Here is a 56,000-nt window from a genome sequence, read left to right as displayed (position 1 = left end):
AGACGCAGGCCGCCACCAGCGGCCAAACGCCGAGTGGCACCGCGCGAGGGCTGCAGGTCATGCTGCTGCAGCAGTTCGGTCAAGGAGTAGCCGGCGGCGAGCCGGGACCTAGGCACACTGAGGGTGGTCAAGCCCTGCAACTCGTCGCCTGCGGCGAACAACCCTTGGGCGGTGGCCTCGGCAAGATGTGCGGCCTCTTCGCCATGTACCAGGGTCGTGACGGCGGTGGCCAGGCGCACCTTGGCGGCGTTCAGTTGCACGCCCTCGGCCTGGGCCAGGTTGGCAATTTCAGCCAGCGGCAACTCCGTGAACAGCGCCAGAAAGCGGCCGACGTCACGGTCGTCGCAGTTGCGCCAGAACTGCCAGAAGTCGAACGGCGAGAGGCGCTGCGGGTTGAGCCAGATCGCGCCCTGGGCGGACTTGCCCATCTTGCGCCCGTCGCTGGTGGTCAGCAGTGGCATGGTCAGGCCGAACAGTTGCCGGCCATCCTGACGCCTGGCCAGTTCGACGCCATTGATGATGTTGGCCCACTGGTCCGCGCCACCGAGCTGCACGCTGCAGCCATGACGTTTGGCCAGTTCGGTGAAGTCATGGGCCTGCAGCAGGGTGTAGCCGAACTCCTGGAACGACAGCGAATGCTCGCGATCCAGGCGCTGGCGCACGGCGTCGAACGTCAGCAGGCGATTGATGGAAAAGTGCCGGCCGACCTGATTGAGAAACTGCAGGTAACCCATGCCGTCGAGCCAGTCGGCGTTGTCCACCACCAGGCCGTCAGTGCCAGACGGGCCCAGATGCACGAAGCGCGCGAAGGTCTCGCAGATGCCGGCGATGTTGTGCTGGATCTGCGCTTCGCTGAGCATCGGCCGGCTCTCGTCGCGAAAGCTCGGGTCACCGATGCGCGTGGTCGCGCCGCCGATCAGCAGGATCGGGCGATGGCCAAAGCGCTGCAGCCAGCGCATCACCATCAGGCCCTGCAAGTGGCCGACATGCAGGCTGTCGGCGGTGGCATCGAAGCCCAGGTAAATGGTCGCGCAGCCTTGCTGCAAATGCTCGCGCAAGCCCTCGAGATCGGTGCTCTGGTGGATAAAGCCGCGTTCCTGGAGGAATTGGATGGGGTCTTGTGGGGTGTTCATGGGTATCTCCTGGTTGGTGGTGCCCGAGGAGACAGAAATCCCATGGATCCGATCCGCCTCAGGCGGATCGGTATGCACACGGCTACCGCCCGCTGGGTGAGAGCCGGTAGCTGTAATACGAGAGATTATTCGTTAATGTATTCATGATCAGGATTCTATCCATTACAACTTGGGAGTCAAGCCATGTCCCGGTGGTTACACACGCAGACCAGCATTTCTCTAGCGTTGGCGATGCAGGCGCTGCAGGCGCTGCAGGCCGCGCTGAACGAGGCCGAGTCGTTGCAGGTAAAGGTCAGCATCGCGATCCTCGACGCCGCGGGGCAATTGCTGCATATGGCCCATATGGAGGGCGCACCAGGCCTGAGCCGGGAGATTGCCCGGCGCAAGGCCGCCACTGCAGTCGCGTTCGGCGTGTCCACCGCGGCCTGGGAGGAACGCTTGCCGCGCTGTTCGCCAGCGGTGCGTCAGGGATTGCCGTTGCAGGAAGGGCTTGCACTTTTCGGCGGTGGCGAGCCGTTTCTGGTTTCCGGTTGCGTGGCCGGAGGGATTGGAATATCTGGCGCTTCAGAGCAGCTGGACGCCCAGTGTGCGCAGGCTGCCGTGCGTTGCGTGGAAAGGCTGCTGGCAAGCGATTGAAATTATCGTGGCACTAGCAGTCAAGGCGTGGGCAGTTTTGGACAAGACTGACGCTTGCTCCTAGGTTCTAAATATAGACAAGCAGAGTGTTGCACTGGACGCCACCGCTACCCCAGCGAGCATCGCTTCTTTGAAATCTAAGGTCGCCGCATATGATCAATATCGAAACGCCCACCTACTACACCGCTACCAAGAAATACGACCTCAGCTTCCCCATGCTCGAGGCGGATATCGAGGCCGACGTTGTGGTAATCGGTGGTGGCTTCTCCGGTATCAATACCGCGCTGGAACTGGCGGAGAAGGGCTTCACCAATATCGTCGTGCTGGAAGGGCGCTATCTGGGTTTTGGCGGTACCGGTCGCAACGGCGGGCAGATAATGGCGGGTATCGGCCATGACCTGGAGAAGATCCGCAAGGATGTCGGTGAAGAGGGCCTGCGCGCGATTTTCGAGATCAGCGACCAGGGTGCCGAGATCATCAAGAGCCGCATCGAGAAGTACGATATCGATGCCGACTTCTGTCATGGCTACGGTTACATGGGCTTCAACGCCCGCCAGGAGAAAACCCTGGCGGTCTGGGAGAAGGAGTTCAAGGCGCTCAGCCCGCAGCATGAAATTCGCCTGTTGGTGGGCTCCGAACTGAAGCAGATCATTGGCTCCGACGCTTACAGCAGCGGCCTGATGCATATGGGTGCCGGTCATGTGCACTCGCTCAACCTGCTGCTGGGCGAAGCCAAGGCGCTGGCCAGCCATGGGGCGAAGATCTTCGAGTACAGCCCGGCCCTGGAAGTGACCTATGGCGAGCGCGTCACCGTGCGCACGGCTAAGGGCTCGGTCAAGGCCAGCAAGCTGCTGTGGGCCTGCGACAGCTTCCTCAACAAGCTGGAGCCGGAGCTGCACAAGAGCACGATCAATACCTTCGCCTTCCAGATGATGACCGAGCCGCTGTCGGACGATTTGATTGAGCGGATCAGCCCGATCCGCGGTGCCTACAGCGATATCCGTCCGGTTATCGACTATTACCGCGTAACCAAGGAAAACCGACTGCTGTTTGGGGCGGCGACACCTTTTATCGAGCATATTCCTGGTGACCTCAAGGCCTGGAACCGCAACCTGATGCTGAAAATTTTCCCCTACCTCAAGGACGTGAAGATCGACCTGGCTTGGGGCGGGCCGATGGCCTGCAGCCCCAATCTGTTTCCCCAACTCGGATCACTGCCGAACCATCCGAATGTGTTTTTCGTCCAGGGCTATTCAGGCTTCGGTGTTACCCCCAGCCACATCATCTGCAAGGTGCTGGCCGAGGGCATGAGCGAAGGCTCGGCGCGCTACGACCTGATCAGCTCGGTACGGCGCACCCAGGTGCTGGGTAAAGACCAGATTCGTCCGCTGCTGCTCACCGCCGGCAAGTGTTGGCACCAGCTGTCCGGCTACTGGAATGGTCGCCGCTGATCCATCTCTTCACTCAATCATTCAAAAAGAGGAAAGACCGAATGACACCTATCAAACAAGGCACCACTTTCACTGAGCTGGACGCCTGGGGCACTGTGGCCGACCTGGGTTCGGAAATTCTCGAAGGCGAAGGCAAGGCCTTCGGCAAGATGACTTTCGGCGGCCCGACCGACGCGCTCAGCGCCGGCTACTTCGCCGTGACCAAGAGCAAGTTCCGCATGGTCTATCCGTTCAACGAGCAGGCCACGGTGGTGTTCGGTGAGGTCATCCTGACCGACGAAAGCACAGGCCAGAGCACTCGCTACAAGGCCGGCGACAGCTGGTTTGTGACCAAGGGCACCGCGGTGCTCTGGGAGGTGCTCAGCGACAGTTTCACCAAGCACTATATGGCGGCTGTGTAACTTCTCAGCCTCGCCCCTGCTGAGCTTACGAGTGGCAGGGGCAAATCGAGGGTTTTTCCTATGCATGGCATGGAACCGGGGCAGCGGTGCCTCAATACCTTCATTCAGCTGATACCTGCTTCCGGCTGTGTGTTCTATCGCATAGCAGAGCAGCTTGAGCCGCATGGCTTTCTGCTCCAGCAGATGCGTTTGGACATGCACGAGCGTTACCTGGCGCAGTTTCGGCATGTCGACCCGCTGCAACCGCGCAATTGCCAACTGATAGGGCAAAGCGTTGTGCCGCTACGTATGGGGATGATCGCCCAGGATGATTTGGCCAATGGTCGCTATGACGGCTTTCTCCAAGGGTATGGCGTGGTCGATGTGGTGGAGGTGCTGGCCTTCGAGCGGGGGTGCCCAATTGCCGGCATTTCATTGTTGAGAGGCCCTGAGCTTGGTCTCTTTGAACCGCATGAGCTGGCTCAGTTGCAGGCCTTGCAGGGCATGTTCGAACTTGCGGTGTCTCCGAGACCATCTTGTCCCTCGACGTTGTCGTTGACCGCAAGGGAGTGGCAGGTGGCTGAACTGTTGCGAGACGGCCGCAGTAACAAGGAGCTCGCCCGTCAGCTCGACGTCGGTTTACCTACCATCAAGACGCATCTAATCAACCTGTTTCGTAAGGTCGACGTCAGCAATCGCACGGAGCTGGTGGCAACTCTTTTCCTGTAAACCGCATGTTGGCGGTGCATTGTTTCAGTTGCCCTGCGGAGCCAGTTCTCGCCTGGTGCTATCGCTCCCGGCTCATGCCGGTAATTGACCACTGTTGTTGGCTCGATTGGCCCTGTTGCGTGATGACATCTCCTCAACCATCCGGTTGATGGTGGCGAGAGTTTCTTGGGCGCACTATGCAAAAAAACAAAGAGGAGACTGCTTCATGAGTAATCAATCCGAGTGGATCACAGTGGGTGAGCTGGCCGATAGTTTTGCCCCGGCGGCCTTTATCCTGCCGAACCTGGCCGATCTTGCAGGCAAGAGTTTTACCCTGAATTTCTCCAATGGCTGGCAAATCGCTCATCAGTTCGAGGCCGAGCGCCTGACCTGGGTCGCCGCTGATGGCCACTCGCAAGGCAGCGCCCCTTATCGCGCTACCTCGGTGCGTCCGGGCATCTACCTGGTCGATTTCGTCAAGAATGAAAACGGTCAGGACTGGTCCATCAGCTTGGTACTAGATATCGGCAGCGCGTCCTTTACCGCCGTCATCGGGCGCATGCCGAGTGCCGAAACCACCCGTGAAGGGCTATACAGCCGTGCTCTGGCCGGGCAGGCCCTGACCGGTGTCGAGGTCGAGTTCCTCCAAGGCACGCTGGACAAGCCCTGGCAGGAAGGCGCCTGCCCGCACGCGCCGACCAGCGAACTGGTGGGCCTGCGTAACCTGTATCGCTATAGCCCGACAGAGGTCTACGAACATATCTACCTCAATGAGGGTTTCTACAGTTGGCAGTGCCTGAAGGGAGGGGAGGTTGGGCTGTGTGACACCGACCGCTGCCACTACTACAAGATTGCCGATCAGCTCTATCTGTTCGTCTGGCGTGAGAAGATCGTGCCGACTCTTGGCCTGGTCATGATCGACATGATCCAGCATCGCAGTGACGGCAAGATCTTCGGGTATGCGGGCGGTGGTTTCGAAGAGCTGTCCAACTTCCCGGTGGCCTCCTACTGCAGCGTGCTCAACCGCACCGAGTACCCCGATGAGTGAGGCGAAGACCATCGTCATCACCGGTGCCGGCACGGGCATCGGTGAGGCCTGTGCCCGTCGCCTGGCTGATGAAGGTCACAATCTGGTGCTGATTGGTCGCCGTCGTCAGCCCTTGGAGCAGGTTGCTGCTCAAACTGGTGGTCTCGTGCTGGTCGGTGATGCGGCCAGCAGTGCATCCTGGAGCGACTTCATCGACGAGATTCGTGCTCGTTTCGGTGGCATCGATGCGCTGTTGGCCTGTGCGGGTGGGCTCGGTCAGGGGGCTATCACTGAAACCTCCGACGAGGCCTGGCAGACAGCGATGCGCAGCAATCTCGACAGCGCTTTCCAGAGCGCTCGTGCTTGCCTGCCGTTGCTGATCGAGCGCCGTGGCAGCATCGTCCTGCTGGGCTCCATCGCTTCGCTGGCGGCCGGCCCGCAGGTATGCGGGTACACCACCGCCAAGCATGCGCTGCTGGGGCTCAATCGCTCTCTGGCTCGGGACTACGGTCCCATGGGGGTGCGGGTCAACTGCGTTTGCCCCGGATGGGTAAGAACGCCGATGGCAGACGAGGAGATGCAGCCTCTGATGCAGCATTTCGGCGAAGACCTCGACGCCGCTTATGCCAGGGTGACCGCCGATATTCCGCTGCGCCGCCCGGCCAGTGCTCAGGAGATCGCAAGCGTTTGTCGCTTCCTGATCAGCGATGAGGCATCCATCATCACCGGAGCCACCATCGTCGCCGACGGCGGCTCTAGCATTGTCGATGTACCGACATTGGTCTATGACCGCCTGGGAGGTGCCTGATGGCCACGCAATTCGATTTCAGCGGGCAGACGGTGCTGGTCACCGGCGGTGCCCAGGGCATCGGGCGCGGCATTGTCGAGGGTTTCGCCGCCAGCGGGGCCAAGGTGTTGATCGCCGATCTGCAGTTGCAGCCAGCGCAAGCACTGGCCCGCGAGCTGCAGGCTAAAGGTTGCGAGGCGCAGGCGCTGGGGATCGACCTGGCCGACCATACGGCCATCGCCGCGTTGCTGGCCGGGCTTGAGCGTCTCGATATTCTGGTGCACAACGCCGGCTACTTTCCGTTGACCCCATTTGCCGAGATCACTCCGGCGATTCTCCAGCGTACCTTGTCAGTGAATCTCAGTGCGCTGTTCTGGCTTACTCAGGGAGCGTTGCCGTTTTTCGAACGCGAGGGCAGGGGATGTGTGTTGGTGACTTCTTCGGTCACAGGCCCACGGGTCGCCTATCCAGGGTTGAGTCACTATGCGGCGTCCAAGGCCGGGGTCAATGGCTTCATTCGTAACGCTGCGTTGGAGTTGGCTGGACGAGGCATACGCGTCAACGGTGTAGAGCCGGGCATGATCCGGACACCGGCAATGAACAACCTCGGCGATGCTACTTATAGCGCGGATATCGCCCGCGGCGTGCCGCTGGGCCGTCTCGGTGAGCCGGAGGATATTGCCGGGGCCATGCTCTTTCTCGCCTCGGAGCACGCCAGCTATATCACTGGCCAGACCATCATCGTCGATGGCGGTGCAACGCTGCCGGAAACCATGGCCGCGCTGGACTGAGTCACGCACCAACGGAAAGTACGAGCCCTGGATGCCCTGCGTACCCGGGTTTTTTCATTTGCTCAATGCGCCGAACCTAGGCTGTCCAGAAATGCACCGGCGCGGTAGTCCTTGGGCGACAGCTCGAACTGCTTCTTGAAGGCGCGGCTGAAGTGAGCAGAGTCGGTGAAGCCCCACTTGTAGGCGATGGCGGTGATCGACTCGCGCTTGAGGTGCGGGTTGCTCAGGTCACTGGCACTGCGCTGCAGGCGGGTGCGCTGGATATAACGGCAGACGCTGTCGCCCTGTTCCTCGAACAGCCGGTAGAGCTGGCGCACGGAAATGTGCAGGCGCTTGGCCAGGGCTACGGGGCTGAGGCTGGGCTGGGTCAGCGATTCCTCGATCAACTGCTGGGCCTGCCTGCGCAGGCTGTTGCCCGCTATCGAGTCGGCGATTTCCGCCTGGCGCTCACGCTGCTCAAGCGCCGGGACGAGCAGGCTGGTGAAGGCCGCCAGCATGGCCTGGGCCTCGTTGTTGTCGGTTTGAGTGCCTTCTTCGTTCATATACAGCTGGTCGATCAGCAGGCGCAGCATACGGCCGCTGCTGCAATGGGCGGAAGCTTTGCCGAATAGCGGGCGATCGCACTGGAAGGATTTCAGCACCTGCTGGCGAGGAAGGTGCAGCGAGGCATGCTCGATCAGGCCGTGGGGGGTGATCTCGCAGGAGCCCAGCGAATCCATCAGCACCAGATCACCAGGAACGAGATCCAGGGTCACGCCGTTCTGGGTAATCCGCGCACAGCCGCTGCGTTGGCTGACCAGGAAGCAGTAGCGGTCGTCGTCGCGGTCTGCCTTGGTATTACGCGAGATCAGCCCGGCGTTGGTCTTCAGGTGCGCCAGGGTCAGGCCGGCGTGCTCCTTGGCGTAGACATCGCCGATAAACAGAGCGCTATTGAAGGCCAGCCGGGTTTCATAGTTACCGCAAACCGACTGCATCGAGCGTTGCCAGTTCTCGAGGGTGCTGGGTGTGATGTGCTGTGCGTGCATGGCAATCTCCGGATCTCGTTAACATGTTACTGAACGAAGCAGGAAGGCTTTCGTTAATATGTTAAGCATGTTCCGTGCCGCTGCCTTTCAGGTTGTCCTGCTTTGAGGTTTTAGGCTGTCTGGATCGGGCTTTTTGGCCGGTTTTCCGGGCATGGGCGGGCGTGCCGGGCGCATGGGTTCGGTGCGCAATCTGTTACCCCTGCATCGATTTCACGCACTGGCCGTTGCGGGCGCGCTGGCGCGGTCGATCAAGGGCGTTGGCAAGTGCGGACAAGCATTGCGTGCCCCTGGTCGTCCCTAATTGGCCTGTCATCGTTAGCCATGGCCGGAGATCCCGGGGAGGGGGCTGGCACCGGCAGCGGTGGCAGCGTCCCGTATGGCGGGGCGGATACCTTGATGGCCGTCATGTCCTGCGGTCTGGTCAGAACAACAAGGGGAGCATCCCATGCACCAAGAACGTCGTTGTCTATCCATTTCCAAAGCCGTGTGCCTGGCCGTCGCAGCCCTTGCTGCCGGTCAGTCCCAGGCTTACGAGTTCTATAACCAGGGCGAGACGAAGCTGAATGCAGACTTCCTCGCGGTATATGGCTGGTTCAACAGCCGCAAGAGCTATGACGGCAGCAGCAGCGGTGCCAGTTGGCGCGAAGGCTTCGTCAAGTACGGGATCAGCGCCGAGCAGGGCCTGGCGGGCCACGGCACGGCCTACGGCGCGCTCAACTGGGTCAGCTCCGGCACCTGGGGCGATGGCGATGCCGCTGGCCTCAGTGACGGTTCCGAACGCGCCACCAAGATCGAGGATGCCTACCTGGGCTGGCGCTCCGGCGGGCTTTTGCCGATGCTGGGCGAGGACGGCCTGGATATCTCCTTTGGCCGGCAGGTGGTACAGATTGGTGACGGTTTCATCATCAACGACGACGGTCTGAATATCGGCAAGGGTGTGGCGGACGGCGAGTTGAACCGCGGTGGCGGCTACTATCTGGCTGCGCGGCGCGCCTTCGACCAGACCGCGGTGGTGCGCATCGGCGGCCAGGAAGGGCTGCATGGCGACCTGATGTGGTTGAAGTCGGATAACCGCGCCCAGGCCAAAACCGAACTGGCCGCCGCTACGCTGGCGTACACTGCCGAACCGGGCACCCTGGCCATGACTTATATCCATGGCCTGGATGTGGATGATGCCTATGCCAGCGAATTCCAGCAGCAGCGCGATGGCATGGATATCTATAGCCTGCGCGGAGCGGGCAATGCCGGTATCGAGAATGCCAACTTCGCCTTCGAATACGCCTGGCAGAACAAAGACGCGGGTGCAGAGAAAGCCTGGTACGCCGAGGCCGGCTATACCTTCGCCGATGTCGCCTGGTCGCCCAACCTGACCTACCGCTACAGCCGCTACTCGGAAGGCTGGGATTCGATGTTCAACGGCTTCAGCCGTTACGGCACCTGGTTCCAGGGTGAGGTGGCGGCCAACTATGCCGGCCCGTTCAACAGTAATACCCGGATCCATCATGTCGGCTTCAAGGTCAACCCCCTGGAGACCCTGACTCTTGGGGCGCTGTACTTCGACTTCGATACGCTCAATACCCGCGAAAATCCGAACATGGGCGGCCGCGAGCTGGATCTGTATGCCGAGTGGGTGGTCACTGACAACCTGATCATCAGCCCGCTGATCGGCCTCTACCAGCCCGACAAGAGCCTGGTAAACGGTGGCCTGCAGGGCGGCGGTAACGGCACTAACGTCTACAGCCAGCTGACGGTGGCGGTACCCTTCTAAACCTTCGCCCCGGCAGCCGGTCAAACACGGCTGTCCGGGGCGCGGTGCTTACACTTTGGCACTGCACTGCTGCGTTATTCTTGAGTATGCCGAGATTTTGCTCAGAGGGTGATGATCGCCCGGTCGGCGACGCCGCAACGCTTGATCTCGGTGGACCTCAGCGTCGGCAGCCGACTGCCGGCCTACTGCACTTCCATGGGCTGCATTCTGCTTGCCGGTCTCGATGATTTAGCCCTGGATGACTATCTGGAGCACGCCGATCTACAGGTGAGGACCAGTCGCACCATTCATACGGTCGAAGGCCTGCGCGCAAATATCGCCGAGATCCGCCAGCAGGGCTGGGTGATCATCGATCAGGAGCTTGAGATAAGGAACTTCGCTCTCCGTCTTGGCTGAAATTGCAGGGCAATCGTTCACAAGGAAAAGTCCGAGTCCGTGCGCATCAAGTCGTCTGCCGGCTTCCAGTAAGGGCGGTACTCTTCGATATAGCCATGGTTCTGGAGCGTTTGGATATCGCACGCGCCGGTCTCCTGTGGCTTTCCCAGGGAAATATCGATCAACGATGCGCGCAGCAACTACGAGCAGATCCGCGAATCGATGGACGTTATCGCCGAGATGAACACGATCATCGTTACTGTTGCCGAGGAAGAGTATCTGGCCGGAGCTATCAACCTGCATCTCAGTCAAACTCACCACAGTACACCGCGCTGGCAGGATTCTCCGATGCGTATCGCCTGATAACGTTGCGTTCTATAACCTGAAGAGGGCGCAATCATAGGCTGGAGGACCAGCCCGCATGCCCCAGTTCCCGGGATATATCGTGACTGGCGGCGAGCAGGGTCGTGAGAAAGCCCTGCTGAGCAATCTGCGTATCCATCACCGCGTCCGGGCCGGACAGGTTGATAGCGGCCACTATGCTGCCGCTGTGGTCGCGAATGCCGGTAGCGATGGCGGTGGAGTAGTCGGAGCGGTGTAGCACCCAGCCGCGCTGGCGATCCTCGGCGATAAGCTGCTGCAGTTCCGGCAGGGTGCGCGGTGCCGGCGGTGGGTAGTCGTCCAGGCGGATGTGCTGGTAGAGCGCACTCAGTTGCGCTTCGCTTAAACCACTCAGCAGCACCCGGCCCAGGGCCGTGCTGTGGCAGGGCAGGCGGGTGCCCACGGGGATGTTCACCGCCAGGCGTTGCGGGGCCAGGGCGCGGTAAAGGTAGAGGCTGTCGGTCTGCTCGCGGATGCTCAGGTGGCAGGACAGCGACGTGCGGTCGCGCAGGTCATTGAGATGGGCCATGGCCACTTCGACCAGGTCACGGCTGGCGAGGTAGGCAAAGCCATCGGATATCACCTGCGGGCCCAGCTCGAAGGCATTGCGCCCGATCTTGCGCAGGTAGCCCATGTCCGCTAGGGTCTGCACGATGCGGTATACGGCCGAGGGGCTGACACCGAGGCGCTCGGCCATGTCGTTCATGCCCAGACTGCGTTCGCGGGCGCTGAACATGCCGAGGATGCTCAGCCCGCGTTGCAGCGCCGGCACGCGGTAATCGGTGCCCGGGTCCGGGGTTTCGATGGCGCTCATTGATCTCCTCCTACAGGTTCGACGTAGCCGTCCGGTGCAAAACCGCCTGGTGGACAGAAAAGCGCTGTCCACCCTACGGGGTGTGCGCATCGGCGTAGGGCGGGTTAGGCGCATGCCGAAGAAGTTAGCCCGCCCACTATTTTCCCCTGCGCCGTAACCCGCCACCGAAGCAATACGGGATATCGCCTAGTGGGTGACGGGCTGCGGGCTTTAGGCCAGCAAGGTTTCCAGCGCCACCGGCTGGCCGCCGAACTCCGCCATGGCATCCAGCATGGCGGCGCGGAAGTACTCCAGCGACGCGCGGTCGCAGAGGATGTGGAACAGTGGCAGTTCGCCTGCGCCTGCGTTGATCACGATAACGTTGAGCCGCGCCGCCGAGGTTTGCGCCACATGGCCGACGGGGAAGGCCTGGGGGCGCAGGTCGACGCCGCACAACTTGGCCATCACCTCGGCGAGGTGCTGGCCAGAGAGCTGCAGCCAGGCGTGACTGTCCTGGCGCGGCAGCAGGTAGTTGCCCAGCTCGCTCAACTGCCAACCAGCTTCCTCGGCGGCAATGCGCTCGCCTCGGTCGGCCAGGCTGCCCAGCAGCAGGTACTCGGTCTGCGACAGGCGCGCCACCAGCACGCCGTCGCCCTGGGGCAGCGCCCGGTTGGGTGCCGCCGGCAGCTGATAGCCGCGTTCGCTGAGCCAGGCGGTGGTGTCAACGCCGCGAAAACCCACGCGCGGTAGGTCGGTGAAATCGATAAGCGCACAGCGCTCGAGGGTGTTGAGGCTGGTCATGGCTCAGAGCTCCTGGCGCAGGTTCTGTGGATCGTAGAAGGGCAGTTGCACCACGTTGGCCTGGACTACAAGGCCGCCCTCGACGCGAATGGGTATCTGCATGCCCGGCTCGGCCTGGTCGGTAGCGGCGTAAGCCAGGCCGATGATCTGGCCGAGGCTGGACGAGTACTCGCAGGAGGTGACGTTGCCGCTGATATCCGCCCCCTTGAGCACCAGGTGGCCTTCCAGCGGTTGCGGGCTGTCCTTGGGCAAGGTGAAACCCACCAGCTTGCGCTTGAGCGGTTGCGCCTCAAGGATTTCGATGGAGCGCTTGCCGACGAAGAACGGCTTCTTGCGGCCGATGGCCCACTGCATATCGATTTCCCCGGGGTGGGTCATGCCATCGGTGTCCTGGCTGATGATCACGTGGCCTTTCTCCAGACGCAGCAGGCGCTGGGTCTCGACGCCGAAGGGGCGGATGCCGAATGCGCCACCGGCGGCTATCAGCACGTCCCATAGGCGTTCGGCATGGCGGGCCGGCACGTGGATTTCATAGCCCAGTTCGCCGACGAAACCGACGCGCAAAAGGCGTGCCGGAATGTCCACCACGGTGCCGCTGCGTACCCCCATGTAAGGGAAGGCCTCGGGGCTGAGATCGACGTCCTCGCAAACCTTCTCCAGCACCTGGCGCGATAGTGGCCCGGCCAGGTTTACCGCGGCGATGGCGGCGGTGACGTTGGCAATGTCGACGTTCAGACGCCACTGGGCGTTCCACTTGAGCATCTGCTGGTAGATGCGGTCGACGCCGCTGGTGGTGGCGGTGACGTAGAAGTGGTTGTCGGCCATGCGTGCGCACACGCCGTCATCGATCACTACGCCATGCTCATTGGTCATCAGCGCATAGCGGGTGCGGGCGATGGGCTGCTTCTTGAACGGCAGGGTGTACATCCGCTCCAGCAGTTCGGCGGCATCCGGGCCGCGCACATCAAGGCCGCCCAGGGTCGACACGTCGATCAGGCCGACCCGCTCGCGCACATGGCGGGCTTCCTCCTGCATGCAGCGCTCGCGATCCTCGGCTTTGCCGTAATAGGCCGGGCGCTGCCAGATGCCGGCGGGCATCATCTTCGCCCCGGCCTGGACGTGGCGACGATGCATCGGGGTTTGCCGGTAGGGGTCAAAGGCGCGACCGGCGACGTGGGCGAGTTTCTCCGCCTCGAACGGCGGGCGCGCGGTGGTCACGCCGGTTTCGCCAATGCTGCGCTGGGTTGCCCGGGCCACCAGCCGGGCCGTGGGCAGTGCCGAGTGACGGCCCTGGGACGGGCCCATGCCAACGGTGGAGAAGCGTTTGACCAGTTGCACGTCGCGGTAGCCGATGCGGGTAGCGTTGATGATGTCACGCACCTGCAGGTCTTCATCGAAGTCGACAAAGTCCTTGCCCTTGGGGTGAGGGAAGATCGGCCAGTCGAAGTTGACCCGCGCTTCGCCGCTGAAGGCCCGCTCGCCGATCCCCGCATCGAGGCCGAGGGCAGCCACGGCGCGGGCGGCGGCGAGGGTGCCGTCGAGCAGTACGTTGTCCAGGCTGTGGTGACCATTGGCCGAACCGGCCACGGCCAGCCCCTGCGGCAGCCCGCTGATGGCGAACTCGGCTTTCTGCTCGTCATAGGCCAGCTTGCCGCCGGCCTGACAAAGCAGCTGGTAGACCGGCATATAGCCGGCCGACATGCACAGCAGGTCGCAATCGAGTTGCAGGCCCTGTTCGGCCACCTGGCCCTGGGCGGTGATGCGGCGGATATCCACGCCACTGACGTGGCGCATGCCTTTCTCGTGCAGCGCCTCGAACACGGTGCTGCCGAGGTGGCAGACAATGCCCTGTTTTTCCACGGCATTCTGAACGGCAATATCGGCCGGTTGCTGGCGCATGTCCACCAGGGCGGCGACCTGCACGCCTTGTTCATGCAGGTCGAGGGCAGCCAGGTAACCGTCGTCGTTGCCGGTCAGCACCACGGCGCGCTGGCCGGGTTTGACCGCATAGAGGCGCATCAGGCGCTGGGCGGCGCTGGCCAGCATGACGCCGGGCAGGTCGTTGTTGCGAAACACCACCGGCTGGTCGAAGGAGCCGGCGCTGACGATGCACTGCAGGGTGCGCACCTTGTACATGCGCCGGCCCTGGATCACCGGCAGGTAGTTGTCGCTGAACCAGGCGTTGCAGGTGGCCTGCTTGAGCACCTGGATATTGGCGTGGCCTTCCACGGCGGCCACCAGCTCACGGCGCAACTGCTCGGCGCGGGTGCCTTCGACATCGAAGCGGGCATAGGTCAGCGAGCCACCGAGTAACGCCTGCTGCTCGATCAGCAGCACCTTGGCTCCGGCATTGGCGGCGATCAGCGCGGCTTGCAGGCCGGCGGGGCCGGCACCGATTACGGCGAGGTCAACGAACAGGTAGGCCTTGTCGTAGTACTGCGGCTGGAACTTGAGGTCGAGCACGCCGAGACCGGCCTTCTTGCGGATCAGCGGTTCCCAGACCTTCCACATGCCCTTGGGCTTGTAGAAGGAGCGGTAGTAGAAACCCACCGGCATAAACTTTGAGAACTTGCCCAGGTAGGCGTCGCGGTCGTTATCCAGCGAGCCATTGAAGTTCTGCCCGGTTACGTCCAGACCCGCGCTGAGCGGGTGGGCATCGGCCAGCACGTTGGGCTCGTCGGGCAGCTGCACCAGGGTATTGGCATCCTGCCCGGCCATGGTCAACGGGCCGCGCGGGCGGTGGTACTTGAACGAGCGCGAGAGCAGCCAGCGGCCATTGGCGAGCAGGGCGCTGGCGATGCTGTCACCGGCAAAACCCTGGTGATCGCTGCCGTCGAAGCGGAAGGCCAAAGGCTGATCGCGGTCGATCAGCAGGCCCATGGGGGCGGGGAGGCGGCTCATCCGGCGATCTCCTGTGTTGGCGGGGCGAACTCGACCCGCTGAGTAAAGATTTCCTTCGCATCGAAGGTACGAATGATCTGATCGGTAACGGTGTGGCGTTCGGCCAGGAACCAGTAGCTGGAGGCGTTATGCAGCCACCATTCGCGGACTACGCCGGCGCTGTTGTCGCTGTTGAACACGTAGTCGGCCCACTCGGCGTCGCTGCAGCTGGCCGGGTCGGGCATATGCTTGAATTCGCCGCCGTAGGTGAATTCGCTGATATTGCGTGGCCCGTTGAGCGGGCAATTCATGATCTTCATGGTTATCCCCTCAGTGGCTGGCCGCCGTGGCACCCATTTCGTTGACCTGCTGAAAGCTGCTGAAGCGATCCAGGGCGAAGGGCTTGATCAGCTCCGGCACCTTGCCGCCGCTGGCCACCAGCTCGGCCATGGTCTTGCCGCAGATGGGCGTAGCCTTGAAACCCCAGGTGCCCCAGCCGGCGTCGAGGTAGTAGTTCTGCACCGGCGACAGACCCATGATCGGGCTGTAGTCCGGGGTCATATCGGTGATCCCGGCCCATTGGCGCATCAGCTTGGCGTTGGCCATAAAGGGGAACATCTCGATGGCGTGGGCCAGCAGGCTTTCCTTGAGGTCCAGGGTCGAGCGGGAGTTGTACAGCGGGTAGGGGTCGGAACCGCCGCCGAAGACAATCTCGCCGCGGCTGGTCTGCTGCACATAGCAGTGCAGGGCGGACGAACTCACCAGCGGGTCGAGGAAGGGCTTGAACGGCTGGGTCACCATGGCCTGCAGCGGGTAAGTCTGGATCGGCGCGCGGATCCCGACCTTGGCCAGCATCAGCGAGCTGTGCCCGGCGATGGCCTGCACCGCGCAGCCGCATTGCACCGTGCCGCGGTTGGTCTTCACCGCGGTGATGCGGCCGTTCTCCACCACCAGGTCCAGCACTTCGGTGAGCTGGTGGATCTCCACCCCGCGCTTGGCCGCCTGCTTGGCGTAGCCCCAGGCCACGGCGTCGTGGCGGGCGGTGGCCCCGTCGATATGCCAGAGCCCGGCGATCACCGGCAGATGGCCGGGGTCGAGATTGAGGGTCGGCACCAGCTCGCGGATCTGCTGGCGGTCGATCATCTCGGTGCGTCCGCCAAAGTGCTTGTTCACCTCGGCGCGTTGGCGAAAGGCGCGCACGGTGGCATCCGTGTGGGCCAGGGTCAGTTGGCCGCGCTCGGAATACATGATGTTGAAGTCGAATTCGTTGGCCAGGTTCTGGAACATCTTCACCGACTCGGCGTAGAAGCTTACGCCCTCGCTGGTGAGGTAGTTGGAGCGGATCACCGCGGTGTTGCGCGCGGTGTTGCCGCTGCCCAGGTAGGACTTCTCCAGCACCGCGACATTGGTGATGCCGTGGTACTTGGCCAGGTAATAGGCAATCGCCAGGCCATGGCCGCCGCCACCGATGATCACCACGTCATAGGCCTTCTTCAGTTCCCGCGGTGCGGGCAGGTCGACCTCCACCGGGTACTCGGCGCTCAGGCCGTATTTCAGGAGATTAAAGGGCATGACGCCTCCGAAAGCTGGGGTTGCGAAACTAAAGTCGGGCGCTGAAGGCGGGCGGCGGTAACGGTGTTCTTCATCAGGTAGGCGATGGTCATGGGGCCGACGCCGCCGGGTACCGGGGTGATGGCCGAAACCTGGCTAAGGGCGCTGTCGAAGTCGACATCACCGACCAGGCGGCTCTTGCCGTCTTCCTCGATGCGGTTGATGCCGACATCGATAACCACCGCGCCGGGCTTGAGCCAACTGGCATCCACCAGGCGCGGTTTGCCCACGGCGGCGACCAGAATGTCGGCCTGGCGGCACAGCTCGCGCAAATTGCTGCTGTGTGAATGCACCACCGTCACCGTGCAATGGGCCTTTAGCAGCAGCGCGGCCATGGGTTTGCCGACGATATTGGAGCGGCCGATCACCACCGCATGCTTGCCGGCAAGGTCGCCACAGTTGTCCTGCAACAGGCGCATGCACCCGGCCGGGGTGCAGGGCGTCAGCACCTCGCGGCCCTGACTAAGGCCGCCGACGTTCTCGGCATGGAAACCATCAACATCCTTCAACGGGTCGATGGCCTGCAGTACGCGGTGCTCGTCGATATGTTTGGGCAACGGCAGCTGAACCAGAATGCCGTTAACCGCCGGGTCGGCGTTAAGCCGTTCGATCAACTCAAGCAGGGCGGCTTCGTCGGTCTCGGCCGGCAGCTTGTGTTCGATTGAGCGAATACCGGTTTCCTCGGCGCGCAACACCTTGTTGCGCACATAAACCTGGCTGGCCGGGTCGCTGCCCACCAGCACCACGGCCAGCCCCGGCTGAATGCCGACGCGCATAAGTTGCTCGACCTCGATGCGGACTTCGCGCAAAACCCGCGTAGCGGCGGCCTTGCCGTCGATGATTTTCACGCTGGAGAGGCTGTTCACCGGAAGATCACCGTACGGTCTTGGTTAAGGAAAACCCGGTGTTCGAGGTGGTATTTCACCGCCTTGGACAGGGCTACGGTTTCGGTATCGCGGCCGATGGCCACCAGATCGTCGGGCAGGTAGGCGTGGTCCACACGCTGCACTTCCTGCTCGATGATCGGGCCTTCGTCCAGATCCGAGGTGACGTAGTGGGCGGTGGCCCCGATCAGCTTGACCCCACGCTCGTAGGCCTGGTGATAGGGCTTGGCACCCTTGAAGCCGGGCAGAAAGGAGTGATGGATATTGATCGCGCGCCCCGACAGTTGTTTGCACAGGTCATCGGAGAGGATTTGCATATAGCGGGCCAGCACCACCAGCTCGGTATGGGTCTCGTCGACGATCTTCATCAGCGCCGCTTCCTGCTCCGCTTTGCTGTCCTTGGTCACCGGCAGGTAGATAAAGCGAATGCCCTCGCGCTCGGCCATGGGCCGCAGGTCGAGGTGGTTGGAGACGATAGCGGTGATTTGCATGTCCATCTCGCCCTTGTGGTGGCGATAGAGCAGGTCGGTCAGGCAGTGGTCGAACTTGCTCACCATCAGCAACACGCGCATGGGCGTGGCGGTGCTGTGCAGTGTCCACTGCATATCGAAGCGCTGGGCCACTGCCACAAAGCCTTGCTCGACTTCGTCGATATCACCCTCGTAGCTGTCGTTAAAGCGAAACACCGCGCGCATAAAGAAGCGGCCGCTGGTCTCGTCGTCGAATTGCGACATTTCACTGATGTAGCAACCCTTGTCCGCCAGGTAGGTGGTCACCGCCGCCACGATGCCCGAGGCCGCCGGGCAACTGATCTTGATCACGTACTGGTGCTTGGCATGTTGCATATCTATTCCTCTATTGGAGTGGCGGCAGCTCGGCGCAGGGCGTAAATCTTCAAGGGTGAAGCTTGGTTTTATCTGTGATTTATTTTTACTGACAGGAATATAAAATTCCTCAAGCGCTTTTATAGGTGAAGCGAGGTCGCAGGTCTAGCCTGTTATGAAAATTTTTATCCTGGGAGGAAAGTTGTGCGTCGGGTCGTAGGAGGGGTTCAGGGTGGCTGGTGAGTGGGTTGGCTATGTCTGTGCAGCGTGGCAGGGGCGGGTGGGCGTTTGTAGGGTGCGGGTAAGCTCTGCAAAGGTCTGCATGCGGGCTCAGCACTGCCGGTACCGAAGGGCTATAACTGTTGTGGCTCAATGATTTTGGACACCTCAATAGGGCGTTAAGCTTCGCCCAGCAATGAGGTGTTTACGTGACTAGAAGATCATTCAGTACAGATTTCAAACTCGAAGCAGCAGGCCTGGTTCTGGATCAAGGCTATTCAATTCCCGAAGCCTGCAAGTCGATGGGTATAGGCCCGACCGCATTACGTCGATGGGTGGAGCAACTACGCAGCGAGCGTGGCGGCACAACACCCGCGCGCAGCAAGGCCATGACTCCCGAGCAGAAGCGTATACAAGACCTGGAGGCCCAGGTACGGCGCTTGGAGCGGGAGAAAGAGATCCTAAAAAAGGCTACCGCTCTCTTAATGTCGGACTCCCTCGATCAGTAAGCCTGATCGAGGCATTGGGCGAGCGGTATCCACGAGCCGAGCTGTGCCGCGTATTTGACGTAAATCGCAGCAGTGTTTACGACACCTGCACACGACGCCGTCGGATAGATCATCGGCGGGCTGCTCTGCGTCAGCTGGCCACGGAGCTTCATCTACAAAGTCGAGGCTCCGCTGGGGCAGAACATTGTCAGCGGCGCTGCGGATACAGGGTGTCACTGTGGGTCGTTTCCTTGCCGGACGCCTGATGAAAGAGGCTCGGCTGTTCAGTTCGCAATCGCGCAAGCATCGTTATCGTCGAGCTGATGGTGAAAATGCTATCGCGGCGAATGAGCTGGATCGGCAGTTCACAGTGAGCGGCCCCAACCAAGTGTGGTGCGGCGACGTGACCTACATCTGGGCGGGTAATCGCTGGATCTACCTGGCGGCGGTGATGGATCTGTATGCGCGCCGCATCGTGGGCTGGGCGCTATCCAATCGACCAGACTCGCAGCTCACAACGCGAGCTTTGCGCGTGGCCTTTGAGTCCCGTGGTTGTCCGCAGCAGCTGATGTTTCACTCTGACCAAGGCAGCCATTACACCAGCATTGAGTTCCGCCAGATGCTGTGGCGCTACCGAATCAAGCAGAGCATGAGTCGCCGTGGCAACTGCTGGGATAACGCACCGATGGAGCGTTTTTTCAGAAGCCTGAAAACGGAGTGGATGCCGGAGCACGGCTATACCAGCCAAGGCCAGGCTGAGGTGGATGTGCTGCGCTACCTGACGGACTACTACAATCATCAAAGGCCACACAGCTACAACGGATACAAAACGCCAGTGGAAGCCGAATCACTGGCCGGATAGACCTAAACCAGTGTCCAGAATTCGTTGACCACAACAAACCGACCCGAAGCGGTCGGCCGGAAGTACTTGGTTAGAGTAGAAAAGTTAAACCTGCACTCAGTGATGACGGCTGTAGAAACTGATCGCAAGAAAACGCTGTCCCTCCTTAATAGCTTAAATATCCCGTAAGGCGGCAGCTACGCCCCGATTTTGTGCTGCCAGCGTTAAGGTTTCCTGCCGATCAACTGCTGATATTCAGCCGTTTCCCTTAACGCTGTCAGCGCCTTATTGAAGCGTTCCAGCGCTGGCTGCATATGCATCGTTTTGCTAAAGGCTAAATGCAGCGGGTCGTGTACTAGCGGATTTTGCAGCACCAAAAACTTGCTGCGATTGGCCTCTAGTTGAGGGTCTGAGGCCAGTATGTGTTCAAATCCGGCAACGCCATTGCCAATTATCGCCACATCTATGCGGCCGGCCAGTAACTTTAATAACCTGGGCTGTTGACCATTATCGCGCTCGACAAGCAGTTCGCCGTTGCTGATTGCGTGATCAATTCCTTCACCGTAGCTAGCGCCATAGAGCCCTCCGAGCTTCTTGTCCTGCAAGTCCTTTAGTGTGTTGAAATCAAATTCATGACCTTGCAACACCACCAAAATAATGTCGTCGTCGTACATCGGCACCGAAAAATCGTACAACACCTCGCGGGCCTTGTTACGCGAAATATTGGTGATCCCTCCTTTGCCACGCTCGGCATACTGCAACGCCCTTTTCCACGGCAGCAGCACCAGTTCATATGAGTCGCCAGTATCTTTTGTCAGTCTGGCAAAGATCGCTGGCAGAATTCCAGCGGGCTGGTCGTTATCCAAGTAAATCAATGGCGGGTATCGATCATCGCCATAGATAACCAGACTCTCTGCGTTAGCGCTGAACGCCATGAAAGAAAATAAAAAAGTGCAAACTGCTACCGGAAAAAAGCGGAGCATCAACATAGCACTCTCCTTTGTTGGGCCTGCATGCATGAAGCATATTGAATCGCCCCTAGCTTTATATATCCACCTGAGATCGAGTTTTTCCCCTTCTTTAACCTAGCATCAGTGACTGCTTTTGGCCCAAAGTGTGTAAAAACGCACCGGTAAACCCTTGCTATGATTTCCGAGAATCTCAGCGCAAGGAACGCCCATGAAACGGTTTATCCAGGGTGAACACCGAGGTCAAAGCACCTTACTTCCCGAAAGCCTCGACGACTACGTCAGCGATACCAATCCGGTACGTGTGGTCGACGAACTCGACCTAGCCACGCTAGGTTTTGATGGCGTCATTCCAGCCGAAACCGGAAGACCGGCTTACCACCCTGCGATCCTGCTGAAGATCTATATCTACGGCTATCTAAACCGCATTCAATCGAGCCGGCGTCTTGAGCGAGAAGCTCAGCGCAACGTCGAACTCATGTGGTTAACCGGGCGATTGATGCCCGACTTCAAGACCATCGCCAACTTCCGAAAGGACAACAGCAAAGCCATTCGCGGCGTCTGCCGCCAGTTCGTTTTGCTCTGCCAGCAGCTGGGACTTTTTAGCGAAAACCTGGTTGCCATCGACGGCAGTAAATTCAAAGCGGTGAACAACCGCGACCGGAATTTCACCAGCGCCAAACTGAAGCGGCGCATGGAAGAAATCGAGACGAGCATCAGCCGTTACTTGGCATCGCTCGATGCGGCTGATCGACAGATTCCTAGCGCCTCCGCGCCAGACACTGCCAGCCTGGAAGATAAAATCGCCAAGCTCAAAGCGCAGATGAAAGAGCTTCAGGGGATCGAAACTCAGCTCAACGATTCCCCTGACAAACAGGTTTCGCTGACCGACCCAGATGCCCGTTCGATGATGACGCGCGGCAGCGGTATCGTCGGCTACAACGTGCAGACGGCTGTCGATACGCAGCATCACCTGATCGTTGCTCACGAGGTCACCAACAGAGGCTCCGACCGTGACCAGCTCAGTTCAATGGCGAAGCACGCTCGTGAAGCCATCGGCCCAGAAACGTTGTCGGTAGTCGCCGACCGAGGCTACTTCAAGGGCGAGGAAATCTTGGCCTGCCATAACGCAAACATCACCGCCTATGTACCAAAGCCGATGACCTCCAGCGCTAAGGCAGAAGGACGGTTCAACAAAGATGCCTTCGTTTATGACGCAACGAAAAACGAATATACCTGCCCGGCTGGGGAGGCACTGATCTGGCGATTCTCCAGCGTTGAGAAAGGCATGAATATGCACTGTTACTGGAGTTCGCACTGCCAAGGTTGCGCATTGAAAGAGCATTGTACGCCTAGCTCAGAGAGACGAGTGAGCCGCTGGGAGCATGAGGCAGTGCTCGAGGCGATGCAGAGTCGCCTGGATCAAGCGCCCGAGATGATGCGGATCCGCCGTCAGACGGTCGAGCACCCATTCGGCACGCTGAAGTCCTGGATGGGCGCCACCCACTTCCTCACCAGAACGCTCGACCGGGTGAGTACCGAGATGAGCCTGCATGTGCTCGCCTACAATCTCAAACGCGTGTTGAACGTGTTGGGCAGCGGTGCCCTGATGGCAGCGATGAAGGCCTGAGGCCTGCTTTACGACTCTTGCCGCCCTCCAGCAGGCGCACCGAAGCCGAAAGTGGCATAGCAGCCAGAATCACCGATTGCGCCTAATTGGGCCTCCGACGGCCTCCTGGATACTGAGAAAATCCCCCGGCAGTTGATTGCCATCACTCACTACGTTTTTACACAGTCTGAGCCAGAAGGTACAGTTACTGACTCGACCCGGTACCACCACATCGCCGGCCAAGACTACTCCCACCAATGTGCCGGCAGTGGGAGTGGCTAGCCGCGAACGCTAGAGTCGCTCAAAGGCGAACGGGCTGGGTCGACCAGCGGCTGGCTACCGTCGATCAGGTTGGCCAGCAGGTGCCGGGCTTGGGTCATAAGAGCGCGACAGTTGATACTCCAGAGGCGAGCGACTGTAATCGAGTTGGAGCAAATGGGTGTGTTTTTAATCATTTTTACGCACTCATAATCAATTTGAAGCCACAAGTGCACAACCATTGGAGTGGCTGCTTACGAATATCCGAGACGCTCAAAGGCAAACGAGCTTGGGTTGACTAGCGGCTGGCTGCCGTCGATCAGACTGGCCAGCAGGTGGCCGGTACCTGGGGCGATGCCGAAGCCGTGGCTGGAGTAGCCGGTGGAGAGGTATAGGCCGGGTAGGCGGGTGACCGGGCCGATTACCGGAATGGCGTCCGGGGTGACGTCCATCGCCCCGGCCCAGCGAGTAGCCTGGATAAGAATTGGTGGAAAACGCTCCGCGGTTTTCCACCCTACGCATGCTTCGGAGCTCTGTAGGGTGGACAACCTTTACTTGTCCACCCGCTTCTACGGCAGTCCGCTTCTGGCCGCTGCTGTTGAAAAAGTCGGTTTCCACGGCAGAAAATTACGAGGCCATAACTAAATCAGGCTTCTTTAATCCAGTGGTTTAGTGATCATGGCTAACTCCATGTGGGTTGGGTTAATTCATGTCTGTATGGGCAAGGCGCGTTGACGGTTCTCAACGCGCGGTGTTATTGCTACTCAATGGCAGCAGCAACCGCCACCGGTCTTTTTGACCGGCGCGGAAGAAGCCTGCTCGGTAGTTGTCGCGACCGGGGAGTAACCTGCTTTCACAATGGCGTTGCTAAGTTCAGTTTCGGCGCTTGCCGACTCAATCTGTACTCGGTACGAAGGTAGGTCTATCTGCACGTTGGCGGTCGGGTCCACGGCCAGAACCGCTTGGGTAATAGCTTTTATGCAGTGTCCACAGGTCATGTCTTTTACTTCGAAGGTAGTCATTTCGCGCTCCTACTAAGGACTGTGTTTGATGATTCGACTTTCCTCCTTGCCACCGCGGTAAGGTCAAGCAAAAAAACGCATCGTTGTAATCTTTCGCAGGGAAAGGAACTCAACTGCTGCCTGCCGATAACTGCCCTTCGTGCGCATCCGCTTCCTGCCAGAGCGCGCAGTTATTGTCTCGACCCGGTGTCACCACATCGCTGGCCACGGCCCCCCCCACAAGTGCGCGAACCTTGGAAGCGGCTAGCCGCAAACATCAGAGCCGCTCAAAGGCGAACGGGCTTGGGTCGACCAGCGGTTGGCTGCCGTCGATCAGGTCGGCCAGTAGGTGGCCGGCACCCGGGGCGATGCCGAAGCCGTGGCCGGAGTAGCCGGTGGAGAGGTACAGGCCGGGTAGGCGGGTGACCGGGCCGATTACCGGAATGGCGTCCGGGGTGACGTCCATCGCTCCGGCCCAGCTCTGTTCGATTTTCACTGTGCGAAAGAAGGGGAAGGCTGCGCCCAGCGCCTGGCGCGCTTCGTCGAGAATGCTTGCGCAGGGCTGTGGGTCGAGCACGCGGCAGCGCTCGAAGGGGCTCGGGCCATCCATGTCCCAGCGCCTTGGCTGACGCAGCTCTTGCATAAAGCGGTGATCCAGGCGCACGCGGACTTCGCGGTATTGCTGGCCCAGCGCCGGCAGAAAGTCGCGCAGGTAGCGGAAGCTGTCCGGGGTGATGGGAGCCTGGTTGGCGCTGCGCTGGGCGATGCTGTAACCGCCGTCGGCGCGTTTGCGGAAGGCATAGCGTTCGGCACCCACGGCCAGTTCCGGGCCACCCGGCATCGGCGCGGTACGCAGCACCGAGGCAATCATCTTCAGTTGCGGCAGGCGCAGGCCGAGGTTGGCGCAGAACAGCGTCGACCAGGCACCGCCGGCCAGCACCACGGTCGAACAACGCAAACGGCCACGTTCGCTGTACAGACCGCGCACTTGTCCACCCTCGATATCCAGGCCGCGCACCGCACAGCCGGTAATGATGCGAGCACCAAGGCGCTGCGCCGCGCGGGCGATCACCGCACTGGCGAGCTGCGGTTCGGCGCGGCCGTCACTGGGCGTATGCAAGGCACCGCTCCAACCGGCGGCAGCGCCTTCCGGAAGGATGCGCTGCAGATCACGGCCTTCCAGCAGCCTGGCTTGTGAGCCATAGGCGGTGGCCGCTTGCAGCCAGTCGGCCTGTTGCTGCAACTGGCGCGGGTTCTCGCAGGCATAGAGCACGCCGCTGCGGCGAAAGCCCAGGTCTTCACCCAGCCCGGCCTGCCAGGCGTCCCACAGATCGAGGCTGGCCAGGGCCAGGGGAATCTCCTTCAGGTCACGGCCCATGCTGCGGCACCAGCCCCAGTTGCGTGAGGACTGTTCTGCGCCGATCAGGCCTTTTTCCAGAAGGGTGACCGGGATGCCCCGGCGAGCCAGCCAGTAGGCGGTGCTGACACCGATGATGCCGCCGCCGATAACGGCCACTTCGGTGCTTTCAGGTAAGGGTGTGTCGCTGCTGATTCGTTCGATCTGCGGGTACATGGCGGGCTCCTGGTCTATGCAGTGGCAAGCATGCCGGGGCCATTGAGGCGCGCAACTTGCATCGCCGCGGCCGGGCCTTGTTTATTACCAGGTGAGAAAAATGACCGATGCCATGCGCGGCACCCGCAGCCTCGAGCGAGCTTTCCAACTGCTGCGCTTGATCGCGGCGGCCGGTGCCGAGGGGGCCACCCCGGCGCAGTTGTGCGCGGCGGCCGAGTGTTCGCAACCGACCACCTATCGCCTGTTGCAACACCTGCGTCGTCAGGGGGTCGTGCGCCCGGCACGGCGGCGTGGGCACTATGTGCTGGGTTATGAACTGTTTGCCCTAGGTGCCCAGGCCGGCAACGCCAGCGCCCTGCGTGAACAGGCGCGGCCGGTGCTGCTGCGTTTGGCGCAGCGCTTCGGCGACAGCTTCTTTCTGCTGGTGGCCGATGGGTATCAGGTGCTGTGCCTGGATATGCTGGCCGGCGAGCTACCGGTACAAAGCTACAGCCGCAGTGTCGGCGGGCGCATGCCCATGGGAGTAGGGCAGGCGTCCCAGGCACTGCTGGCGTGGATGGACAAGGCCGAGCGCAACGAGATCCTTCGCCACAATGCCGCAAGCCTGCGCCTGGACTACGGCCTGGAGGTGGAGCAGATCATCGCGAGCCTCGCCAGCGTGCGCCGGCTGGGCTTTGCCAGCGGCCTGGTGGATCGCCGCCTGCCGGGTTACACCGGCTTGGCAGTGCCGATCCTGGATGCGGCCGGGCAAGCCATCGGCGCACTCAGCTGCGCCCTGGCCCGCCCGCGCATGACCGACGCACGACGCCAGGCACTGGTGCAGGCCATGATGCAAGAGGCGCAGCAGGTGGTGAGGCATCTGGGTAGCTAGCTAGTTGTTGTCGCGGCTAAAGCCCCTCCCACAAAAGCCTATGGCATGCCATTAAAAGTGGTGGATTCCCCCGGATTGCATCCGGGCTATCAATAAGTTCGCCTCCATCGGCGGGCACAGGCCAGGCCTTACTGGTTGCCGTTACCGTAGTTCATCACTGACAGCAGGCGGATTGGCACCTGCAGCAGTTTCTCCGGGCCGTGGGGGATGTCGCCGTCGAAGGTCAGGCTGTCGCCGGCTTGCATCGGGTAGAGCTGGTTGCCGTGGCGGTAGATAAGTTCGCCCTCCAGCAAGTGGAGGAACTCGGTACCGGGATGGGAGAAGGTGGGGAACTCTTCGCTGGCGTCGTCCATGGTCACCATATAGGCCTCGAAGTTCTTCTTCGGCCCACGGGTGTGGTTGAGCAGGTGGTAGGTATGACCCTTCTCGGTGCCGCGGCGAACCACTTCGAGGCCTTCGCCGGCCTTGATCAGGATGGCGTTGCCGTCGGGCTGGTCGTACTGGCTGAAGAGTTTGGACATGGGCATGCCGAGCACGTCGCACAGACGGCTGAGGGCATCCAGGCTGGTGGACACCTGGGCGTTTTCGATCTTGCTCAGCATGCCCTGGCTGATGCCGGCAATGCGGGCCACGTCCGCCAGTTTGAGTTCCTGTGCCTGACGCTGGCGTTTGATCTGCATGCCCAGGTATTGCTCCAGGCGGAGGCGTGGTGGGGTTTCGCTCGTCATAGGGGTGATATTCCGCACTATTTCTGTCCAGGAAAGTAACATTCGCACTAGGAAAGCGCATTTTCGCTGAGCCTCCCAGCAGATGATGTCGCGACTTTCCTCAAGCGAAAAGTAGTTTCCCATATAAACAGTGGCAAATCGTGGGGTAAAGCGCCTTCGTCAGCCGCACTGCAGATTGGCAAGGCAATTGCATTCCTTATAGGAAACTAACTTTCCTAAGTGGAATTTTGATAAGCCATGACCCACTTCCAAACCTCCCATGCGTTCGCCCGAGCAATCGGCATGCCTGGAATTCCTGTGGTCGTCGCTCGTGATTGTGCCCTTGTTCGCCTGCCAACACCCCATTGCCATGCCTTTTTCCAGGAGTGAAGACTCATGTTGCCAACTGAAACGCAGCGCATCATTGATCAGTACGGAATCAAGTACGTGCTGGCGCAGTTCGTCGATATCCACGGCGCTGCGAAAACCAAATCCGTGCCGGTGTCCGGCCTCCAGGCGGTGGCCGAGGAGGGCGCAGGCTTCGCCGGTTTTGCCATATGCGGCATGGGTATGGAGCCCCACGGCCCGGACTTTATGGCCCGCGGCGATCTCGCCACGCTGATCCCGGTACCCTGGCAGCCGGGCTACGGCCGGGTGGTGTGCATCGGTCATGTTGAGGGCCAACCGCATCCCTACGACAGCCGCTATGTGCTGCAGCAGCAGGTGCAGCGCCTTTCCGATAAGGGCTGGACACTGAACACCGGTCTGGAGCCGGAATTCAGCCTGTTCCGCCGTGGCGTCGACGGCAAGCTGCAACTGGTGGATGGCTCCGACACCCTGGACAAGCCCTGCTACGACTACAAGGGCCTGTCGCGTTCGCGCGAGTTCCTTGAACGCCTGACCGAGGCGCTGCAGCCGGTGGGCTTCGACATTTATCAGATCGATCACGAGGACGCCAACGGCCAGTTCGAGATCAACTACACCTACAGCGATGCCATGGAGTCGGCGGATCGCTTCACCTTCTTCCGCATGGCCGCCGGCGAGATCGCCAACGACATGGGCATGATCTGCTCCTTTATGCCCAAGCCCGATCCCAAGCGCGCCGGCAACGGCATGCATTTCCACCTGTCGATTGCCAGCGCCAGCAACAAGAACCTCTTCCACGACGCCGGCGACCCGAGCGGCATGGGCCTGTCGAAGATGGCCTATCACTTCGCCGCCGGCCTGCTGGCCCATGGCCCGGCCCTGTGCGCCTTCGCCGCGCCCACGGTGAACTCCTACAAGCGCCTGGTGGTGGGCCGTTCGCTGTCTGGTGCGACCTGGGCTCCGGCCTTTATCGCCTTCGGCTCGAATAACCGCTCGGCCATGGTGCGCGTGCCCTATGGCCGCCTGGAATTCCGCCTGCCGGACGCTGGCTGCAACCCTTATCTGGTTACCGCCGCAATCATCGCCGCTGGCCTCGACGGCATCGACCGCCAGCTGGATCCGGGTGCCATCTGCAACGAAAACCTCTACAGCCTGAGCCTGGAAGAAATCGCCGCGCGCGGCATCAAGACCCTGCCGCAGTCGCTCAAGGAAGCCTGCGATGCGCTGGAGGCCGACAGCCTGTTCCGCGAGGTGCTCGGTGCGGGAATCGTCGATGAGTTCATCAAGCTCAAGCGCATGGAGTGGGTGGAGTACAGCCGCCATGTGAGCGACTGGGAGATCCAGCGCTACACCGAGTTCTTTTGATTTTCGACCGTTATCAACCCTTTCCGACGTCCCGCGAAGAGCTGGGCGTCTTCTGCCCTGGAGTTTCTGATATGTGTGGAATCGTGGGTCTCTACCTGAAAAATCCCGAGCTTGAATCGCAGCTCGGCAAGCTCTTCGAACCCATGCTCGAAGCCATGACCGCCCGTGGCTCGGACAGCGCCGGCTTTGCCATCTACGGTGACGAAGTGGCCGACGGCTGGGTCAAGCTGACCTTGCAGGCGACTACCGAAGGCTTCGACTTCAAGGCCTTGATCGCCGCCGTCGATGCGCGTCTGGGCACCGCTCTGGAGTGGTTCCAGAACGCCAACGCCGCGGTGCTCAAGGTACAGGCCGATGAGGCCGGCGTGCGAGCGCTGCTGGCCGAGCTGGCACCGAGCGTGCGCATCATGAGCGCCGGTCAGAGCATCGAAATCCTCAAGGGCATGGGCCTGCCGCGGGAAATCTCCCAGCGCTTCGGCCTGGCCGGGATGAAGGGCAGCCATATCATCGGCCACACCCGCATGGCCACCGAAAGTGCGGTGACCATGGAAGGCAGCCACCCGTTCTCCACCGGTGCTGACCTCTGCCTGGTGCACAACGGCTCGCTGTCCAACCACTTCCGCCTGCGCCAGGAACTCAAGCGCCAGGGCATCACCTTCGAGACCGACAACGACACCGAAGTGGCTGCCGGCTACCTGACCTGGCGGCTGCAGCAGGGCGACAGCCTGAAGGAGGCACTGGACAAGTCGCTGGAGGACCTTGACGGCTTCTTCACCTTCGCCATCGGCACGCGTAACGGTTTTGCGGTGATCCGCGACCCTATCGCCTGCAAGCCGGCGATCCTCGCCGAGACCGACGACTACGTCGCCATGGCCTCGGAATATCAGGCGCTGTCGAGCCTGCCGGGCATCGACAAGGCCAGGGTCTGGGAACCGATCCCGGCCACCATGTACATCTGGGAACGCGAGTCTGCCTGAGTCGCCCACAACCTGCTGCGCACGTCGATAGCGGCGTCAGGTCCTCACGCAAAAGCTCGCCGTACTCCTTGTACTGTCTCGCTTTGCGCTCCGGTCCTTCCTTGCTCTCGACGCGCTCGCGACGGTTGTGAACGACTCCCTGAATACGGAGTGATGCAATGAAAACCATCGATCTATCCAACGCCACCGTGCGTGACCTGAACCAGGCCCTGCACGATCAAGCCCGCGACCTGCAGGACCGCGAGTGGGTCGTCACCCACCCCAATGGCGCGCACAACCTGGCGGTTGGCGTAAACCAGGAAATCTCCATCGATATCGAAGGCCATGCCGGCTACTACTGCGCGGGCATGAACCAGAAGGCCTCGGTCACGGTGCACGGCAATGTCGGCGTCGGCTGCGCCGAGAACATGATGTCTGGCTATGTGCGGGTCAAGGGCAGCGCCTCCCAGGCGGCCGGTGCCACTGCCCATGGCGGCCTATTGGTGATTGAAGGTGATGCCGGCGCGCGCTGCGGCATTTCCATGAAGGGCGTCGACATCGTGGTTGGCGGCAGCATCGGCCATATGAGCTGCTTTATGGGCCAGGCCGGACGCTTGGTGGTGTGCGGCGATGCTGGCGATGCCCTGGGCGATTCGCTCTACGAGACGCGGATTTACGTCAAGGGCAGCGTCGAGTCGCTGGGCTCGGACTGCATCGCCAAGGAGATGCGTGCCGAGCACCTCGAAGAGCTGCAGACGCTGCTCGACCGCGCCGGTTTCAACGAAAAGGCGGCGGACTTCAAGCGCTATGGCTCGGCCCGCCAGCTGTACAACTTCAAAGTCGACAACGCCTCGGCGTACTGACTTCACTTTGCCTGTAGGCGCGAGGCGGGCGTTGAGCAACCCGCGCCTACCGGGATTGCCTATTTCGAGGAGCTTTCCATGAGCGACAAAACCCCACCGGTACTGCGTGAGTCCGCGACCTTCGACCGCCTGACCATCCAGGAAATCCAGCGCGCCGCCGAGACCGGCATCTATGACATCCGCGGCGGTGGCACCAAGCGCAAGGTGCCGCACTTCGACGACCTGCTGCTGCTCGGTGCCAGCATGTCGCGCTACCCGCTGGAAGGTTACCGCGAGAAGTGCGGTACCGACGTGGTGCTCGGCACCCGTTTTGCCAAGAAGCCGCTGCACCTGAAAATCCCGGTGACCATCGCCGGCATGAGCTTCGGTGCGCTGTCGGCCAATGCCAAGGAAGCCCTCGGCCGCGGTGCGACCATCGCCGGCACCAGCACCACTACCGGCGACGGCGGTATGACCCCGGAAGAGCGCGGCCAGTCGCAGCACCTGGTTTACCAGTACCTGCCGTCGCGCTACGGCATGAACCCCGATGACCTGCGCAAGGCCGACGCCATCGAGATCGTTCTCGGCCAGGGTGCCAAGCCGGGCGGTGGCGGCATGCTGCTGGGCATGAAGGTTACCGAGCGCGTCGCCGGTATGCGCACCCTGCCGGTTGGCGTCGACCAGCGCAGCGCCTGCCGTCACCCGGACTGGACCGGCCCGGACGACCTGGCGATCAAGATTGCCGAGCTGCGGGAAATCACCGACTGGGAAAAACCCATCTACGTGAAGATCGGTGCCAGCCGTCCCTACTATGACGTCAAGCTGGCGGTGAAGGCCGGTGCCGATGTGATCGTCCTCGACGGCATGCAGGGCGGTACGGCGGCGACCCAGGAAGTGTTTATCGAGCACGTCGGCATCCCGATTCTCTGCGCCATTCCGCAGGCCGTGCAGGCGCTGCAGGAGATGGACATGCATCGCAAGGTGCAGCTGATCGTCTCCGGCGGCATCCGCAACGGTGCCGACGTGGCCAAGGCCATGGCCCTGGGTGCCGATGCGGTGGCCATCGGCACGGCGGCGCTGATCGCCCTGGGCGACAACCACCCACGCCTGGACGAAGAGTTGAAGAAGATCGGCTCGGCCGCCGGTTTCTACGACGACTGGCAGAACGGCAAGGACCCGGCCGGCATCACCACCCAGGACCCCGAGCTGGCCAAGCGCCTGGACCCGGTGGAAGGCGGCCGGCACCTGGCCAACTACCTGCGTGTGCTGGTACTGGAGGCGCAGACCATGGCCCGCGCCTGCGGCAAGTCGCACCTGCACAACCTCGACCCCGAGGACCTGGTGGCGCTCACCGTGGAGTCCGCCGCCATGGCGCGGGTGCCTTTGGCCGGCACTAGCTGGATACCCGGTCAGCAGTACTGATCCCGTGCCACCGCGCGGGGTTCGCCCCGCGCACCATTTAGCGCTTACCGGCCTGGGCTGCCCACAACCTGCTTCGGCATCTGGGCGCTCGGGCCGTCTGCCAGGAGATTGCCATGGCCTTGTTCAGCGGAACCGCTGCCGGCTGGAGCTTCCTGCTTCTGGCCGGCCTCAGCGAGATCTGTTACGCCGCCGCCATTCCACGAACCCACGGCTTCACCCGCCTGTGGCCGAGCCTGTATTGCGGCTTCTTTATCGCACTGAGCCTGTATCTGCTGGCGCAGGCGGTGCGCACCCTGCCGGTGGGCACTGCCTATGCGGTGTGGGTCGGCATCGGCGCGCTGGGCACTGCCATCTACGGCATCGTCTACCTCGACGAACCGGCCGATACGGCGCGGCTGGCCTGCCTGGGGATGATCCTTGCCGGGGTGGTGGGCCTTAAGCTGGTTTCCAGTGTGCCGGGCTAAGGGTTGCTGTGAGGGTTAATAGACCTGGGGCTTTGTGTGCCAGTCTCGGCTAAAGCCCCTCCCAAAGTGTGTGCGACAGCTAACGAAAACATGACCGCCTCAGCGAGCAGGGCGCTGCTGGTGGTAGATCCGAAGCAGACGGCCCTGGCGGGCTGCGGCCTCAGGCTTGGGTCAGGCTGGCGGCGTCGTGGATCCCTGGGGCGAAGCGCCAGTGGGCATCGTCGTAGACCTTGCCCAGCCAGCGCTGCACCAGTTCGCGGTAGGCCGGTTGTGCGCGGTAGTGGGCGATAAACTGGTCGATGGCGGCGAGCAGGCCGGCGTTGCCCGGCTGGTTGGCCACGGCGGCCGAGTAGTACCACAGGCTGGGGCTGAGGTTGCCAGGAAGGATTTCCAGGCGACCGCGCCAGGGGCTGCGTTCGCCTTGGCAGGCCCAGTGGTAGATCGGCAGGTCGACGGCGAAGGCATCCACCGTGGCGTCGGCCAGGCAGTCGTGGATCAGGCTCTGGTCGCTGTAGGCCAGCAGGTTGGCCAGTTCGACCTTGCCGCCCGGCTTGTGCCGGTTGGCCTGCCAGCGCAGGCCGCGTTCTTCCAGGGTGGCCATGGCCGCCGGGTCGTTGATGCAGCCGAGCACCTTGCCAGCCAGGTCCTCGACGCCCTGGATGCGCGTATCGCCGGCGCGTTTGGCCAGCACGTAGGGGAGGAACACGTAGGGCGCGGAGAAGGCCACCTGGTCGTAGCCAGGCATCGGCGGCATGGCGCTCCACACCAGGTCGGCCTCGTTGTCGCGGCGTTGCGCGCCGGCCTCCAGCAATTGCAGGCAGCGGTCCCAGGGGTGTTCGATAAAGCGGCATTGCACGCCTAGCCAGCGGGCGAAGGCGCGCACCAGTTCGGCGTCCAGTCCCTGCAGTGGGCCACCGGCCTCGGTGCGGAAGGACAGGCCCTTGAAGGCCGGTTCGATGGCCACGCGGATTTCACCTCGGGCGCGGATCTCGGCCAGGCGATCGTAATGCGGGTCGAGGTGCAGGCGCTCCTCATGCAGCAGGCGCTGCAGGCCTTGCCGTGGGTCCTGAGCGGCGTACACCGAGGCCAGATCATTGAGCAGCGAGCGGCTCCAGTTGCTGCGTCCGCGCAGTTGCGCATCGGCGCTCTGGCCCAACTGCACGCCGGCGACTATGACCTTGTTGTTGCCTTCGACCTCGTCCAGGCGCGCGGCCATCTGGCCGAACAGCCCATGCAGGCTGGACAGCGAGGTGCCGACCTGGCCGCTGAGCTGCTGCAGTTGCGCCTCGGCGCTGTGCAGCAGGGCGTCCAGGCGCTCGCTGAGCTGGGACATGTCGATCTGCTCGAAGGCCTGGCGGGTGTTGGCCTGGGTGCGCAGGGCCAGGTCGCGGATCTCGCTGGCGACCACGGCGAAGCCGCGCCCGGCCTCGCCAGCATGGGCCGCCTCGATGGCCGCGTTGATCGACAGCAGTTGCACGGTGCGGCCGATCTCGTCGATGGAACGGATGACCTGGTGCGAGGCGCTGGCGCGCTCCTCGATGGCCTGCTGCAGCTCGGCGAACTGGCTGGCGAAGAACTGCCGGGTGCTTTCCAGTTCGCGGGCCATCTCGCCGCGCAGTTCATCGGCGCTGCGGCTGCTGTGGTCGAGAAAACCGCGGGTGTGGTCGAGAAAGGTCAGCTGTTCGCCGCTGCGTGCGGCGATTTCGGCCAGGCTGTTCTCGGTCTGCTCGACAGCCTGCATGGCATGCCGCTGCAATGCGTCGAGGCGGCCACAAAGCAGGCCCAAGGCACGGCCCTCGCTCGGCGGCGGCTCGCTCAGGCCGCGCTCCAGGCAGCTGCGCAGGTGCTCGGGCAGGCTGCCGTCGTCCAACTGCAGGACGCGTTCAACGTCGCCGGCAAGCAGGGCGGTCTGCCAGGCCGGCACAACGGGGGCAGCGGATTTGAACCAGGCCATGCACAACTCCTCGATATTTCAGGACGCTACCGGGCTGATTGATACGCAAATTGATACGCAAGGCGAGCGCGGCTAAACCCAAGGGTTCTTCCAGCGCGAAAAGGGCGGTGGCGTAGTAGCGATTCGGAAAAGAGGGCCGGCGGCGAACGCCGCCGGCCGGGGGCTTACTTAATCTTGGGCAGCTCGTCGTCCGGCTGGGCGTAGCTGTGCTTCTCGTGGACCATGGTGGCGATCAGGGCGTAGAGGCTGACGCCGGCCACCAGCAGGCTGATAAAAATCAGGATGGCTGGCTTGTCGGCAAAGGTGAACACGGCGCTGGCACCGTCGAAGGTGGTGATGCTCATGGTAATGCTCCTTTAGGTGGGCCTGCCGCCCTTTGGCAGCAGGCCGCATGGCACTCAGGCCGGTTTGCTTTCGCCGATCAGGCTGGTCGGTGCAGGGGCAGAGCCGCCTACGCTGGTGCTGGTGCCGTACATCGAGTCCCACTCCGGGTAGGCCTGGGCCGGTACTTCGGTCAGGTCGAGGCCGCGTTCTTCGGCGTGGGCCGGAACCCGCAGCATGTCGAAGTGCTTGAGTGCGTAGGAAATGACGTAGCCAGGGATAAAGCCCAGCGCAGCCAGGACCACGGCACCGCCCAGTTGGCCGAAGAAGCTGATGGGGGCCATGCCGTTGACGTTCGGGTAACCGGCGAGGAAGACGCCGCTGATCACCAGGCCGGCAAAGCCACCGAAGCCGTGTACGGCGAAGGCACCGACCGCGTCATCCAGACGAAACTTGAGCAGCAGGTTGTTGACCAGCGGTGCGGCAGCGGCGACGCCCATGCCGATCAGGTAGGACAGCCCGGGGTGGTACAGGTCCAGACCCGGAGCCACCGAGATAATCCCGACCAGGCCACCGGACATCATCCAGAAGGGTTCGCGGGTGGTCAGGTAGGCACCGATCAGGCCGCCGGCAAAACCCATCAGGGTGTTGAAGGCAAAGGCCGAGAGGTTGGTGGGTTGGCCGTAGATGTTGATCCACTGGGCACCGGAGTTGTAGATGATGCAGCCGCCGAGGAAACCGAAGAAGCCGACGATGATCAGCATCAGGCCGACCACGCTCATCGGCATGCTGTGGCCGACGATGGCGTTGGCGCTGCCGTCCTCGTTGAAGCGGCCGATGCGCGCGCCGAGGTTGATCACCACGGCCAGGGCAAAGAAGCCGGCAATCAGATGCACCACACCGGCGGCACCGACGTCATGGTAGCCCCACTTGACGGTCAACCAGCCTTCCGGATGCCAGCCCCAGGAGGCCGCGACCAGCCAGAGGAAGCCACCGAGCACGATGGTAAGGATGATAAAGGCGCTCATCCGTGCCCGCTCGATCAGCGCGCCGGACAGGATCGAACCGGTGGTGGCGGCGAACATGGCGAAGGCCGCCCAGAAGATGCCGGTGGCATTGTCCTGGATGTTCGGCCCCATGGATTCACTCCAGGGCATCCCGGCGAGGAAGGCGTCCATGCGCGGCACCAGGCCGTCCGGGAAGCCGTTGTACACCGCCCAGCCGAGCAGAAATACGCTGGGAACGATAAAGCCGAAGGCGAGGATATTCTTCACCCCGGCCGCCAGGGCGTTCTTCAGGCGTGAGGCACCGATCTCATAGGACAGGAAGCCGGCATGAATGCAAACCATCAGGGCGATACACCACCAGTAGAATATTTCCATATTCAGGGTGTTGGTCATCTCTATCAGAGCCTGTAGCTCCTCTAGAGTGGGGGTTTTCTGCTCTTCCATCAGTCGATCCTCGATTCGAATTCGTGGTGATACAGCGGTGTTGGCAGCTTTTGTTGGAGTGGATGGCCGCAGGCCCTGGGTGTTTATTCGTAGTTATAAAAAGTTCCCTATATGAATAAGCAATCCCTGTGCCAGAACGCCTTCCGCGCACCGCACCCAGAATCCGCGGCGGTGGCGGATAACCGAGTGATGAAATGCCCTGTTACAGTTCGTTTGGCGGCGTATTTGCCTGAATTTGGGTCGTTTCAGCGGTTTTGCTGCAGCATGTTCTGGATCTGCTGCACCGACTCCTGGGTGCGCCGGGCCAGGTTGCGTACTTCGTCTGCCACCACGGCAAAACCGCGGCCCTGTTCGCCGGCACGGGCGGCTTCGATGGCGGCGTTGAGTGCCAGCAGGTTGGTCTGTTCGGCAATGCCCTTGATGGCCCCGGCAACCTGGGCGATCTGCTTGTAGGTGTTCTGAATGCTGTCCTGTTCGCGCAGGCGCAGGGCCTCCGCGGCCTTTTCATCGCTGATATCGCGCACCGCCCCGATCACCCGTACCAGCACGCCGTTGGCGTCGTAGAGGCAGCGACCGCGTTCGCGGTACCAGGTTTCGCCGCGGGTCTTGTGGCGCATGCGGTACTCCACCACATAGGCCGGCTCGCCCCTGGGGTCGGCGATATGGCCGGCGAATACGCGCATGACCTGCTTCAGGTCTTCGGCCGGAACTACGCCGAAGAAGCTGTCCCAGCCATCGGCAAACTCGGCGCGGCTGTAGCCGATCAGGTTGCGGAACTGATCGGACCAGCGGATGACATTATTCGGGTGGTCGGCGTCGCCATTGACCACGCTGAGGTCCCAGCAACCTTCGGTAAGGGTCTGCTGGGTCAGCTCCCAGGCCTGGGCGTCCTGCTGCCATTGGCCTTCGCGGGCCGCGTAGGCATGGCACTGCTCCTGGCTGTGCTGCAACTGCTGCTCCAGCTGCTGGCGCTGGCGTTCGCTGTTGGCCAGTTGCTCGCACAGTTGCTGATACTGTTCGGTGCTGCAGGGAGCGGGCGGGGTGGCGCGGGCCTGTTGTTGGAACTGCTGGTGGGCGTGCCAGCTGCGGCTCAGGCGCTGGAGGGCGTCGAGCAGTTGCGGGTGGCGTTGCAGGCGTGGGGTGTGCTGGGTGTTACTCGGCTGATCATCGATCAGTTGGCTGAGTTGCTGGGCGAGGTCGCCGGCCAGCTCCTTGGATGCATCTTTGAACCACATTGGCCACTACTCCTTGCTACGAGACCATGGTTGCCTGCACGGTCCGGCACCGGGCCATGCAGGCATTGGGACTAGCAATTCTTCGGCCAGTCGACTGCGCTTATGCCCGCACGCGGGTTTTCTCCGGGTCGTAGGCGATGGTGCTGTGGCCAACCGTGGCGGCAATGCGTTTCTGCTGGCCGTCCAGCTTGCCGATTTCCACCGCGGTGCCGGGTTCGCAGTAGCCGACATCCAGCCGGCACAGGGCGATGTTCTGCCCCAGCAGCGGCGAGCGGGTGGCGCTGGTGATCACCCCGATCTGTGCGCGGCCCACATGCACGCAGTCACCGTGGTGGGCCACTTCGTTGCCGTCCAGGCGCAGGCCGACCAGCTTGCGTTGTGGGTTGGCACTGCGCCGCAGCAGGGCCTCACGGCCGATAAAGTCGTCCTGCTTGGATTTCAGCGGTACGCAAAACCCGATGCCGGCCTCGAAGGGGTCGGTCTGGTCGCAGAACTCGTAGCCGGCGAAGATCAGCCCGGCCTCGATGCGCAGCATGTCCAGGGCATCCAGCCCCAGCGGTACCAGGCCCAGAGGCTCGCCCAGTTGCCAGAGGCGCTGCCAGACCTGCATGGCATCGCTGGGGTGGCACCAGATCTCATAGCCCAGCTCGCCGGTGTAGCCGGTGCGCGAGACCATCAGCGGCGGGCCGTTGTAGTCGTCGAGGCGGCCGGTAAGAAAACGGAACCAGCCGAGGTCTGCCAGCGCGGGCTGGGTGCCGGGCGTCCAGATCATCTGGCTCAGCAGTTCACGGCTTTTCGGCCCCTGTACGGCGATGTTGTGGATCTGTTCGGAGGCCGATTTGATCCACACCTTCATGCCGAGCTTTTCCGCCTGCTCGCTCAGCCAGATACCGGCGTAGTCCTCGCCGCCGATCCAGCGGAAGGCATCTGCGCCCAGGCGCAGCAGGGTGCCGTCGTCGAGCATGCCGCCGTGCTCATAACACATGGCCGAGTACACCACCTGGCCGATTGCCAGTTTGCGCACGTCACGGGTCAGGCAGTAGTTGAGCAAGGCTTCGGCGTCGGGGCCGAGCACCTCGAATTTGCGCAGGGCCGAGAGGTCCATCACTGCCACCCGTTCGCGGCAGCCGTGGTATTCCTCCAGGGTGCCGTAGCCGTCGAAATGGCTCGGGGTCCACCAGCCGCGGTAGTCGATGAAGTGGCGGGTGAGGGCGGAGGTGCCTGGGTGGAAGCCGCTTTCGCGGGTCAGCACCGGGTCGGCGTCTGGAGTCGGGCGATTGGCCATGGCGATACTGAAGCGCTCCTTGTCGGAATACACGCGGATGTGGATGTCGGTGGGCTGCCAGCCGTTGGCCGGGTCGATGTCGTCCGGGCAGGAACTGCTGGCGCAGACCAGGTCGGTCATGGCGCGCAGCAGCACGTAGTCACCGGGACGCGACCAGGGCTCGTCGAGGGTCAGGTGCTGGTGCGCGTCCACCCCGGTGTTGAAGAAAAAATTGATCGCCGGCCAGCCGGCGCGGCCCTGCACCCCGTGTTTGGCCAGGGCGCGGCTGATGTTGTCGCTGCAGTTGGCATGGCCGAAGTAGCCCTGGGCTTCGTAGTAGCGTGCCGTGCAGGCCAGGGCGAAGGTGTCGTGACGACCGACGGTGTCGCGCACCACTTCCAGCATCGGTTGCAGGTTGCGGTCGAAGAACTTGCTGAACAGGCCCGGCCCTGGGTAAGCGCTGCCGTTGAGGGTGCGGGTGACGGTGGGGTCCAGATCGATCTCGCGGCCGGCATCGAGGCCGCGGCGGTCGAAGGCGACGAAGTCCGAGCACTGCCGTCCGGCCACGTCGAGCACCTGGATGTACTGGCCGGCTGCGACCACGTAGTCCCGCGCGCTGCCGGGGCTGATGGTGAATTCATCCACCAGCTCACCCAGCGGTGCGGGCAACGGTGGGGCCAGCACCTGGCGCGGGTTGGCGCGGTGGATCAGTAGGCGCAGTTCGCTGGCGCGCAGCTGTTGGTCCACCGGTGTCACTCCGCCTGGCGCGGCAACTATCACCAGCAGCGCGGCGCTGGCGCTGAAGCTGCGGCGGAAACCGGCCCGGGTGCCTTGTTGCCAGAGCCGTGCGGCCGGCGGCAGTTGGCGGCAATCGATACCTCGGCGTACCAGCGCGGCAGTGATATGCGCCGCCTCGCGGCTGCCGTCGTGGAGCAGGTGAGCGATAAATTCGGCACCAGGGCTGACGGCGAGACCGAGGGCGGCAAGCGCCACGCGACCATCGTCGGCAAAGGCCAGCAGCTCGGCGGCCTGATCGCCTTCGAGGTCGATCAGTTCCAGGCGGTCGCCCGGCTCCAGGGCTACAACGGTCAAGCCGCCGGGGGCAACGCGGTGGCGTTCCAACCCCGGGGTACGGGCGAACAGCGCCGGCTCCAGCGGCCGGGAAATCACGGGCAGGTTCATATCAGGGCTCCACGCAAGGGATTTCCCGTAGGGCGACGCGGAGCGCCTAGGTGCTGACTCTGGTATTGAGAGGCATCCACTGGTGCGCGCAGCGCACCCTACGGGTTGGCATCGGTCTTAGCCCACGGCCTTGATGCCGGAGCACGGCTCGTCAGCAAGGTACGCCGCCAGCGAATCGTCCAGAGCCTCCAGCCAGGGCGTGTGGTGCGGCGTGGCCAGGGTGCCGGTGATCAGCGAGCGATGGCACTTGTCGCGGTAGCCCATGATGCTTTCGTACTTGTCCTGCTTCCATTGCAGGAAGGTCCGGTTCACTTCGCTGATGTCGAAGCTGGGGTAGTCGGTGGCTTCAATCAGCTGGCGGATGTACTCGCCCTGGAACTCGAACATCTGCTGGGCGCTTTCCAGGGTTTCTTCTTCCTGACGCCAGGCCTGGTTTTCGGCGTGCATGCGCTGCTGATCCGGCAGGGCGATGCGCCCGAGGATCACGTCGCGGGCGTACCAGGCTTGGGCGTCGAACATATTGAAGCTGTACCACTGGTCCTGCATGCCGAGGTAGATCAGCTTGGGGTTCTGCTCCCAGAACACGCCTTTGTAGAGGTTTAGCGGCCACAGCCGGTTATCGGTCTTCAGGCGCAGCTCTTCGGCGAGGAAGGGGAAGTGATGCTTGTAGCCGGTGCACAGGATGATGGCGTCGATATGTCGGCTGCTGCCGTCGGCAAAGTAGGCGGTGCTGCCTTTTACCTGGGTAAGCAGCGGTTTCTCTTCCCAGTTCTCCGGCCATTTGTAGCCCATGGGCGCGCTGCGGTAGCAGCTGGTGATGGAGCGCGCGCCGTACTTGAAGCACTGCGAGCCGATGTCCTCGGCGGAATAGCTGCCGCCGACGATGAGCACGTCCTTGCCTTTGAATTCCAGCGCATCACGGAAGTCGTGGGCGTGCAGCACGCGCCCGCCGAAGCTTTCGAAGCCGTCGAAGTAGGGCACGTTGGGGGTGGAGAAGTGGCCGCTGGCGACCACTACATAGTCGAAGGCCGAGGTGCTGGTCAGGTCCTGGTCATAGCTGTGCACGGTGACATTGAACTGCCCGCTCGCCGCGTCGTAGGTAACCCCCCGCACCGCCGTATTGAACTGGATAAAGGGGCGCACGCCGGCTTTTTCCACGCGGCCTTTGATGTAGTCCCAGAGCACTTCGCGCGGTGGGTAGGAACCCATGGGGCGGCCGAAGTGTTCGTCGAAGCTGTAGTCGGCGAACTCCAGGCATTCCTTCGGCCCGTTGGACCAGAGGTAGCGGTACATGCTGCCGTGCACCGGCTCGCCGTGCTGGTCCAGGCCGGTGCGCCAGGTGTAGTTCCACATGCCGCCCCAGTCCGCCTGCTTTTCGTAGCAGACGATCTCGGGAATATCCGCGCCGCGCTCCTTGGCCGACTGGAAGGCACGCAGCTGGGCCAGACCACAGGGGCCGGCACCGATGATGGCGACTCGTTTTTTCATGCTGGGATCTCCGCTGAAGGTAGGGGTTGGCCGGGGGCCAGGCATTGCCGCCGGGTGGCGGTGACGGTGTTCTGCATCAGGTAGGCGATGGTCATGGGGCCGACGCCGCCAGGTACCGGGGTAATGGCCGAGACCTGGCTAAGGGCGCTGTCGAAGTCGACATCACCGACCAGCTTGGTGCGGCCGTCTTCCTCGATGCGGTTGATGCCGACGTCGATAACCACCGCGCCGGGCTTGAGCCAGCTGGCATCGACCAGGCGCGGCTTGCCCACGGCGGCAACCACGATGTCGGCCTGGCGGCACAGCTCGCGCAAATTGCTGCTGCGCGAATGCACCACTGTCACCGTGCAATGGGCCTTGAGCAGTAGAGCGGCCATGGGCTTGCCGACGATATTGGAGCGGCCGATCACCACCGCATGCTTGCCGGCCAAGTCGCCGCAGTTGTCCTGCAGCAGACGCAGGCAGCCGGCCGGGGTGCAGGGGGTGAGCACCTCACGGCCTTGGCTAAGACCGCCGACGTTCTCGGCATGGAAGCCGTCGACATCCTTCAACGGGTCGACGGCCTGCAGCACGCGGTGCTCGTCGATGTGTTTGGGCAACGGCAGCTGGACCAGGATGCCGTTGACTGCCGGGTCGGCGTTAAGGCGCTCGATCAGTTCGAGCAGGGCGGTTTCGCCCGTCTCGGCCGGCAGCTTGTGCTCGATCGAGCGGATACCGGTTTCTTCGGCGCGCAGCACCTTGTTGCGCACATAAACCTGGCTGGCCGGGTCGCTGCCCACCAGCACCACGGCCAGACCCGGCTGGATGCCGAGGTGCTTCAGTTGCTCGACCTCGGCGCTAACCTCGGCCAGTACCCGCGCCGCGGCAGCCTTGCCATCGATAAGGTGGGGACGGGCGGCGGCCTGGCTCATGGGAAGATCACCGTCTTGTCGCAATTGATAAACACGCGATGCTGCAGGTGGTACTTGAGCGCCTTGGACAGGGCCACGGTTTCGGTGTCGCGGCCGATGGCGACCAGGTCGTCAGGCAGATGGGCATGGTCCACGCGCTGCACTTCCTGCTCGATGATCGGGCCTTCGTCGAGGTCCGAGGTGACGTAGTGGGCGGTGGCACCGATCAGCTTGACCCCACGTTCGTAGGCCTGGTGATAGGGCTTGGCCCCCTTGAAACCGGGCAGAAAGGAATGGTGGATATTGATCGCGCGGCCGGAGAGCTGCTTGCACAGGTCATCGGAGAGAATCTGCATATAGCGGGCGAGCACCACCAGCTCGGTGCGGGTCTCGTTGACGATCTGCATCAGCGCGGCTTCCTGCTCGGCCTTGCTGTCCTTGGTCACCGGCAGGTAGATAAAGCGAATACCTTCGCGCTCGGCCATGGGCCGCAGGTCGAGGTGGTTGGAGACGATGGCGGTGATCTGCATGTCCATTTCGCCCTTGTGGTGGCGATAGAGCAGGTCGGTCAGGCAATGGTCGAACTTGCTCACCATCAGCAGTACGCGCGTTGGTGTGGTGCTGTCGAACAGCTGCCAATCCATGCTGAAGGGCACGCCGACGTCAGCAAAACCCTGGCGCAGGGCCTCGATATCCGGCTTGGCACCGGCGTTGAAGCGGAACACCGCACGCATAAAGAAGCGCCCGGTGTATTCGTCGTCGAACTGGGCGAGTTCGCTGATATAGCACTCGCGCCCCGCCAGGTAGGTGGTAACAGCCGCGACGATGCCGGAGGTGGCCGGGCAGCTGATCTTGAGAATGTAGTGGGTCATGTCGAGGGTTCTCGTGCAGGCAAGGTCGGGGCGCTCGCGGTAAAGGGAGTCAACCCTTGGCGGTGCGCTTTTTCTTCTCGGGGTCATCGAACGGCAGGCTGTGGGCGATGGCCTTGGCGCTAAGGCTGCCGCGCACTTCCAGGGGCACGCCCTGTTCGGCGATGCCGGGCTCGACGCGGGCGATGGCCATGGAGCGTTCGCTCAGGCGTGAGTACATGGCGCAGGTGATAACGCCAACCTGACGGCCCTCATGCCAGAGGCTGTCGCCACCTTGGGCGGCCTGGTGACCGTCGAGCAGCACGCCGAAGATCTTGAAGCGCTCCTGGCCCTGCAGTCGCAGGTGCTCGCCGGCACCGCGAAAGTCCTGCTTGCCGGGCGACACGGTGAAGTCCAGGCCCAGTTCCCACAGGGTGTCGCCGGCCTTCTGGTCGGCGAAGGGGTACATCTGCGAGTTGTCGTAGGGGAAGAACAGCAGGTAACTCTCCACCCGCAGCCAGTCCAGGGCGGTGAAGGCGCAGGGGATAATGCCCAGCGCCTTGCCCTGCTCAAGGATGCCGTCCCAGATCGTTGGGGCGTCGGCGGCCTTGCAGAATATTTCGTAGCCGCGTTCGCCGGTGTAGCCGGTGCGCGAGATCATCACTGGCCGGCCGAACAGCTTGGTTTGCAGGTGGTGGAAGTAGGGCAGCTCGCGGATGCCGGGGACATGCTCGGCGAGAAAATCCACCGCGCGCGGGCCTTGCAGGGAGAGGTCGTGCAGGTCGTCGTCGAATAGCACCGCAACTTGGCGGCCCTGGGCCGAGCGGATCAGCATTTCGTAACCGCTGCCGGCACCGTGCACCACCATAAAGGCGTTGGGCCCGGTGCGGTAAACGATGCAGTCGTCGATAAACTTGCCGTCCTCATCGAGCATGCAGGCATACACCGATTTGCCGGGGTAGAGCTTGCTGATGTCGCGGGTGGTGGCGTAGTCGAGCAGGCTTTCGGCGTGGGGGCCGACGTAGTGCACCTTTTTCAGCCCGGACACGTCCATCAGTCCGGCGCGGGTGCGAATCGCCTCGTGGTGATCGGCCAGGTCACTGGCGTAGGTCCAGGCGGTGCCCATTCCGTTCCAGTCTTCGAGTTGCGAGCCGAGCGCCAGGTGACGTTCGCGCAGGGCACTGATGCGCCATGAATTAGCCATGGGAAATTCCTCTTATTGGGGGCGGTTCAGGCTTCGGGGTCGAACTGGCGCAGCCAGTCCACCAGGGTCTGGCGGTAGCGGGTCATGCCCTTGTAGTCGGCGATGGCGTCGGGCAGGTCGCGCAGCACGCGGTGCAGGCGCTGGCCCCAGGCCGGCTGGGTGACCAGTTCGTCCATGCTGATCAGGTAGGTGCGGATGCTGAACATCAGCGCGTTGGAGCGCGGCAGGCGCATCATCAGTTGCAGCTCGACGCGCAGATGCACCAGGCGGCCGACGTTCTCTGGGGTGACGCTGGCGCGGTCATGGCCCCACTCGTGGAAGGTCTCGGGGGAGGTGTCCAGGCGCGGGTTGATGGTCATGGTCCAGTTCAGGCGGCGCACCGGCTGGCCGACCTGGATATTCAGCAGGTACTTCAGGGCGCGGTCGAACACACCCATCTGGTGCGCCATGGGCACCGGCGCATGCCACTGCATGAAACTCATGCCGGCGTCGAACGCCAGCGACCAGTCGGCCGGGCAGGTGACCAGGCCGGCGTCCATAAACAGGTCGCCGTCACGTTGGTCGAGCAGGGCGAAATCCCCCTGCACCTGGCGGCCGATATATTCCAGCGGTGGGCAGGGCAGGCTGTCGGCGTCGCCATAGGTGAATGTCTGGTCGATGCCCAGGGCGAGGTTGCGCCAGTGCCAGCGCTCGCCGTCGCGCTGCAGTTGAAAGTGTTGCGGGTAATCCTCGGCCAGGTGCTCCATCAGCACGCCTAGGCAGTCCCAGGCGGCGGGCTGCATATGCGGCATCACCAGGCAGCGGCGCGGGTCGTGTTCCAGCACCCGGTTGCGCTCGGCCATTTCCGAGCGGTAGTGCTCGTCGATGTCGAAGCAGTGCTCGAACACCGAGCCCGGGTTGCGTGAGGTGGCTGGTTCCAGGTTTACCGAGTACAGGTACTGGTCTTCCGGAAAGGGAAAGGGAAAGCGGCGAATGGCGGCCTCGCTGTTGCGGAAGCTGAAGTCCTGGTGAAAGCTTTCCATGGGGTTGAAGGTCAGGCTCATGCGTTGCGTCTCCTGGCGGTAGGGGGCTACAGGTCGAGCAGAATGGGTGAGCCGCAGCCGCGCGAGACGCAGGGCATCAGGCTGTCGGCGCGTTCGTGGGGGGCGAGGAAATGGTCGCGGTGCTCGACATCGCCTTTCAGGTAGCGGGTCTGGCATTGGCCGCACACCCCGCCGCGGCACAGGTTAGGAATCTCCAGCCCGGCGCTTTCCAGGGCCTCCAGCAGGCTCTGCTCGGCAGGGACCTCCAGCTGGCGGCCGCTGCGGGCCAGCTCGACACGAAATGCCAGGCCTGGCTCGGGCGCGGCGAAGGCTTCCCAGTGCACCCGCTTGTCTCCCCAGCCGAGGGCAGCGGCCTGCTCGCGCAGATCCAGCAGCAGGCGCTGCGGGCCGCAGGCATAGACATGGCTGCCCAGAGGGCGGTCGCGCAGCAGTTGGCCGAGGTCAAGGCGGCGCTGCGAGCTGTCGTAGCAGTGCAGGCGCGCGCCGATCAGTTCTCTAAGGCTGTCGACATAGGCATCGCTGAGGCCGGCGCGGAAGGCGTAGTGCAGCTCGAACTGGGCACCGCGGCGCAGCAGCTCCGCGCAATAGGCGAGCAGGGGCGTAATGCCAATACCGCCGGCGATCAGGATATGCAGGCGCGCCTGGCCTTGCAGCGGAAACAGGTTGGCTGGGGCCGAAATGCGCAGGTGGTCGCCGACCTGCAGCTGTTCGTGCAGGTAGCGCGAACCGCCGCGCGAATTGTCCTGCAGGCGCACCGCGATACGGTATTGCGCGCTGTCGTATGGGTCGCCGAGCAGCGAATAGGCATTGCGCAGGCCGTTGGGCAACTGCACCTGCACATGGCTGCCGGCGGAGAAGCCGGGCAGGCTGCCGGCCAGAGGCTGCAGACGGATTTCGCGGATCACCGGGGTGATCAGCTGCGCGGCGGCGACGCGAACATCAAGCAGGGCGCTCATGGGCGAACCTCCGCGTAGGGGTGGTTGGCGTCGGCGCAGACCCCGAGGTAGGCACCCAGGCGCTCGGAGAAATGCCGACGCACCTCCAGCCCCACACCACAATGGCGGCACTGCAACTGCGCGCTGGCCGAGGCGTACTGGAGGGTTGCGCAGTGCACGCAATAGACCGCCCGACGTGTCGCGTCGGTGCAGTACAGGCTGATCTCGTCCGCCTGCAGACCCGCCTGACCGGCCAGGGCGTGGAGCGACCAGAGAAAGGCTTCGTCCCCACTGAGGTGCAACTGCAGGCCAACCGAGGCGTGGCTCAGCTGATCAAGCACGGCCCGCTGCAGCGCCGCCGGCGACGCATGATCGGTCTGCGCCAGGTGCGTCACGCACTGCGGGCTACCATTCAAGGCCGCGTGCAATTGCGCCCGCTGGTCCAGGCCGGCGTCCTGGGTAACCAGCAGGTGGTTGATGCCCTGCAGGCTCGGCTGGCCGCGGTGATAGCGCGGAATACTGATGGGCAGTTCGGCGGTGGCGTCGCTCATGGTGATTCCCTTGCTGACTGACGTGGTGGGACGCCCCTCGATCGCCGCTGACGCGCCCAACTCTGGGGCGCGCACCCTGGCCCTGGTGCATGCCTGACATGGCTGCGAAGGGGTGGCTGAGGTGTTTCGTCCTGGTGAAGATAATTTCCCTATAAGAATCAAGGCTCAATCCGCACGAGGGCTTACGCCTAAATAGGTAGGCGTCGAAAGGCATGGAAATTGCTGTCCACGGGAGACCACTTACCGACCAGGCGATAACACCGCTCGAGGAGGAGAACGATGGGAACTGCCGGCCTGATGACGCTACCCGACGAGCGTTCGCGGGCGTCGATTGACGGTTTGACCGAGCGCGAGATTCAGACCCTGGCGCTGATTGCCAACGGCCTGAGCAACAAGCGGATTGCCCGCGACCTGGGCATCAGCGATGCGACGGTCAAGGTTTATGTGCGCAACCTGTTGCGCAAGTTCTGCTTGAACTCGCGCCTGGAGCTGGCAGCCTGGGTTCACCGCAATGACACCCGCCTGGATCGCCGCCCGCTCAGCCCCGTGGCCACCCTAGGCAGCGCGGTGGAGATGGTTGCACCGGTTGCGCGGCAGTCAGACCTCCCGTTGGACTGCACTCCGTTGGGCCGCATCCCATTGGGCGGTCTGCTCGATGAGCTGCCGGGGCTGATCTACCGCGGCGACAACAACCCCAGATGGTCGATGCAGTTCGTTAGCGCCGGCTGTCTGCAACTCACCGGCTATTCCGCCGAATACCTGACCCGAACCAGCGAGCACAGCTACGGCTCGCTGATCCTCGCCGAATATGCCGACTACATCTGGTACTGCGTGCAATGCGCCCTGTTGCAGCACGAGCCTTACCAGTTGAGCTACCGCATTCGCTGCTCAGACGGGCAGATCAAGGATGTCTGGGAGAAGGGCGTCGGCGTCTACTCCGCGGACGGCGAGGTGCTGGGCGTCGAGGGGGCGATCTTCGAGATGCGCGGATGAGTTCGGCGCTGGGAGTGGCGCGGGCTCTATCTGGCCGGCGCAGCTGTAACTGCCCGAGGCAGCAGTGGCTCGGGGTGCAGGCCGACAGTCCAATGCGTCTTGTGGACGCGGCGTTTGCTCGTTGCGCAAGTCCATGTGGTCGCGGCGGTCAGCCGGCGAGAGCCGAGTGCCCAGTGATTTGGCCGAAAAGATGGGGCCAAAGCCATCAGCCATTGCCGTCTTGACGAAGGTCGGCCAGATATCTCTTACGCGAATGCCAGGCTTGCTCCATTCGAGATCGGGCCCCTCGGTGAATCCATGCACGGCGAACTTGCTTGCCGAATAGGTGGCCTGGTCAGGATGGCCATAGATCGCGGTGGCAGATGCCATGTTGATCACATGGGCGCGAAGCATGGCGCGACCTGTGAGGAGATTGCCGAGGCGCTGAGCGTAGCCATCGCGCTTAATGCCGGTGCAGCGCTGACCTACAGTGCTCGGGTGTTCGATGCCGTTGCGGCCTTCGACAAGCACTGATGAAACGCGGGCGTCTTATGACGCCCATATTTTTTTGCTGGAGCTATTCATGCACAAGTAGAAGATCGCCATAGTCGGCGGTGGCCTAGCCGGCGTGTATGCTGCTTACTGTCTACACAAAGCCGGTATCGACTTTGACCTGTTCGAAGCTCGTGACCGTTTAGGCGGCCGCATCCATTCAGCGGAGGCAGGTTTAGACCTGGGGTCAACTTGGTTCTGGCCGGATTTTCAACCGCACATACATGGCCTTGTGGGCGCGCTGGGCCTGCGTACGTTCGCGCAATACGATCAGGGCGATGTGCTGATCGAGCGTGGACTTGGACAGGTTGTTCGCCACCAGGGCTATCGCTCAGGTAATCAATCAGTGCGGATCGAGGGCGGCACGACTCGTCTGATAGACGCGCTGGCTGCCCACTTGCCAACCGATTGCATCCGCCTCAACACCGAGGTGCTTGCTGCCAGCCTCGGTGAGAGCGTTGTAACACCGCGTCCGGATGCAATCAGTTGCGTGACTCCGCTTACTGAGTGATCAAGATTTCGACCTCTAGACCCAGTCATTGCAAAGGTTTCTTCATGCTCGGCGCTTGACTGATCTTTGGTGATGGGCCATTCGAGTATGCTAGGTGGAGGTGCGACTTTCCGTTCTCAGGCCTATCCACCTTGTGAAACGCTGAGCTCAGGTGCATAAACGGGCAGCTGAGAAATTGACTGAACGTGACCTCTGTAACTCCGCCAATTGTTGCTTGGTAGAAAATGTCTGCCCAAGTGTCGAGCTCTTCGTCACTCAAACCGTCAGCTGTATTCATCGTTTCTACCTCTTGTATTCAGGTGGAGAAAACCAGATCGCATTATCCAGGCGGTTCAAGCGCCTGCAGGGCTGTAGAGCAACACCGATTGCGCATTTTAAATAAAAGTGTCGGTGCCAAATGACGTGTGGGTGAAATCGCTTTCGCAATGAAAATCACTCATCCCGTAGAGGTTTCCCGCCACGTCCAGAAGCCCATCCATCATCGGCAACCCGCTTGCCGGATTGATGCCTGGTAGCGAGTCGAAGGCAAACACGTCCTCGCAGTAGTTATGGGTGGGCAGGCCGGTGATAGGCATTTCATCGCTTAGCCAGAAATCGTTGATCGGCTTTAGCTCGTCTGCTGTCGCGATGGGACCAAAGTCCAGTGAGTCATGGACGATGTCCATCTCGCCCAATCGCGGATAAACCCTGGTCTGATAGCCTGGATTGAATTTCGGGCGGAGCAGGGATTTGGTGAGTTTGGCGATCAGAGTATTCAGCATGACTTGCACCTCGACTGGAAGGCTCACTTGCATGGGTAGCCAGATTGGTCTGGCAGTTCCAGTGTCCATTCATTCTGAAAACTGCAAGTCGAGGTCGAGAGGTTGGCTGAGGGGCCGAAATACAGCTTTGCTGCCCGCGAGAGCTGGGCAAGGGGTGATCCTCGAGATAATCAAAATGGGTAGGAAGTAACCAAATCCGATACCGATTTTGATACCAATCAGTGAGTTTTACTGGGTACTCAAGTGACTGAAAGCCGCATGTTTCCTACGCACAGGTACCCACACAAACACACAATTTCTCGCATGGTGATATTGGCGGTGGAGATCACGAATCTTGGTCCAGATAAACGGGCGCACGGGCGCGAAAGGGGCGCGATTGTAGCGGTTTATAGCCGCGAAGGGCAGCGGCGGAGACGGGCGGAGTGCGCTATCCCTGGCTTTTCTGCCTGATCCGGGCGGAGGGATGCACGTTGGCGGTTTCCTTGACGTGCTCCCGGACCTTTGATGGGAGGCGCTCATCAGGCGTCTCTTTGACTCTGCCAACGCCCTGCAGGCAACGCTCCGCGTAAATCACAGTGCTCGCAGCGCACGTTAAACGTCGCGATCACGCTCGGTTATTAAGGCAGCTAAATGTCAGAGGACTGTGTATTTTTGCACAGGACTTTGCACAGGAACCGCGCGATGGACTGGGACAATCTACGTTACTTTCTCGAATTATCGAGGGCCGGTAAGTTGACCGCGGCGGCTCGTCGTCTGGGGGTCGATCACACCACGGTCGCGCGCCGCGTGCAGGCTCTGGAGAAGAGCCTGGGCCAACCATTGTTTATTCGCAGTGGTACTGGCTACAGCCTGGCGGAGGCTGGCCGCCGCTTGTTGTCGCAGGTCGAGGCGATGGAGAGCGCTTACCTGTCCATCGAGCAAGAAGAAGGTAAGGCGGGGGCGGGGGGCGTTTCCGGCCTGGTGCGTATCGGTGCAACTGAGGGCTATGGGGTTGAGCTGCTTGCCGGTCAATTGACGACGTTGTCCAAACGCCATCCCAATCTGGGGCTCGATCTGCTTGCCGTGCCGCGAATGGTGCGTCTGGCGCGGCACGAAGCGGACATAGTGATTACCCTGGAGCGCCCGGAACGCGGGCCGTACATCATCACCAAATTGACTGACTACTGCCTGCGCTTATACGCCTCGACGGAGTACCTCGACAGCCATCCGCCGATCCATGATCGCGACGATTTACGCCAGCACACCTTCATCAGTTATATCGAGGATTTGCTCTACAGCAAGGAATTGCATTATCTGGATGAGATCGGCAAACCCCTGCAGATATCCTTGCGCAGCACCAGCATCCTGGCCCAGCAGAACGCAGCGATTGCAGGTGCCGGTATTGCCATTCTGCCCAGCTTCGCCGCACGCCAGGTGCCACAGCTCAAGGAGGTCCTCGCCGAACAGATCGAGTTCATTCGTACCTTCTGGATGCTGATGCCGGTGGAAGGCAAGGACCTCGCGCGCATCCGCGTGACCTGGGAGTTTCTGCGTGAGATGGCGCAGCTCAACCAAGACCGGATGATGGGCCGTTAGTAGGCTGAGCTGCAAAGATCGCCAGCAAGCTGGCTTCTATACAAGCGCATCTATTGGCCGCGCCGTTTACCAGCAAAGAAGTCACAGCGGGTAGTCGGCCAGCTCGCGGGCGATCAGCAGGCGCTGGATTTCGCTGGAGCCTTCGTAGATTTGGGTGATGCGCGCGTCGCGGTAGTAGCGCTCCACCGGGTAGTCCTCCAGGTAGCCGTAGCCGCCGTGGATCTGTACCGCCTTGGAGCACACCCGTTCGGCCATTTCCGAGGCGAACAGCTTGGCCTGCGAGGCCTGCGATAGGCAGGGATGCCCGGCGCTCTTCAGACGTGCGGCATGCAGGATCAGCAGGCGCGCGGCATTGAGCTGGGTGTGCATGTCGGCCAGCATATTGGCGATGCTCTGGTGCTCGCCAATCGGTTTGCCGAACTGGATGCGCTCGCGGGCATAGCCCAGGGCGGCCTCGAAGGCTGCGCGGGCGATGCCGAGAGCCTGGGCGGCGATGCCGATGCGGCCGCCTTCCAGGTTGGACAGGGCAATCGACAAGCCTTTACCGCGTGGGCCGAGCAAGTTGGCTGCGGGAATAGTGCAGTCGCTCAAAGTCACCGCACAGGTATCGGAGGCGCGGATACCCATCTTGTGTTCGCTGCGGTCGACCGTGAAGCCCGGGGTGTCGGTCGGCACCAGGAAGGCCGACAGGCCTTTCTTGCCCAGTTCCGGATCGGTGACGGCGAAGACGATGGCCAGCCGGGCGCGTTTACCGTTGCTGACGAACTGCTTGGCACCATTGAGTACCCATTGGCCATCGCGCAGCTCGGCGCGGGTGCGCAGGTTGTGCGCTTCGGAGCCGGCCTGCGGCTCGGTCAGGCAGAAGCAGCCAATCGCCTGGCCACTGGCCAGATTCGCGAGCCAGAAATCCTTCTGCGCCGGGCTGCCGAAATTCAGGATCGGGCCACAACCGACCGAGTTATGAATGCTCATCAGCGCACCGACGGCGCCGTCGCCAGCGGAGATTTCTTCCACGGCCAGGGCGTAGGCGACGTAATCGATATAGCTGCCGCCCCATTCTTCGGGCACCACCATGCCGAGCAGGCCCAACTCGCCCATCTGGGCCACCAGGGCATCGTCGATCCAGCCGGCCTTCTCCATAGCCTGGGCCTTGGGCGCGACCTCGCGACGGGCAAAGTCGCGGGCCATGTCGCGGATCATACGTTGCTCTTCACTCAGTTCCAGGTCGTGCATCGGGCATCTCTCTTGTGCTGTGGGGCTTAGGCTTTGACTGTGCGCAGGGATTTGCCAGCGGCAGGCTTGAAGCCGGCGAAGAAGGCTTGCACCCGGGCGGGGTCAAGTTCTGCCAGGGTGGGCGGATTCCAGCGTGGGTTCTTGTCCTTGTCGATGAGCAGTGCGCGCACGCCTTCCATCAGTTCGCCCTGATCGAACCACTGGTAGTCCAGGTGCAGTTCCTGGGCGAAGCAGTCGGCCAGCGGCAGGTTGCGCCCGCGGCGCAGCAGTTCCAGGGTCACAGCCATGGCCAGCGGCGAGCGGCTGTCGAGCACCTTGATGGTTTCCTCGGCCCAGTCCTGAAACTGCGGGCGGCTTTCTGTCAGCAGTGCCGCGCGTATCGACGGCAGGTCGGGTAGGGCGAAGTACTCGTCGATGGCTGGGCGCAATGCCTTGAGTTCCGAGCCCGGTAGCTGGCTCACGGCGAGGGTGGCGAGCAGGGTACACAAGGCCTCCCGTGGATGATGGGTCCAGCTCATGCCGTCGAGGCAGCGATCCAGGTCGGCGATCTGCTCGCTGGTGATGCACCAATCGGCCAGGCGCGCGTAAAGGGCATCGGCGGCGCGTACCTGGAGGCCACTGACGCCCAGGTAGATGCCCAGTTCGCCGGGCAGGCGTGGCAGAAAATAGCTGCCAGCGACATCCGGGTAGAAACCGATAGCCACTTCCGGCATGCCCATGCGCGTACGCTCGGTGATCACCCGCAGTGTGGCGCCCTGCACCAGTCCCATACCGCCGCCGAGGACGAAACCGTCCATCAGCGCCACGATCGGTTTGGAATAGGTGTGGATGTATTCGTCGAGGGCATATTCCTCTTCGAGGAAGATCTCGTGTTTATTGTCGCCGGACTTGTGGCTGTCGTAGAGCATGCGGATGTCGCCGCCAGCGCAGAAGGCTTTCTCGCCGGCGGCGCGAAGTACCACGGCGACGATCTCCGGGTTTTGTTCCCAGGCATGCAGTTGCTGCAGGAGCAAACGCACCATGGGCAGGGTCAGGGCATTCAGCCCGGCCGGGCGGTTGAGCGTCAGGTGGCCAATGCGATTGCGCACCTGCGCCAGAACCGGCGCTTCGATATCGCTCATGCTCAGGCGTCCTTGCGATACAGGTTGATGATCGCGGAGAAGTCCAGGCCGCCATTGCCCTGGGCGCTGAAGCTCTGATAAAGCTGCTGGGCGAGGGCGCCGAGGATCACCGGTTGACCGACCTGCTTGGCCGCTTCGCTGGCCAGACCGAGGTCCTTGAGCATCAGGTCAGTGCCGAAACCGCCGCTGTAGCCACGGGCGGCGGGTGCAGTTTCCAGCACGCCAGGGAAGGGGTTGTAGGTGTCCGAGCTCCAGCAGCGGCCGCTCGAGGTATTAATGATGCCGGCCAGCACGCTGGCATCCATCCCCAGGGACACGCCCAGGGCCATGGCTTCGGCGACCCCGATCATCGAGATGCCGAGCAGCATGTTGTTGGCGACCTTGGCCACCTGGCCGTTGCCGGCATCGCCGCAGTGCACGATGTTCTTGCCCATGGCCGCAAGAATCGGCTGGGCGCGGTCGAAGTCGGCGAGCGAGCCACCGACCATAAAGGTCAGGGTGCCGGCAGTCGCGCCGCCGGTGCCACCGGAGACCGGTGCGTCGAGCATGGGGTTGCCGTGTTCGGCGGCGGCCTTGGCCACTTCGCGGGCGCTGAGCGGATCAATGGTCGAACAGTCGATCAGCAGCACGCCGGGCTGTACCTGGGCCAGCAGGCCGTTGGCACCCAGGTACACGGATTTCACATGGGCAGCGGCGGGTAGCATGCTGATGATCAATTCGGCGTCGCTCTGGGCAATGTCGGCCGGTGAAACGGCGGCGCTGGCGCCGGCCTCGACCAGGCGCGCCAGCGAGGCCGGCGACAGGTCGAACACGGTCAGAGTGTGGCCAGCCTTGAGCAGGTTGAGGGCCATCGGGCCGCCCATATTGCCGAGCCCTAGAAAACCTATGTGCATGGTGAATCCTCGTTAAATGGAGCGTCAGCAGTGCTTGAATTGCGCTGGGCGTTTCTCGACGAAGGCGCTCATGCCTTCCTTCTGGTCGGCGGTGGCGAATATCGAATGGAATACCCGACGCTCGAAACGCACGCCTTCGCTGAGGCTGGACTCGAATGCGCGGTTGACGCTTTCCTTGACCAGCATGGTCGCCGGCAGGGATTTCGCGGCGATGGCGTGGGCGCTCTTGAGGGTTTCCTGCAGCAGCTTGTCGGCCGGCAGAATGCGTGCGACTAGGCCCGCGCGCTCGGCTTCCTGGGCGTCCATCTGGCGTCCGGTCAGGCACATTTCCATGGCCTTGGCCTTGCCCAGGGCGCGGGTCAGACGCTGGGTGCCGCCGATTCCGGGGAGCACGCCGAGGGTGATTTCCGGCAGGCCGAACTTGGCGTTGTCGGCGGCATAGATGAAATCGCACATCAGCGCCAGTTCGCAGCCGCCGCCCAAGGCATAACCGGCCACTGCGGCAATCAAGGGTTTACGTCGGTTGGCGATGCGGTCGGCGGCGGAGAAAAAATCATCGAGGAACACCTGGGGGTAGGTCATGTCGACCATTTCCTTGATGTCGGCTCCGGCGGCGAAGGCCTTGGCCGAGCCGGTGAGGACCATGCAGCCAATCCCCGGGTTCTGTTCCAACTGATCCAGGGCCAGGTTGAGCTCGGTGATCAACTGGCTATTGAGGGCATTGAGCGCTGTGGGGCGATTCAGAGTAATCAGACCGACACGCTCGTGGACTTCCAGCAGCAGGGTTGCAAAGTGCATGACACGAACTCCTGAGTCAGGCAGGCACCGGGCGGGTGCCTGGCTGGCGGGTTATTTCAGGGTGATGGTGGTATTGACGCCGCTGTTGACCTCGTCCTCGTCGAACCAGCGCTGGGTGACGGTCTTGGTCTGGGTATAGAACTGCACCACCTGCTTGCCATAGGGGCCGAGGTCGCCGAGCTTGGAGGCGCGCGAGCCGCTGAAGGAGAACAGGGGCACCGGCACCGGGATCGGTACGTTGATGCCGACCTGGCCAACGTCTATCTCTTCCTGAAAGTGCCGCGCGGCGGCACCGGAGCGAGTGAACAAGGCCGTACCGTTACCGTTCGGGTTGGCGTTGATCAGCTCGATGGCATCGTTGAGGGTGGCGGCGTGCAATACGCATAGCACTGGGCCGAAGATCTCCTCGCGGTAGATGGCCATGGAGGGGGTCACGCCGGAGAAGATGGTTGGGCCGACGAAGTTGCCCAGGGCATAGCCGGCCACGTCGGGGTTGCGGCCATCCAGTTCCAGCGTGGCGCCTTGCTCGATGCCCATGGCGATCAGGCTGCTGATACGGTCCAGCGCCGCGCAGGAAACCACCGGACCGATATCGGTGCCAGGCTCAGCGCCGGCATTGATCTTCAACGTCTTGGTTTTCTCGATCAGCTCGGGCAGCCAGCTCTGCGCTTCGCCGACCAGAATCACCACCGGCAGCGCCATGCAGCGCTGACCGGCGGCACCGAAGGCGGCGCCGAGCAGGTTGTTTAGCGTCTGCTGCTTGTTCGCGTCGGGCAGCACGATGGCGTGGTTTTTCGCGCCCATCATGCACTGCGCGCGCTTGCCGTTCTGGGTGGCGCGGTTGTAAACGTGGGTGCCGACCTTGGTAGAGCCGACGAAGGACACCGCCTTGATATCCGGGTGATCGCAGATCAGGTTGACCGCCTCGGCCCCACCGTGAATCACGTTGAGCACGCCTGGCGGCACGCCGGCTTCCATGGCCAGTTCGGCCAGGCGCATGGTCACCATCGGAT

Annotated in this window: 51 protein-coding genes and 5 pseudogenes (2 of these 56 running past the window's edge); 22 read left to right on the top strand and 34 right to left on the bottom strand. The window is 62.4% G+C overall.

All coding sequences use genetic code 11. The features are described 5' to 3' along the window. Positions 1–1,133 carry the 5' portion of a tyrosine--tRNA ligase gene (tyrS, locus tag VMP31_RS22230; protein ID WP_325509875.1) on the bottom strand. It extends 109 nt beyond the left edge of the window, so only the first 1,133 of its 1,242 coding nucleotides appear in the window; it begins with the start codon at positions 1,131–1,133; the stop codon falls past the left edge of the window. A gap of 183 nt (positions 1,134–1,316) precedes the next feature. Between tyrS and VMP31_RS22225 the strand changes: the two genes are divergently transcribed. From VMP31_RS22225 to VMP31_RS22195, 7 genes are all read left to right on the top strand, one after another. After that, the gene (locus tag VMP31_RS22225) at positions 1,317–1,769 is read left to right on the top strand and encodes a heme-binding protein (RefSeq protein ID WP_325509874.1); all 453 of its coding nucleotides are present in this window, start codon (positions 1,317–1,319) and stop codon (positions 1,767–1,769) included. Between the two features lie 152 nt (positions 1,770–1,921). Then, positions 1,922–3,220, top strand: coding sequence for an FAD-binding oxidoreductase (locus VMP31_RS22220; RefSeq protein ID WP_325509873.1), 1,299 nt, complete (start codon positions 1,922–1,924; stop codon positions 3,218–3,220). A 41-nt stretch (positions 3,221–3,261) separates the two neighbouring features. Continuing rightward, positions 3,262–3,621 carry a cupin domain-containing protein gene (locus VMP31_RS22215; protein ID WP_325509872.1) on the top strand — a complete coding sequence of 120 codons (360 nt, stop codon included), beginning with the start codon at positions 3,262–3,264 and terminating at the stop codon, positions 3,619–3,621. 60 nt (positions 3,622–3,681) lie between these two features. Then, positions 3,682–4,329, top strand: coding sequence for a helix-turn-helix transcriptional regulator (locus tag VMP31_RS22210; RefSeq protein WP_325509871.1), 648 nt, complete (start codon positions 3,682–3,684; stop codon positions 4,327–4,329). Positions 4,330–4,534: 205 nt separating this feature from the next. After that, the gene (locus VMP31_RS22205) at positions 4,535–5,356 is read left to right on the top strand and encodes a molybdenum cofactor biosynthesis F family protein (protein ID WP_325509870.1); all 822 of its coding nucleotides are present in this window, start codon (positions 4,535–4,537) and stop codon (positions 5,354–5,356) included. Further along, positions 5,349–6,143 carry an SDR family oxidoreductase gene (locus VMP31_RS22200; RefSeq protein WP_325509869.1) on the top strand — a complete coding sequence of 265 codons (795 nt, stop codon included), beginning with the start codon at positions 5,349–5,351 and terminating at the stop codon, positions 6,141–6,143. The genes VMP31_RS22205 and VMP31_RS22200 overlap by 8 nt, the downstream gene beginning before the upstream one ends. Next, positions 6,143–6,913, top strand: coding sequence for an SDR family oxidoreductase (locus VMP31_RS22195; protein WP_325509868.1), 771 nt, complete (start codon positions 6,143–6,145; stop codon positions 6,911–6,913). The genes VMP31_RS22200 and VMP31_RS22195 overlap by 1 nt, the downstream gene beginning before the upstream one ends. Before the next feature lie 62 nt (positions 6,914–6,975). Here the strand turns inward: VMP31_RS22195 and feaR are convergent, their stop codons facing one another. Further along, entirely contained in the window at positions 6,976–7,938 is a 963-nt protein-coding gene (gene feaR, locus VMP31_RS22190; protein ID WP_325509867.1) for a transcriptional regulator FeaR, read from the bottom strand. Between the two features lie 445 nt (positions 7,939–8,383). Here feaR and VMP31_RS22185 point away from each other — a divergent pair, with 445 nt between their 5' ends. Further along, the gene (locus VMP31_RS22185) at positions 8,384–9,706 is read left to right on the top strand and encodes a hypothetical protein (protein ID WP_325509866.1); all 1,323 of its coding nucleotides are present in this window, start codon (positions 8,384–8,386) and stop codon (positions 9,704–9,706) included. Positions 9,707–9,820: 114 nt separating this feature from the next. After that, positions 9,821–10,075, top strand: a pseudogene (locus VMP31_RS22180) (IclR family transcriptional regulator domain-containing protein); the annotation flags it as partial. Between the two features lie 47 nt (positions 10,076–10,122). Here the strand turns inward: VMP31_RS22180 and VMP31_RS22175 are convergent. Continuing rightward, positions 10,123–10,239, bottom strand: a pseudogene (locus VMP31_RS22175) (DNA mismatch repair protein MutT); the annotation flags it as partial. Positions 10,240–10,303: 64 nt separating this feature from the next. Here VMP31_RS22175 and VMP31_RS22170 point away from each other — a divergent pair. Continuing rightward, positions 10,304–10,444 carry a hypothetical protein gene (locus VMP31_RS22170; protein WP_325509865.1) on the top strand — a complete coding sequence of 47 codons (141 nt, stop codon included), beginning with the start codon at positions 10,304–10,306 and terminating at the stop codon, positions 10,442–10,444. Positions 10,445–10,478: 34 nt separating this feature from the next. On the opposite strand, the gene VMP31_RS22165 is transcribed toward VMP31_RS22170, so the two are convergent. The 7 genes from VMP31_RS22165 to purU (VMP31_RS22135) form a co-directional block, all read right to left on the bottom strand. Then, a complete protein-coding gene (locus tag VMP31_RS22165; RefSeq protein ID WP_325509864.1) occupies positions 10,479–11,276 on the bottom strand; it encodes an IclR family transcriptional regulator in 798 nt (265 codons plus the stop codon). A 210-nt stretch (positions 11,277–11,486) separates the two neighbouring features. Next, positions 11,487–12,056, bottom strand: coding sequence for a sarcosine oxidase (locus VMP31_RS22160; RefSeq protein WP_325509863.1), 570 nt, complete (start codon positions 12,054–12,056; stop codon positions 11,487–11,489). A 3-nt stretch (positions 12,057–12,059) separates the two neighbouring features. Then, the gene (locus VMP31_RS22155; protein WP_325509862.1) at positions 12,060–14,957 is read right to left on the bottom strand and encodes a 2Fe-2S iron-sulfur cluster-binding protein; all 2,898 of its coding nucleotides are present in this window, start codon (positions 14,955–14,957) and stop codon (positions 12,060–12,062) included. Beyond that, positions 14,954–15,256, bottom strand: coding sequence for a sarcosine oxidase subunit delta (locus VMP31_RS22150; RefSeq protein ID WP_325509861.1), 303 nt, complete (start codon positions 15,254–15,256; stop codon positions 14,954–14,956). Before VMP31_RS22150 ends, VMP31_RS22155 begins: the two co-directional genes overlap by 4 nt. A gap of 10 nt (positions 15,257–15,266) precedes the next feature. Then, on the bottom strand, positions 15,267–16,508 hold the full coding sequence (locus VMP31_RS22145; protein WP_325509860.1) for an FAD-dependent oxidoreductase: 1,242 nt from the start codon (positions 16,506–16,508) through the stop codon (positions 15,267–15,269). Continuing rightward, complete coding sequence (gene folD / locus VMP31_RS22140; RefSeq protein WP_325509859.1) at positions 16,490–17,413, bottom strand: bifunctional methylenetetrahydrofolate dehydrogenase/methenyltetrahydrofolate cyclohydrolase FolD; 924 nt, start codon at positions 17,411–17,413, stop codon at positions 16,490–16,492. The genes VMP31_RS22145 and folD (VMP31_RS22140) overlap by 19 nt, the downstream gene beginning before the upstream one ends. After that, positions 17,410–18,276, bottom strand: a complete 867-nt coding sequence (purU, locus tag VMP31_RS22135; protein ID WP_325509858.1) for a formyltetrahydrofolate deformylase — start codon at positions 18,274–18,276, stop codon at positions 17,410–17,412. The genes folD (VMP31_RS22140) and purU (VMP31_RS22135) overlap by 4 nt, the downstream gene beginning before the upstream one ends. Before the next feature lie 407 nt (positions 18,277–18,683). Between purU (VMP31_RS22135) and VMP31_RS22130 the strand changes: the two are divergent. Continuing rightward, positions 18,684–19,824 (top strand): annotated as a pseudogene (locus VMP31_RS22130) (IS3 family transposase). A gap of 203 nt (positions 19,825–20,027) precedes the next feature. Here the strand turns inward: VMP31_RS22130 and VMP31_RS22125 are convergent. Then, on the bottom strand, positions 20,028–20,792 hold the full coding sequence (locus VMP31_RS22125) for a substrate-binding periplasmic protein (RefSeq protein WP_325509857.1): 765 nt from the start codon (positions 20,790–20,792) through the stop codon (positions 20,028–20,030). 190 nt (positions 20,793–20,982) lie between these two features. On the opposite strand from VMP31_RS22125, the gene VMP31_RS22120 reads away from it, so the two are divergent. Next, on the top strand, positions 20,983–22,401 hold the full coding sequence (locus VMP31_RS22120) for an IS1182 family transposase (protein WP_325509856.1): 1,419 nt from the start codon (positions 20,983–20,985) through the stop codon (positions 22,399–22,401). A 491-nt stretch (positions 22,402–22,892) separates the two neighbouring features. On the opposite strand, the gene VMP31_RS22115 is transcribed toward VMP31_RS22120, so the two are convergent. The 3 genes from VMP31_RS22115 to VMP31_RS22105 all read right to left on the bottom strand — a co-directional run bounded on the left by VMP31_RS22115 (position 22,893) and on the right by VMP31_RS22105 (position 25,212). Then, entirely contained in the window at positions 22,893–23,186 is a 294-nt protein-coding gene (locus VMP31_RS22115; RefSeq protein WP_325509855.1) for an FAD-binding oxidoreductase, read from the bottom strand. A gap of 216 nt (positions 23,187–23,402) precedes the next feature. Next, positions 23,403–23,660, bottom strand: a complete 258-nt coding sequence (locus VMP31_RS22110; RefSeq protein ID WP_325509854.1) for a heavy-metal-associated domain-containing protein — start codon at positions 23,658–23,660, stop codon at positions 23,403–23,405. Positions 23,661–23,916: 256 nt separating this feature from the next. Then, positions 23,917–25,212, bottom strand: coding sequence for an FAD-binding oxidoreductase (locus VMP31_RS22105; protein ID WP_325509853.1), 1,296 nt, complete (start codon positions 25,210–25,212; stop codon positions 23,917–23,919). Between the two features lie 100 nt (positions 25,213–25,312). Between VMP31_RS22105 and VMP31_RS22100 the strand changes: the two genes are divergently transcribed. Beyond that, a complete protein-coding gene (locus VMP31_RS22100; protein WP_325509852.1) occupies positions 25,313–26,083 on the top strand; it encodes an IclR family transcriptional regulator in 771 nt (256 codons plus the stop codon). A 128-nt stretch (positions 26,084–26,211) separates the two neighbouring features. On the opposite strand, the gene VMP31_RS22095 is transcribed toward VMP31_RS22100, so the two are convergent. After that, a complete protein-coding gene (locus tag VMP31_RS22095; protein ID WP_325509851.1) occupies positions 26,212–26,811 on the bottom strand; it encodes a cupin domain-containing protein in 600 nt (199 codons plus the stop codon). A gap of 375 nt (positions 26,812–27,186) precedes the next feature. Between VMP31_RS22095 and glnT the strand changes: the two genes are divergently transcribed. From glnT to VMP31_RS22070, 5 genes are all read left to right on the top strand, one after another. Then, positions 27,187–28,521: a type III glutamate--ammonia ligase gene (gene glnT, locus VMP31_RS22090; protein ID WP_325509850.1), complete on the top strand. Its 1,335-nt coding sequence runs from the start codon at positions 27,187–27,189 to the stop codon at positions 28,519–28,521. Between the two features lie 71 nt (positions 28,522–28,592). Beyond that, positions 28,593–29,498 carry a glutamine amidotransferase family protein gene (locus VMP31_RS22085; RefSeq protein WP_325509849.1) on the top strand — a complete coding sequence of 302 codons (906 nt, stop codon included), beginning with the start codon at positions 28,593–28,595 and terminating at the stop codon, positions 29,496–29,498. 158 nt (positions 29,499–29,656) lie between these two features. Beyond that, on the top strand, positions 29,657–30,340 hold the full coding sequence (locus VMP31_RS22080; protein ID WP_325509848.1) for a protein glxC: 684 nt from the start codon (positions 29,657–29,659) through the stop codon (positions 30,338–30,340). Between the two features lie 78 nt (positions 30,341–30,418). After that, positions 30,419–31,741: an FMN-binding glutamate synthase family protein gene (locus VMP31_RS22075; protein WP_325509847.1), complete on the top strand. Its 1,323-nt coding sequence runs from the start codon at positions 30,419–30,421 to the stop codon at positions 31,739–31,741. 113 nt (positions 31,742–31,854) lie between these two features. Beyond that, positions 31,855–32,205 carry a multidrug efflux SMR transporter gene (locus tag VMP31_RS22070; protein ID WP_325509846.1) on the top strand — a complete coding sequence of 117 codons (351 nt, stop codon included), beginning with the start codon at positions 31,855–31,857 and terminating at the stop codon, positions 32,203–32,205. Positions 32,206–32,365: 160 nt separating this feature from the next. On the opposite strand, the gene VMP31_RS22065 is transcribed toward VMP31_RS22070, so the two are convergent. From VMP31_RS22065 to VMP31_RS22005, 12 genes and pseudogenes are all read right to left on the bottom strand, one after another. Then, the gene (locus VMP31_RS22065) at positions 32,366–34,159 is read right to left on the bottom strand and encodes a methyl-accepting chemotaxis protein (protein WP_325509845.1); all 1,794 of its coding nucleotides are present in this window, start codon (positions 34,157–34,159) and stop codon (positions 32,366–32,368) included. Positions 34,160–34,323: 164 nt separating this feature from the next. Beyond that, positions 34,324–34,503 (bottom strand): hypothetical protein, encoded by a 180-nt coding sequence (locus VMP31_RS22060; protein WP_325509844.1) that lies wholly within the window; start codon positions 34,501–34,503, stop codon positions 34,324–34,326. A gap of 54 nt (positions 34,504–34,557) precedes the next feature. Beyond that, positions 34,558–35,931: an ammonium transporter gene (locus VMP31_RS22055; RefSeq protein ID WP_325509843.1), complete on the bottom strand. Its 1,374-nt coding sequence runs from the start codon at positions 35,929–35,931 to the stop codon at positions 34,558–34,560. A gap of 254 nt (positions 35,932–36,185) precedes the next feature. Beyond that, a pseudogene (locus tag VMP31_RS22045) lies at positions 36,186–37,166 on the bottom strand (methyl-accepting chemotaxis protein); the annotation flags it as partial. 100 nt (positions 37,167–37,266) lie between these two features. Beyond that, positions 37,267–39,612, bottom strand: a complete 2,346-nt coding sequence (locus VMP31_RS22040; protein WP_325509842.1) for a DUF1989 domain-containing protein — start codon at positions 39,610–39,612, stop codon at positions 37,267–37,269. A 117-nt stretch (positions 39,613–39,729) separates the two neighbouring features. Next, positions 39,730–41,100, bottom strand: a complete 1,371-nt coding sequence (locus tag VMP31_RS22035; RefSeq protein ID WP_325509841.1) for an NAD(P)/FAD-dependent oxidoreductase — start codon at positions 41,098–41,100, stop codon at positions 39,730–39,732. Next, complete coding sequence (folD, locus tag VMP31_RS22030; protein ID WP_325509840.1) at positions 41,097–42,011, bottom strand: bifunctional methylenetetrahydrofolate dehydrogenase/methenyltetrahydrofolate cyclohydrolase FolD; 915 nt, start codon at positions 42,009–42,011, stop codon at positions 41,097–41,099. The genes VMP31_RS22035 and folD (VMP31_RS22030) overlap by 4 nt, the downstream gene beginning before the upstream one ends. Next, the gene (purU, locus tag VMP31_RS22025; protein WP_325509839.1) at positions 42,008–42,862 is read right to left on the bottom strand and encodes a formyltetrahydrofolate deformylase; all 855 of its coding nucleotides are present in this window, start codon (positions 42,860–42,862) and stop codon (positions 42,008–42,010) included. Before purU (VMP31_RS22025) ends, folD (VMP31_RS22030) begins: the two co-directional genes overlap by 4 nt. 49 nt (positions 42,863–42,911) lie before the next feature. Beyond that, positions 42,912–44,042: an aminomethyltransferase family protein gene (locus VMP31_RS22020; protein WP_325509838.1), complete on the bottom strand. Its 1,131-nt coding sequence runs from the start codon at positions 44,040–44,042 to the stop codon at positions 42,912–42,914. A 26-nt stretch (positions 44,043–44,068) separates the two neighbouring features. Beyond that, positions 44,069–45,085 (bottom strand): DUF3445 domain-containing protein, encoded by a 1,017-nt coding sequence (locus VMP31_RS22015; protein ID WP_325509837.1) that lies wholly within the window; start codon positions 45,083–45,085, stop codon positions 44,069–44,071. A 26-nt stretch (positions 45,086–45,111) separates the two neighbouring features. After that, positions 45,112–46,041 (bottom strand): PDR/VanB family oxidoreductase, encoded by a 930-nt coding sequence (locus VMP31_RS22010; protein WP_325509836.1) that lies wholly within the window; start codon positions 46,039–46,041, stop codon positions 45,112–45,114. Further along, positions 46,038–46,571, bottom strand: coding sequence for a dimethylamine monooxygenase subunit DmmA family protein (locus VMP31_RS22005; RefSeq protein ID WP_325509835.1), 534 nt, complete (start codon positions 46,569–46,571; stop codon positions 46,038–46,040). Before VMP31_RS22005 ends, VMP31_RS22010 begins: the two co-directional genes overlap by 4 nt. Before the next feature lie 279 nt (positions 46,572–46,850). Between VMP31_RS22005 and VMP31_RS22000 the strand changes: the two genes are divergently transcribed. After that, positions 46,851–47,564 carry a LuxR C-terminal-related transcriptional regulator gene (locus tag VMP31_RS22000; protein WP_325509834.1) on the top strand — a complete coding sequence of 238 codons (714 nt, stop codon included), beginning with the start codon at positions 46,851–46,853 and terminating at the stop codon, positions 47,562–47,564. On the opposite strand, the gene VMP31_RS23290 is transcribed toward VMP31_RS22000, so the two are convergent. Next, positions 47,460–47,933, bottom strand: a complete 474-nt coding sequence (locus VMP31_RS23290) for an SDR family NAD(P)-dependent oxidoreductase (RefSeq protein ID WP_349255723.1) — start codon at positions 47,931–47,933, stop codon at positions 47,460–47,462. The two genes, VMP31_RS22000 and VMP31_RS23290, sit on opposite strands and share 105 nt — an antisense overlap. A 15-nt stretch (positions 47,934–47,948) precedes the next feature. Between VMP31_RS23290 and VMP31_RS21990 the strand changes: the two are divergent. Next, positions 47,949–48,077, top strand: a pseudogene (locus VMP31_RS21990) (carboxymuconolactone decarboxylase family protein); the annotation flags it as partial. A 64-nt stretch (positions 48,078–48,141) separates the two neighbouring features. Then, complete coding sequence (locus VMP31_RS21985) at positions 48,142–48,606, top strand: FAD/NAD(P)-binding protein (protein WP_325509904.1); 465 nt, start codon at positions 48,142–48,144, stop codon at positions 48,604–48,606. A 374-nt stretch (positions 48,607–48,980) separates the two neighbouring features. Here VMP31_RS21985 and VMP31_RS21980 read toward each other — a convergent pair whose 3' ends face one another. Further along, the gene (locus VMP31_RS21980; RefSeq protein ID WP_325509833.1) at positions 48,981–49,367 is read right to left on the bottom strand and encodes a hypothetical protein; all 387 of its coding nucleotides are present in this window, start codon (positions 49,365–49,367) and stop codon (positions 48,981–48,983) included. A gap of 681 nt (positions 49,368–50,048) precedes the next feature. On the opposite strand from VMP31_RS21980, the gene VMP31_RS21975 reads away from it, so the two are divergent. Further along, on the top strand, positions 50,049–50,942 hold the full coding sequence (locus tag VMP31_RS21975) for a LysR family transcriptional regulator (RefSeq protein ID WP_325509832.1): 894 nt from the start codon (positions 50,049–50,051) through the stop codon (positions 50,940–50,942). An 81-nt stretch (positions 50,943–51,023) separates the two neighbouring features. Here VMP31_RS21975 and VMP31_RS21970 read toward each other — a convergent pair whose 3' ends face one another. The 5 genes in view from VMP31_RS21970 to VMP31_RS21950 are tightly spaced (at most 51 nt apart) and all read right to left on the bottom strand, a layout consistent with a single transcriptional unit that may run on beyond the window. Beyond that, the gene (locus tag VMP31_RS21970) at positions 51,024–52,175 is read right to left on the bottom strand and encodes an acyl-CoA dehydrogenase family protein (protein ID WP_325509831.1); all 1,152 of its coding nucleotides are present in this window, start codon (positions 52,173–52,175) and stop codon (positions 51,024–51,026) included. Positions 52,176–52,201: 26 nt separating this feature from the next. After that, positions 52,202–53,296 (bottom strand): enoyl-CoA hydratase/isomerase family protein, encoded by a 1,095-nt coding sequence (locus VMP31_RS21965; RefSeq protein WP_325509830.1) that lies wholly within the window; start codon positions 53,294–53,296, stop codon positions 52,202–52,204. 2 nt (positions 53,297–53,298) lie between these two features. Beyond that, the gene (mmsB, locus tag VMP31_RS21960) at positions 53,299–54,189 is read right to left on the bottom strand and encodes a 3-hydroxyisobutyrate dehydrogenase (protein ID WP_325509829.1); all 891 of its coding nucleotides are present in this window, start codon (positions 54,187–54,189) and stop codon (positions 53,299–53,301) included. A gap of 24 nt (positions 54,190–54,213) precedes the next feature. Continuing rightward, on the bottom strand, positions 54,214–54,987 hold the full coding sequence (locus VMP31_RS21955) for an enoyl-CoA hydratase (protein WP_325509828.1): 774 nt from the start codon (positions 54,985–54,987) through the stop codon (positions 54,214–54,216). Positions 54,988–55,038: 51 nt separating this feature from the next. Next, positions 55,039–56,000 carry the 3' portion of a CoA-acylating methylmalonate-semialdehyde dehydrogenase gene (locus tag VMP31_RS21950; protein ID WP_325509827.1) on the bottom strand. The gene runs 550 nt beyond the window's last position, so only the last 962 of its 1,512 coding nucleotides appear in the window; its start codon lies beyond the right edge, outside the window; it ends in the stop codon at positions 55,039–55,041.

Source organism: Pseudomonas sp. (genome assembly GCF_035512415.1).
Taxonomy (GTDB): domain Bacteria; phylum Pseudomonadota; class Gammaproteobacteria; order Pseudomonadales; family Pseudomonadaceae; genus Aquipseudomonas.
Note: the sequence above shows the minus strand (reverse complement) of the source record. Positions and strands in the feature narration are given on the sequence as shown.

Bases quoted from the DNA above. Each gene is read 5' to 3' on its own strand.
- VMP31_RS22020 (WP_325509838.1), bottom strand. From the start codon at position 44,042: ATGGCTAATTCATGGCGCATCAGTGCCCTGCGCGAACGTCACCTGGCG.
- VMP31_RS22205 (WP_325509870.1), top strand. From the start codon at position 4,535: ATGAGTAATCAATCCGAGTGGATCACAGTGGGTGAGCTGGCCGATAGT.
- mmsB (WP_325509829.1), bottom strand. From the start codon at position 54,189: ATGCACATAGGTTTTCTAGGGCTCGGCAATATGGGCGGCCCGATGGCC.
- feaR (WP_325509867.1), bottom strand. From the start codon at position 7,938: ATGCACGCACAGCACATCACACCCAGCACCCTCGAGAACTGGCAACGC.
- VMP31_RS21955 (WP_325509828.1), bottom strand. From the start codon at position 54,987: ATGCACTTTGCAACCCTGCTGCTGGAAGTCCACGAGCGTGTCGGTCTG.
- VMP31_RS22195 (WP_325509868.1), top strand. From the start codon at position 6,143: ATGGCCACGCAATTCGATTTCAGCGGGCAGACGGTGCTGGTCACCGGC.
- VMP31_RS21980 (WP_325509833.1), bottom strand. From the start codon at position 49,367: ATGCTGAATACTCTGATCGCCAAACTCACCAAATCCCTGCTCCGCCCG.
- VMP31_RS22150 (WP_325509861.1), bottom strand. From the start codon at position 15,256: ATGAAGATCATGAATTGCCCGCTCAACGGGCCACGCAATATCAGCGAA.
- VMP31_RS22035 (WP_325509841.1), bottom strand. From the start codon at position 41,100: ATGAAAAAACGAGTCGCCATCATCGGTGCCGGCCCCTGTGGTCTGGCC.
- VMP31_RS22000 (WP_325509834.1), top strand. From the start codon at position 46,851: ATGGGAACTGCCGGCCTGATGACGCTACCCGACGAGCGTTCGCGGGCG.
- VMP31_RS22120 (WP_325509856.1), top strand. From the start codon at position 20,983: ATGAAACGGTTTATCCAGGGTGAACACCGAGGTCAAAGCACCTTACTT.
- VMP31_RS22075 (WP_325509847.1), top strand. From the start codon at position 30,419: ATGAGCGACAAAACCCCACCGGTACTGCGTGAGTCCGCGACCTTCGAC.
- VMP31_RS21975 (WP_325509832.1), top strand. From the start codon at position 50,049: ATGGACTGGGACAATCTACGTTACTTTCTCGAATTATCGAGGGCCGGT.
- purU (WP_325509839.1), bottom strand. From the start codon at position 42,862: ATGACCCACTACATTCTCAAGATCAGCTGCCCGGCCACCTCCGGCATC.
- VMP31_RS21970 (WP_325509831.1), bottom strand. From the start codon at position 52,175: ATGCACGACCTGGAACTGAGTGAAGAGCAACGTATGATCCGCGACATG.
- VMP31_RS21965 (WP_325509830.1), bottom strand. From the start codon at position 53,296: ATGAGCGATATCGAAGCGCCGGTTCTGGCGCAGGTGCGCAATCGCATT.
- VMP31_RS22110 (WP_325509854.1), bottom strand. From the start codon at position 23,660: ATGACTACCTTCGAAGTAAAAGACATGACCTGTGGACACTGCATAAAA.
- VMP31_RS22125 (WP_325509857.1), bottom strand. From the start codon at position 20,792: ATGTTGATGCTCCGCTTTTTTCCGGTAGCAGTTTGCACTTTTTTATTT.
- VMP31_RS22145 (WP_325509860.1), bottom strand. From the start codon at position 16,508: ATGCCCTTTAATCTCCTGAAATACGGCCTGAGCGCCGAGTACCCGGTG.
- VMP31_RS22015 (WP_325509837.1), bottom strand. From the start codon at position 45,085: ATGAGCCTGACCTTCAACCCCATGGAAAGCTTTCACCAGGACTTCAGC.
- VMP31_RS22220 (WP_325509873.1), top strand. From the start codon at position 1,922: ATGATCAATATCGAAACGCCCACCTACTACACCGCTACCAAGAAATAC.
- VMP31_RS22165 (WP_325509864.1), bottom strand. From the start codon at position 11,276: ATGAGCGCCATCGAAACCCCGGACCCGGGCACCGATTACCGCGTGCCG.
- VMP31_RS22160 (WP_325509863.1), bottom strand. From the start codon at position 12,056: ATGACCAGCCTCAACACCCTCGAGCGCTGTGCGCTTATCGATTTCACC.
- purU (WP_325509858.1), bottom strand. From the start codon at position 18,276: ATGCAACATGCCAAGCACCAGTACGTGATCAAGATCAGTTGCCCGGCG.
- VMP31_RS22010 (WP_325509836.1), bottom strand. From the start codon at position 46,041: ATGAGCGCCCTGCTTGATGTTCGCGTCGCCGCCGCGCAGCTGATCACC.
- VMP31_RS22080 (WP_325509848.1), top strand. From the start codon at position 29,657: ATGAAAACCATCGATCTATCCAACGCCACCGTGCGTGACCTGAACCAG.
- VMP31_RS22055 (WP_325509843.1), bottom strand. From the start codon at position 35,931: ATGGAAGAGCAGAAAACCCCCACTCTAGAGGAGCTACAGGCTCTGATA.
- VMP31_RS22155 (WP_325509862.1), bottom strand. From the start codon at position 14,957: ATGAGCCGCCTCCCCGCCCCCATGGGCCTGCTGATCGACCGCGATCAG.
- VMP31_RS22200 (WP_325509869.1), top strand. From the start codon at position 5,349: ATGAGTGAGGCGAAGACCATCGTCATCACCGGTGCCGGCACGGGCATC.
- VMP31_RS22100 (WP_325509852.1), top strand. From the start codon at position 25,313: ATGACCGATGCCATGCGCGGCACCCGCAGCCTCGAGCGAGCTTTCCAA.
- VMP31_RS22060 (WP_325509844.1), bottom strand. From the start codon at position 34,503: ATGAGCATCACCACCTTCGACGGTGCCAGCGCCGTGTTCACCTTTGCC.
- glnT (WP_325509850.1), top strand. From the start codon at position 27,187: ATGTTGCCAACTGAAACGCAGCGCATCATTGATCAGTACGGAATCAAG.
- VMP31_RS22225 (WP_325509874.1), top strand. From the start codon at position 1,317: ATGTCCCGGTGGTTACACACGCAGACCAGCATTTCTCTAGCGTTGGCG.
- VMP31_RS23290 (WP_349255723.1), bottom strand. From the start codon at position 47,933: ATGGCATCTGCCACCGCGATCTATGGCCATCCTGACCAGGCCACCTAT.
- VMP31_RS22040 (WP_325509842.1), bottom strand. From the start codon at position 39,612: ATGAACCTGCCCGTGATTTCCCGGCCGCTGGAGCCGGCGCTGTTCGCC.
- VMP31_RS22105 (WP_325509853.1), bottom strand. From the start codon at position 25,212: ATGTACCCGCAGATCGAACGAATCAGCAGCGACACACCCTTACCTGAA.
- folD (WP_325509840.1), bottom strand. From the start codon at position 42,011: ATGAGCCAGGCCGCCGCCCGTCCCCACCTTATCGATGGCAAGGCTGCC.
- VMP31_RS22070 (WP_325509846.1), top strand. From the start codon at position 31,855: ATGGCCTTGTTCAGCGGAACCGCTGCCGGCTGGAGCTTCCTGCTTCTG.
- VMP31_RS22215 (WP_325509872.1), top strand. From the start codon at position 3,262: ATGACACCTATCAAACAAGGCACCACTTTCACTGAGCTGGACGCCTGG.
- VMP31_RS22095 (WP_325509851.1), bottom strand. From the start codon at position 26,811: ATGACGAGCGAAACCCCACCACGCCTCCGCCTGGAGCAATACCTGGGC.
- VMP31_RS22210 (WP_325509871.1), top strand. From the start codon at position 3,682: ATGCATGGCATGGAACCGGGGCAGCGGTGCCTCAATACCTTCATTCAG.
- VMP31_RS22185 (WP_325509866.1), top strand. From the start codon at position 8,384: ATGCACCAAGAACGTCGTTGTCTATCCATTTCCAAAGCCGTGTGCCTG.
- VMP31_RS22065 (WP_325509845.1), bottom strand. From the start codon at position 34,159: ATGGCCTGGTTCAAATCCGCTGCCCCCGTTGTGCCGGCCTGGCAGACC.
- VMP31_RS22170 (WP_325509865.1), top strand. From the start codon at position 10,304: ATGGACGTTATCGCCGAGATGAACACGATCATCGTTACTGTTGCCGAG.
- VMP31_RS22085 (WP_325509849.1), top strand. From the start codon at position 28,593: ATGTGTGGAATCGTGGGTCTCTACCTGAAAAATCCCGAGCTTGAATCG.
- VMP31_RS22005 (WP_325509835.1), bottom strand. From the start codon at position 46,571: ATGAGCGACGCCACCGCCGAACTGCCCATCAGTATTCCGCGCTATCAC.